Consider the following 49,159-nt stretch of genomic DNA (forward strand, 5'->3'; position numbering starts at 1 on the left):
GGAACGAGGGCTGACGGTCATCGACACCGCCGAAATGTACGCTCATGGTGGCGCGGAAGAGGTGGTCGGAGAGGCGATTCGTGGTCTGCGGGATCGCGTTGTGCTGGTCTCCAAAGTTTATCCGTGGTATGCGGGGGGACAGAAAATGATGGGCGCCTGTGAGGCCAGCCTGCGCCGTCTGGGCACCGATTACCTTGATATGTACCTGCTGCACTGGGCCGCCGAGTTTTCCTTTGCGGAAACCGTTGCGGGCATGGAGGCGCTGGTGGCGCAGGGAAAAATCCGCCGCTGGGGCGTATCAAATCTTGATACTGCCGCGATGCAGGCGTTGTGGCAGGTTGCCGGTGGTGAACAGTGCGCTACCAACCAGGTACTTTACCACCTGGCGTCGCGAGGTATTGAACATGACCTGCTAACGTGGTGTCAGCAACGGTCGTTGCCGGTGATGGCCTACAGCCCATTGGCTCAGGCCGGACGTCTGCGCGATGGACTTTTCCATCATCACGTTGTGACAAATATTGCTGAAGAGAGAGGGGTGAGCACGGCGCAAATTCTGCTGGCCTGGGTTATCAGTCATCCGGGCGTCATGGCTATCCCGAAAGCTGCAAGCGTAGAACATGTGGCCCAGAACGCCGCTGCGCTGACGATTGCCCTCACGGCGCAGGAGCGGTCGCGGCTGGATAATGCTTTTCCCGCGCCGGGCAAAAAAGTCCCGCTGGATATGGTGTAAAGAAGCACTATTCGTCAAAACATTGGCGATCAGTTGATGAGAATCAAGGTTCAATCGTGGGCATCTCCTTAAAGATAAAAAGAAAAGGAGATTAACATGACTGAACTTAACAAGCCTCTGGATGTGAAGCTGGCTTTCCCGTTGTGGAAAGCGATTCTTACGATACTCTTCGGCGTTATTATCTGGTTTATCCCGCAGCCGGAAGGGCTCACCCTCCACGCATGGCAAATGTTTGCCATTTTTGCCGCCACTATCTTTGCCATCATTCTCAAGGTGCTCCCGATGGGGGCGGTGACGATGATTGCGCTGATTGTTTCCGCATTTTTGGGTGTGACGCCGCTCTCTCCGGGGAAAACTGACAAAGTTGCGGCGCTATCCGGGTTTGCCAACGGCACTATCTGGTTGATTGGTATCGCCATGTTTATCTCCAGAGCGGTGATCAAGACCGGGTTGGGTAAGCGGGTGGCGCTGTGGTTTATTTCTAAATGCGGTTCCAGCATGTTGGGTGTTGCCTATGGGCTGGCACTGTCGGATGTCGTTCTCGGACCGGGGATCCCTTCGGCATCAGCGAGGGGCGGCGGAATTATGTACCCCATTACGCAGTCCATTGCCACTGCATACCAGTCAGAACCGGGCGCGACGGCGAGAAAAGCCGGCGCCTTTTTAATGATTTGCGTTTCGCAGATTGATGCCATTGTCTGTACGATGTTTTTAACGGCGATGGCGGGTAACCCACTGGTAGCGGAACTGGCGAGAAGCCAGGGAATAGAGATCACCTGGACGACCTGGTTCGTCGGGGCCATCGTACCGGGAATCGCCTCTCTGATCCTGCTGCCGCTGGTGATTTACGCGATTTATCCGCCGCAACTGAAAAAAACGCCGGAGATTCCAGCACTCGCCCGCGAAGAACTGCGAAAAATGGGGCCGATGTCGTTGGCAGAAAAAATTCTGGCGTTGGATTTTGTCCTGCTGATATTGCTCTGGACCATCGGTGATATTTTCTTTTCAATTCCCGCTACGCTTTCGGCGTTTATTGGGCTGATGGTGCTGCTGATCAGCAACATTATGTCGTGGAAGAATATTATTGAAGAAAAAACGGCCTGGGACACCATGTTCTGGTTCGCCGTGTTGGTGATGATGGCAAATGCGCTCAATAAGTACGGCATGATTAGCTGGATATCTGAGCGAATTGTCGGCTATGTCGGTCACTTCGAATGGATTATGGTTTTTTTACTGCTTGTTGTGGTTTATTTCTATACCCGCTATTTTTTCGCGTCGGCGATGGCGCATATTTCCGCGATGTATCTGGCGTTTCTTGCCGTGGCCGTTTCGGTCGGTGTACCGCCGCTTTTTGCCGCGCTGGTGTTGGGTTATACCTCTAATTTGTCGATGGGGCTCACGCAATACTCCGGGGCCCGGGACCCGCGCTGTTTGGCTCGGGATATAACACGACAGGGCAGTGGTGGGGAGTGAGTTTTGTGGTATCGCTGGCGTCTATTGCTATCTGGCTCGTGCTGGGGGGCGCGTGGATGAAGCTGGTGGGATTCTGGTAGTTGAAAACATGACGAGTGCCGGTAAATAAAAACAGGGCGATTTCGCCCTGTTTTTAATCCTTCATCTTGCGTTTATCGGCGTCGAAGGGGTTAGCCTCGTTTCACGACGCGGATAGTTTGTGCCAGACGAGAGGGTTTCTCTTCGCTGGTTTTCTGCGGTTCGGTGACGCAACAGGTTTCGACGCAAACAAAGGTTTTATAACCGTCATCCGGCATATCGCCCATACTGACGGACAGTGCCGGGCCTGGGTTCCAGCCCACGACGTTGCTGTGGTGATGGTGGACGACGTCGATGTTGCGATTCAGCGCAGCGTCGTGAATCACGCTACACGCTTCGGCATTCAGATAGACGCGGTCGGTACGATCCGGGAAGGTCTGCACGCCGTTGCTCAACACGCCTTCTTCGGCATTGTTCACTTTATCGATATAGCGGTCACCGAGGCCACTCACTTTTACCGTGGCGATATCACCGACGTTGAAGTAGGTATGCAGGGCGGAGGTGGTTTCAAATTCGCCGTGCGCTTCCAGTTCGATCTCGCAGGTTTTACCCAGTTTGAAACGCGCATAGAGCGTGAATTCGTGCGGCCAGTAGCGACGAGTTTCATCGCTGCTTTGCAGTTCAAAGGTCAGCATCACGCCGCTGTCATCTTCATCGTGGCCTTTCAGCGTCCACGGCAGGTTGCGGGCGAAGCCATGGGACGGTAAACCCTGCTGCGACGCCGGGCCGAACCACGGCCAGCAAACCGGCACGCCGCCGCGCAGGGCCACGCCGTTTTTGAATGGCGTATTGTTGCTGAGCCACAGCACTTCTTGCTCGCCAGCCGGTTTCCAGGAGAGCAGGTGCGCGCCCTGGAAAGCAACGGAGGCTTTAACCTGCGGATGGTCGACAACGAGCAACTCCAGCTCATCAAGCTGGCGGCGGGAGAGGACAGGGGTAAGTTGTTCAACTACCGGGAGAGCAAAAATTTTGTTAATCATGGTGCAATCCTAAAGGTTAGCCGTAAACATGAAGCCATAAAAAAAGGCGACCGAAGTCGCCTTTTTGGATCAATGTCTCATCTCAACTTATTTGGAGATGTGAGCGATCAGGTCCAGAACTTTGTTGGAGTAACCCGTTTCGTTGTCGTACCAGGAAACCAGTTTCACGAAGTTGTCGTTCAGTGCGATACCTGCTTTGGCGTCGAATACGGAAGTGCAGATTTCACCGTTGAAATCGGTGGAGACAACGTCGTCTTCGGTGTAACCCAGAACGCCTTTCATTGCGCCTTCAGAAGCCGCTTTGATTGCTTTCTTGATTTCTTCGTAAGACGCTGCTTTTTCCAGACGAACGGTCAGGTCAACAACGGATACGTTCGGAGTCGGAACGCGGAACGCCATACCGGTCAGTTTGCCGTTCAGTTCTGGCAGTACTTTACCGACTGCTTTAGCTGCACCGGTAGAGGACGGGATGATGTTCTGAGCTGCACCGCGGCCTCCGCGCCAGTCTTTGTGAGACGGGCCATCAACGGTTTTCTGCGTCGCAGTCGTTGCGTGAACGGTAGTCATCAGACCTTCGATGATGCCGAAGTTGTCGTTGATAACTTTTGCCAGCGGAGCCAGGCAGTTGGTGGTGCAGGAAGCGTTGGAAACGATGTCCTGGCCTTCGTATTTGTCAAAGTTAGCGCCTTTAACAAACATCGGGGTGTTGTCTTTGGACGGGCCAGTCAGTACGACTTTTTTCGCGCCAGCGGTGATGTGTTTACGAGCGGTTTCGTCGGTCAGGAAGATACCGGTTGCTTCAGCAACAACGTCAACACCCACTTCGTCCCACTTCAGGTTAGCCGGGTCACGCTCAGCGGTAACACGGATTTTTTTACCGTTAACGATCAGATGACCGTCTTTCACTTCAACGGTACCGTTGAAACGGCCGTGAGTGGAGTCATACTTCAGCATGTAAGCCATGTAGTCAGCGTCTAACAGGTCGTTGATTGCAACGATCTCAATGTCAGAACGTTCCTGAGCAGCACGGAAAACAATGCGACCGATGCGGCCAAAACCGTTGATACCTACTTTGATAGTCATATATTCCACCAGCTATTTGTTAGTGAATAAAAGGTTGCCTGTAAAATTACAAAAACCTTACGCAGCGTCAAGCGGAATCGTGTCAATCATTGCGACAAATCAATCCAGAGCATGCCTTTGCGCGGTCAATTTATCCCACTTTCCCTTTGAGCCCAATTCCATATTGGGGCTGCGCCCGGAATTTTAAAGGTCATTAAAGATAAAAATGTGATGTTAGTCACAATTATCTGGGCTGCCTTTTGGCATCGAATAAGTTTAGAACAAAAGTCCACGCTTCATTGTTAATGTTTTGTTAGAATCGGGATGTAAAGTTGTCCTTTCACAGTGAGAAGCAAGCACATGGCGAATAAACCTTCCTCAGATGAGCTCAAAAAAAATTTGAGCGAGATGCAGTTTTACGTGACGCAGAATCACGGTACTGAGCCACCGTTCACCGGACGACTGCTCCACAACAAACGGGACGGTGTCTACCACTGCCTGGTATGCGACGCGCCGCTGTTTCACTCGCAAACGAAGTATGATTCAGGCTGCGGCTGGCCGAGCTTTTACGAGCCGGTAAGCGAAGAGGCGATTCGCTATCTGAATGATTACTCCCATAGTATGCAGCGCACTGAAATTCGTTGCGGAAACTGCGATGCGCATCTGGGGCATGTGTTTCCGGATGGACCGCAGCCGACGGGGGAGCGTTTTTGCGTCAATTCGGCCTCATTAAGCTTCAATGACGAAGATAATGGCGAGCAGATTAAAGGTTAAAGAAACGATTCAGCAAATTATTCCAGTGTGGAGTTGAGCGGACCATGGGAATTGAGCAAATAATAGACAGTATGACGCCGGAAGTGTATCAGCGACTGGCGACGGCGGTGGAACTGGGAAAATGGCCGGATGGGGTGACCTTAACCGCTCAGCAGAAAGAGAACAGCCTGCAACTGGTGATGCTCTACCAGGCGCGACATAACAGCGACGCGCAGCACATGACCATCGATACGAACGGTCAGATGGTGATGAAGAGCAAGCAGCAACTGAAAGAGGATTTTGGCATCGCGCCCCGTCCGATTGCGACGCTGAAGATGCAGTAACGAAGCGGCCTGATACCCGGCGGGGCTAACCCTTACAGAGGCAGCAGTGAGGTCGAGTAAGCCCGGCAAAGCAACCTTTGCAGGGCCTGTGGCTGGATTGAGCAAGCCCGGTAAGGTAACGCTGCCACCGGGCAAGGTTGTGGCAGTTCGGGTAAGGCGCAGCTTACATCACCCGATGGCCGTTCGCCGATTAAGGTTTAATCCCAAGCGACGCCGCGAGTTGCTTCGCCAACTGATTGTGGTCATCGGCGCCATACTCCCAGAACATAGCCCCCGCCAGGCCTTTTTGCTTAATGTAATCAGCCTTTATCGCTACCGAACGCGGGTTTTCGTATGACAAGGCGAACAGCGCTTTGCCATCTGCCGACGGGACCGACAGCCACGGAACCTTCGCCTGATCATCCCAATGTTCGGTAAAGCGTTTTTGTGGGTCATTAAGCAATTTGGTGACGATATCGTTGTATTTCACATACGTGTCTTTGGTCAAATCAAAACCCAGCGATGAAAACAGAGCGATGTGCTGTGGCCCTAACCAGGGCTGAGTGACGGGATTTTTTTGCGCATCCGGCTTTGTCCAGTCGATACCCGGCTCAAGGGCGCGTTTGGGTACCCGGCCATAAAAACCGATCCCCAGATTCATCTGGCTCGCTTTTAGACCGGCGGCGAGGTAGTTATTGACCACAAAATCGACGCTGTACTTATCCGCAGCCGCTACCGTCGGCCACCGCGTTGAATCGTACAGGTTGGCGTTGAAGTACTGGGTCCCGTAGGCCATGTCGTAGGTCATCAGGTTGATATAGTCGAGAGACGGCGCAATCGCTTTGACATCCACCCAGCTTTTCGGACTCTCTGCGTTAGCGCCCACGGCGATGGTCGCCAGTTTCTTTGTGCCAAACGCCGCGCGCAGCTCTTTCAGTAAAGCCGTAAAATTATCGCGATCGGCCGGTTGGCTGGCGACCAGTCCCCATGCGCCATTGACCGGATATTCCCAGTCGAGATCGATGCCGTCCAGACCATACTTCTCAACAATCTCCAGCGCTGACTGAATAAACACCGTCCGGGTTTCCTTCGTCGCCGCGGCGCCGGAAAATCCTCGTGCCCCCCAGCCGCCGACGGAAAGCAGGACTTTGAGGTTCGGGTTCTGCTGGCGCAATGTCGGGATTTTCTGTAGGTCAGCCTGTACTTTCGGTGACAGCCATATCTGATGCAGCTTACTGGCATCTTTTAAGGCGTCATTGGTTTCGTCTTTTTCGTCGTTATAGATCAGACCAAATGAGTAGTTGAGATGGGTTATCTGCCGCACGTCCAGCTTATCGATATCGCCGCCGGGGCCGGCAGTGACGTCACCGCCGCCGTTAAAGTAGCCGACGGACATCAGGGAACTGGCGGAGACCACGGAAGCACAGAGCAGGGGTAATGCTGCCAGCAAAGGCAAAAGCTTCATATCAGATCCTCTTTGACTTAAAAAAGTGGCATTGAAAAACAAACACGCCACGTAAATGGCGTGGCGGAAAAACAACGCGTTAACACTACCAGCGATAGTGCGTTGAATCTGCGAGTCAGCTCAATTTATAGTCAAAGCGAAGCGGGGGATTGCCCGAAGCGGCGGCTTCGGGCACGAGGATTACGCCTGCGTTTCCAGCCAGTCGTCGAGGGTGTACAGCGTAGCACCGGCGGAGGCCATCGCCATAAAGGCAAGCGCGCTATCCTGCGGCTGGAGGTTGACCCCGCGGCAGCCGTCGGTAATGACGTTAACGCTATAGCCGAGATTCAGCGCATCCAGCACGGTGTATTTGACGCAGTAATCGGTCGCCAGCCCAAGAACGATGAGATCGGTGATGCCGTGTTGGCGCAACCACTCATCGAGCCCGGTTTTTTGTCGGTGTTCGTTGTCAAAAAAAGCGCTGTAGCTGTCGATGGCCGGATTTTCCCCTTTATGGAATACCGCGGCAATCGCCTGCTGCTGCAGCAGTGGATGCAGCGCCGCACCTTCGCTGTTCTGCACACAGTGATCGGGCCAGAACGTTTGCACCAGGCCATCAAGCTGCCCCCGGGTATAAGGTTCGACCTGGTGCTGGCTGGCGAAGCTGCCATGGTTTGCCGGGTGCCAGTCCTGGCTAGCGACGACGGTTTCGCCGCGGGCAAGACAATGGTCGATAAGTCGGTTGGCGATATCTATGGTGCTATCACCTTCCGGTACGGCCAGCGCGCCGCCCGCGCAAAAATCATTTTGTAAATCGACCAGCAGTAGTGCGCGATTCGTCATCGGTTCTCCTTACTCATCGGGAGTCAGTTCGCCACGCAGGTTTTCCTGCATCAGGTTGCGAATCTCATCGACGCTCAGGTTCTGACTCAACAAGTAGTGTAGCTTGGTCAGTGTGGCCTCAACGGTCATATCAAAACCGCTGATGACGCCCGCCTGGGCGAGAGCGTTACCGGTGGCATACCCCCCCATATTGACTTTGCCGGACATGCACTGGGTCAGGTTAATGACCACGATCCCGCGTTGGCTGGCTTCTGTCAGAACCTGGATAAACTCGCCATTTTGCGGAGCATTGCCGACGCCATAGGAACGCAGGATCAATGCTTTCACCGGTTGACGCAGGAAATTACGTACCACATCGGCCGAAATGCCCGGATAGATCGTCACGACACCAATCGGTTGCGGCGTGATGGGATGCACCATCAGCTCGCCAATACCGTGTGGCGCTGGCGGCGTGCCGAGGCGACGAATGTGGATCCCTGCCTCCAGTAAAGGAGCCAGATTGGGGGAGGCGAAGGCATCGAAACCGTCGGCATGAGCTTTGGTTGTGCGGTTGCCGCGATAAAGACGATTATTGAAGAACAGCGCCACTTCATTGATCGGGTAATTAGCGGCAACGTACAGGGCATTCAACAAATTGATCTGCCCGTCGGAGCGCAGTTCGGCTAACGGGATTTGTGACCCTGTCACAATAACCGGTTTACCCAGATGCTCCAGCATGAATGACAGCGCTGAGGCGGTAAAGGCCATGGTGTCAGTCCCGTGCAGGATAACAAAGCCATCGTACTCGTCGTAATGCGCGCGGATGTCGTCGGCGATGTGCTGCCAGTCTTCCGGCGTCATATCGGAAGAGTCCATCAGTGGCGCATATTCATGGATCGTAAAGTCCGGCATCTCCGGACGATGGAACTCAGGCATCAGCGCCAGCTGACGCTGCAGGTGGCCGGAAACGGGGATATAACCGTGTTCTGAGCGCTGCATACCGATGGTCCCACCGGTGTAGGCAACGTAAATCGATTTCTTTTGCATATCATCGCTTAGGTTGTACATAGACAGGCGCAGTATAAGGTGAGCGCTAAAAAAATACAGCGCAATCCCCCGTTATACTTCACCTTACAGGCGAGTGGCAGGCGAATTTCCCCCGACAATACTGATGTTGTCGGGGGATTGGCCAAACGGGGGGAACTAGTGGATATTGGCGCAGGTTAAGCAGAACGCGTAGCGGTTCTGCGGATCGTTGAACGCGGCGAGCTTATCGCTCTCAGCTTTGACGGCATTGGCCGCGGCGGCAACCGGCGCTGGCAGCCAGGCCTGCAGAGCTGCCGGCAGCGACGCGCGTACCGAACCAGTCAGGCTATCGATCACCATCGAGAATAACGTCGGCTCTTCCTGGTAGTAGTCGATATGCCACTGTTTCAGTTTCGCCAGTTCCGCAGCTTTTGTCACCGCGTCGTCAAAGTCGCCCAGGCTATCGACCAGCCCGTTGGCTTTCGCATCTTCACCGGTCCAGACATGGCCCTGGGCAATCTGGTCGATTTTCTCCGGCGTACTGTTACGCGCATTGGCCACCAGGGTGATAAAGCGTTTGTAGCCATTCTCGATGCTCAGTTGCATCAACTGCTGAACTTCAGGCGGCAGCGATTTGGTCGTTGAGACGTCGGCCAGCGCCGACGTCGCTACGCCATCGGTGTGGACGCCGATCGAATCCAGCGTATTTTCGACGGTGTTAATGACGCCGAAGATGCCAATCGAGCCGGTGAGAGTGCTTGGGTTGGCCACGATATAGTTGGCCGGCGTGGAGATCCAGTAGCCGCCGGAAGCGGCCATGCCGCCCATGGAGACCACCACCGGTTTACCCGCGGCTTTCGCCGCCGCCAGCTCTTCACGAATCACTTCCGAGGCGCTGACGCTACCGCCCGGGCTGTTGACGCGCAGGACAATCGCTTTCACCTTCGGATCGAGGCGGGCATCGCGAATCTGCGCGGCGGTGGTGTCTCCTCCGACATTACCCGGCGTCTCTTCGCCGTCCATGATCGCGCCGTTAGCGAAGATAACCGCAATGGTGGCACCCTGGTCGGACGGTGTTTTCACGCTGTAATCGTAATAGCTGATCGCGCGATAGTTATTATCCGCTTTGCTCCAACCGAACTGTTTAGTCAACGCCTTCTCCACGTCGGTCGCGGTGCCCAGCTCATCAACCAGTTTGTTGTTCAGCGCGTACTGCGCCGTATCGCCATCCACTTTACGCAGACCGTCAATCAGGCCCTGAGCGCCAGGGAACAGCTGCTGCGCCGTGATTTGGCGGTTAGCGGCGATGGTATTGAGGTAGTTTTGCCACAGCTCGCCAATCCAGCGACTGTCGGCTTCACGAGCGGCAGGCGACATATCGTCGCGGATAAACGGCTCGACCGCCGATTTATAGGTTCCGACACGGAAAACATGCGTCGAGACTTTCAGCTTGTCGAGCAGAGATTTGTAATACAGGCCGTTGGTGGCAAAGCCGTGCAGGTCAACTTCACCCTGCGGCGAGAGCCAGATTTTATTGGCGAAGCTCGCCAGATAATATTGCCCCTGGCTGTAGCTACTCCCCACGGCATATACCGGTTTGCCGCTATCGCGAAATTCGCGCAGCGCCTTACCGATATACTGCATCGAAGGCTGATCTCCGCCGGCAAAATTTTTCAGATCCAGTACGATGCCGGTGATATTGCGGTCATCTTTCGCCTGGCGAATGGTTTGTACGATATCAAACAGCGAGTTTTCCTGGAGACGGTCGGAACTGGCCCCAAAGAGCTGACGACCGATCACCCCGAGTTTGCTACTGGCGGACGGTTTATCGACCACCACACCGGTGAGATCCATCAGCAGTGCACCGCGAGCGGTATGTTCCGTTGTAGTGCTGCTGAATTGTGCCCAGATGCCAACACAAACCAGGACCAGCAACAGGAAAACCAGGTTCAGTGCGAGCTGGCGAATAAAATTGAGTACCCGCCACGTCCATTTAAAAAATCCGGCGAGCAGCCGCCAAAGAGTTCGCATGTATTCTCCCTACATTGTTAAAAATGGGCTAACCGCTTGGGTTGCCGCGTCTGGTTATCCTAAAGAGACGGTTGACGGTTGTCAGCAGGAATCACCGGTCGTGCTGTAACAAAATTCTTGCGCATGTTAATTTTATGAAAAATGACAGCACAGGAGTCACAAAAATGGATGCTCTCGAACTACTGATTAATCGCCGCAGCGCTTCTCGTCTCGCAGAGCCGGCACCGACCGGCGAACAACTGGAAAATATTCTTCGTGCCGGGCTACGCGCCCCGGATCACGGGACGCTGCAGCCATGGCGTTTCTTTATTATTTCTGATGAAGGCCGCGAACGCTTCAGTCAACTGCTGGAGAAAGGGGCGATAGAGGCCGGGCAGGATGACAAAGGCATTGAAAAGGCCCGCAGTGCACCGTTCCGCGCTCCGCTGATTATTACCGTTGTCGCCCGCTGCGAAGATCACCCGAAGGTGCCTAAATGGGAGCAGGAAATGTCGGCCGGTTGCGCCGTGATGGCCATGCAGATGGCGGCGTTAGCGCAGGGCTTTAACGGCATCTGGCGCAGCGGCGCATTGACCGAAAGCCCGATCGTCCGTGAAGGATTCGCCTGCCGCGAGCAGGATAAAATCGTCGGTTTTCTCTATCTGGGAACGCCGCAGCTTAAAGCCTCAACAACCGTTTCTCTGCCGGACACCGCGCCGTTTGTGGTCCGCTTCTGATCCACGCAGAATAAGAACAGCCCGGCAGGCGTGAACCGCCGGGCTGTCGCGCAGACTATTTCTGCTGTTTCGCAAACTCGTCTTTGGCTTTTTGCAACTGTTGCTGGAAGGCCGGATTGGTATGCAGCGTGGCAACCACCGCCGAGCCGACAATACGCGCCGCGTCAACATCGCTCTGCCAGTGGTAACCGCAGATCACCCGACTTTCACCGAGCTCATAGCCGCGTTTGAGAATCTCATTCTGGCGCTGCGGGTTGATTTCAGCCAGCACCAGCGCGGTGGCCCAGCCGATAGAAGTGTGCCCGGAAGGGTAGGAACCGTTTTTCGACAGCTTATCCTGTTCGGCAGTATTGCAGGTGGATACGCCATAGAAAGCAAACGGACGAATACGCATATACTTCTCTTTTGCGCTTCGGGTCGCCAGATCGCCTGCGTCTTCAATCATGTTGGTGAGCAGTTTGTGGAGCGCCGGCGCGTCCTTTTCGGTGATCGGGGAGCCGAATACGGCGGAGAAAGCGTTTGCCACGCCACCTGCGCTCAGATTGGCGTCTTCTGCCGCCAGCTTCCCGCGTTCGGTAGCGCGCAGCAGGCGGCCTTTCTCATACATCGCCTGATCGTTTAAAAAAGCAATGCTGCCCACTTCCGGCGGCGGCGGGAGCAATGCCAGACTGTCAATGGCCTGGGCGTTTTTCAGATAGTAAAGATCGGGCTGCGTGGTGGCATCATTCCCGGCGGGAACCAGCGCAAAGGCGCTCACCGAAAAGAGACTGGCAAGGCAAAGGGTGAGAACACGCTTTTTCATCAAGATATCCTTATTGTGTGAGAGGGGGACAATGGCGCGAAACGGATGCGAAGTTAACGAACCATGGTTCTACTGAATTAAGGGCTTGTCTCATCAAGACTGCTGTGCTTGTCATTTTGAACCCTGGCAGCGTTCACAAAGAGTTGTCTTTGAACACCCGTCAAGGCGGCCCAAAGGGTGAATGAAGCGAATCAAATCCTCACGTACCACGTTGTACGTTCAGCTTTCTCCGCGTGGTCCATGTGCTACCTGTACCAATGACAGCGACAGGGACAGGCTCTAAACGCTTTGAATCCGGCGGTTTTTTCCCGGATGAGAGACGACCAGGTACCTTTGATACCTGTTTACCGATAAACAGAACGCGCGATGCGGGTGTATGTATGCCTGACTCCGCGAATAGCAATACTGTAGGCCAGAATATTCTCCGGTAATGCCATCCCCATATAACCCGTATCGCCAATATGGTGCAGGTCGGCGCCCGCCATTTTACTCATCAATGCTATCTGACGAATGGTGCTGACATCCGCGCCTTCCTGGGAGGTGCCAATGGCCGTCATCGCCAGTACGCCATGCGCATGCGCAGTCTCAATAAGCGATGCCACACGTTGCTGACTCATTCCTGGTATCGTGCCTGGGGCAGGGAGCAACACAATATCCACCCCCTGAGCGGCGAACCCGATGACATCTTGCTCGCTGATAATGCTGCTGCCGCTTTCGCCTACAACGCCCGCTCCGTGCATTTTCCCGGTGACAATCACCGCGCTGTTGCCCACCGCCTGGCGAATCTTCCCGGCAGCTGTCCCCAGCGCCTGGTTGCTGACCCCGTTATTCGGGTTGCCGGTTAACACCAGAACTTTCGCCCCCATCGCGACCAGTTTACGGGCATTGTCAGCCGTTGCCGATCGCCCCGGTCTCATTTTCCAGATATCATCATGGGCAACAGCAAATTCAGGATCTACCGCCTCCAGATTGACGCCAATAATACGCCCGGTCAGGCGCTGCAGTTCATACAGCGTTTTTTCCGGCGCGATACCGGTCGGTAACCCCTGAATATGCGGATTTTCACTGTCAAACATATTAATCAGCAAAATATCCGCGCCCTGCGATGCGGCAAGCTCAGCATTGGTCACATTGTTCAGCAATGGCTGCGTGATGGCGATAGATTCACTGACCATTACCCGACCTTCGCTGGCGCGAATGGCATACAGAAGCTGCTCTTTATCCATCGACACAAAATCGGAAGCACAACAGTCCAGCAAGCGTTTTGTTCTCATTAGGGGATTCCTCGTTGCTCAGCCAGTTCTCCGATTTCAGCCGCGGCCTGGACAGGCAGCATCCGCGCCCTGAACTGCCGGTACGGGCTGGCGAAAAAAATGCGCTGCATATATTGACCTCAGTCGTCGGGAGTCATTTTGGGTTTAGTTAAAATATACCATTTGTGTACCATTAGTGAACCATACAGGATGAAAATGGATCCTGACCAGAACAAAATGGCCGTTTTGTGATCTGAGTTGCTTTCCTCCTGCTCTGATTGGAAGATGACAACGATCGATTATTGGTTAAGAATTGGTTCATATAAACTGGACCAGTGTTCCCATGGGTAGAGAGAGAATGAACACCACTTCGCACCCTGGATTTTATCTCGATGAATCCAGTGCATTGCCGCTGTATATGCAGTTGGTTAATGCCATTAAGTCAGCCGTTTCTGAAGGACGGCTCCGTCCTGGTGATGTTCTGCCGTCAGAACGGGCGCTGGTAGAGATGCTGAATATTGCGCGAGGCACAGCCCGTAAAGCATTGCAGCAACTGCTGGAGGAAGGGGTTCTGATACGTAATCAGGGGTCCGGTACCTTCGTGGCGCCGCATGTGCGTCAGTCCCTGCCGTCGCTGGAAAGTTTTAGTGAAATGGCGGCAGGGAGCGGAGGCAAAGCGCAAAGCGAACTTGTGGGATATCTGCGCCGCTTAGCAACCCCGGAGGAGCGTAACGTTCTGCAACTGACCGGAAGTGAAAGTGACATTGTGGAACTGACCCGGCTCAGGAAAATTAACGGCATCGCCGTTTCCCTGCAGACGGCGGTTTTGCCTGCACATCTGCTGGATAAACTCAGCGAAATGGAGGAGTCGTTGTACCAGCACCTGGAGACAAAAGGCGCGCCGGTACGGCGGGCGACTCAGCACTTCAGGGCCGTCTCAACGGACAGTCAGCTGGCTTACTATCTGAACATCAAAGAATATGAGCCGCTCCTGCTGGTGACCCGTACCGGTTTCACCGACGATGACAGGCCCGTGGAATACACCCGCACCTGGTGCCTGAATGACTACTATGATTTTACGCTTGAGTTACATCGAAAAGATCCATAGCGGCATTCTGCCCGTACACTGGACACCAAACGAACGTATTTAGCAGGCCTGTCGAGTGTTGGAACGGCAACAGGGATCCCGGGCGGAGAAGTTGGTGCCGGAAGGCGCTGTTTTTATCGTCCCGCCGATCCGCATTTTGTCCGGGATGTCTGATACCCCTTAGCCCCACCAGACTTTCCGTCAACGTGAAAACGGCGAGGCAAAGAGGGTTGTCCATCGCAAAATCGTCGATTTGTCTGCTTAATGAGCAACCATTCGCGATTTCAGACTGTCATACTTACCACCTCGACGTTTGAGCGCTACCATAGCGGGATTGCACTGACAGGAGATGTCCATGAGCGAGCAAGCTATTCGTTTAACGCAATACAGCCACGGAGCCGGTTGTGGTTGTAAAATTTCCCCTAAAGTACTGGAAACGATTCTGAAGAGCGATCGAGCGAAATTTATCGATCCGAATCTGCTGGTGGGGAATGAGACCAGTGATGATGCGGCGGTTTACGACCTTGGCAACGGGACGTCCATCATCAGCACCACCGACTTTTTTATGCCGATAGTCGACAGTCCGTTCGACTTTGGCCGTATCGCCGCCACCAACGCCATCAGCGACATTTTCGCAATGGGGGGGAAACCGATTATGGCGATTGCCATTCTTGGCTGGCCGATTAATACCCTGGCACCGGAAATTGCCCGTGAAGTGGTGGACGGCGGGCGTTTTGCCTGTCAGCAGGCGGGCATCTCCCTGGCGGGCGGCCACTCAATTGACGCGCCGGAGCCGATTTTCGGTCTGGCGGTCACCGGCGTGGTGCCGACCGAGCGGATCAAGAAAAACAGCACTGCCGAGGCCGGCTGCAAACTCTATCTCACCAAGCCGTTAGGCATCGGCGTGCTGACCACCGCCGAGAAAAAATCGCTGCTCAAACCGGAGCACCAGGGGCTGGCGACGGAAACCATGTGCCAGATGAACCTCGCCGGCGCGGCCTTTGCCACCATCGGCGGCGTAAAAGCGATGACCGACGTCACCGGCTTCGGTCTGCTGGGCCACCTGAGCGAGGTGTGCCGCGGCGCGGGTGTTCAGGCGCTACTGAACTATGCGGATATCCCGAAACTGCCGGGCGTTGAAGAGTATATTGCGGCGGGCGCCGTTCCCGGTGGCACCGGGCGCAATTTTGCCAGCTACGGCCATTTGATGGGGGACATGCCGGCAGCGTGGCGCGATCTGCTGTGTGACCCGCAAACCTCCGGCGGCCTGCTGCTGGCGGTGACGCCGGAAGCCGAAGACGAAGTGCGAGCCGCAGCAGAAGAGTTCGGGGTTAAGCTTGCCGCCATCGGCGAGTTGGTGACCGCACGCGGCGGACGTCCCATGATTGAGATCCGTTGATTACATGCGGTTGTTTATTGCGGAAAAACCCAGTCTTGGTCGCGCAATCGCCGACGTGCTCCCTAAGCCGCATCGCAAAGGTGATGGTTATATTGAGTGCGGTAACGGGCAGGTGGTCACTTGGTGTATCGGCCATCTGCTCGAACAGGCTCAACCCGATGTCTATGACGGGCGCTATGCGCGCTGGAATCTGCTCGACCTGCCTATTGTGCCGGAAAAGTGGCAGTTGCAGCCAAAACCGTCGGTCACCAAACAGCTCAACGTCATCAAGCGTCTGTTGAGCGAGGCGCAGGAGGTGATTCATGCCGGTGACCCGGACAGAGAGGGGCAGTTGCTGGTAGACGAAGTTCTCGACTATTTGCAACTGGCGCCGGAAAAGCGCCAGCAGGTTCAGCGTTGCCTGATTAACGATCTCAACCCGCAGGCGGTGGAACGGGCGATTTCTCGCCTGCGCGCCAACAGCGAGTTTATTCCGCTATGCGTTTCGGCCCTGGCCCGCGCCCGTGCTGACTGGCTCTATGGGATTAACATGACCCGTGCCTATACCCTGCTCGGTCGCAATGCCGGTTACCAGGGCGTGCTGTCGGTGGGTCGGGTGCAGACCCCCGTGCTGGGGCTGGTGGTGCGGCGTGACGAAGAGATTGAGAACTTCGTCGCCAAAGATTTCTTTGACGTCAAGGCGCATATCGTGACGCCGAAGGATGAGCGTTTCGTCGCCACCTGGGTGCCGAGCGAGGCCTGCGAGCCGTATCAGGATGAAGAGGGGCGCCTGCTGCATCGTCCGCTGGCTGAACACGTGGTGGCGCGTATTGAGGGCCAGCCGGCGCGGGTGACTGCCTACAACGATAAACGGGATTCGGAGCCGGCGCCGCTGCCGTTTTCGCTTTCGGCGTTGCAGATTGAGGCTGCCAGGCGTTTTGGCTTTAGCGCGCAAAACGTGCTGGATATCTGTCAGAAACTGTATGAAACCCACAAACTGATTACCTATCCGCGTTCGGACAGCCGCTATCTGCCGGAAGAGCATTTTGCCGGTCGGCAGGCGGTTCTCAATGCCATCGGGGTTCATGCGGCAGATCTGCTGCCGCAGCCGGTGGTTGATCTGGAAATCCGTAACCGCTGCTGGGACGATAAAAAAGTTGATGCGCACCATGCGATCATCCCGACCGCCCGCAGCAGCCAGGTGAAACTGTCTGATAACGAAGAGAAGGTGTATGGCCTGATTGCCCGCCAGTATCTGATGCAGTTCTGCCCGGATGCGGTCTTCCGCAAGTGTCAGATCGATCTTGATATTGCTAATGGCAAATTTGTCGCCAAAGCGCGTTTCCTCGCCGAAGCCGGCTGGCGTGCGCTGCTGGGTAACAAAGAGCGGGATGAAGAAAACGACGGAACCCCGCTGCCGGTGGTGGCAAAAGACGACGAGCTGCTGTGTGAAAAGGGCGAAGTGGTGGAGCGGCAAACTCAGCCTCCGCGCTATTTTACCGATGCAACGCTGTTGTCGGCGATGACCGGGATTGCCCGGTTTGTGCAGGATAAAGATCTGAAAAAGATTCTGCGTGCGACCGACGGTCTGGGGACGGAAGCGACCCGCGCCGGGATTATCGAGCTGCTGTTTAAGCGGGGCTTTTTAGTCAAAAAGGGTCGCTACATTCACTCTTCCGATGCGGGGCGTGCGCTGATTCACTCTCTGCCGGAGATGGCAGCCCGGCCAGATATGACCGCGCACTGGGAGTCGGTACTGACGCAAATCAGCGAGAAGCAGTGCCGTTATCAGGACTTTATGCAGCCGCTGGTCGGCACGCTTTACCAGCTGATTGAGCAGGCCAGGAGTACGCCGGTACGTCAGTTCCGCGGCATTGTCGCGCCGGGCGGCGGGAAAAAGAGTTTCAGCAAAGGTAAAATCAAAGCTAAAACGAAAGACAAGAAGCCCGCTGCGGACTCCGCAGCGGAAAACCCCTAAAAAAACCGAAAATCGGTTTTTTTAGGGGTTGCCGCTTATCCCGGTTCTTAAGGGACGGCGGCAGGGAACCACGACGTCTTAAATGACGCCCTGCGCCAGCATGGCATCGGCCACTTTGACGAAACCGGCGATATTAGCGCCACGGACGTAGTTGGTCTGCTGCGCTTCGCCGCCGTATTCAACACAAGCGTGGTGAATATCCAGCATGATGTGATGCAAACGGGCGTCGACCTTCTCCGCCTTCCAGCTCATGCGGGCTGCGTTCTGCGCCATTTCGAGGCCGGAAGTGGCGACGCCGCCGGCGTTTGCGGCCTTGCCTGGTGCGAACAGCACGCCCGCCGCGAGGAACAGATCGGTGGCGGCGATAGTGGTCGGCATGTTAGCGCCTTCGGCAACGGCCTTCACACCGTTGGCAATCAACAGACGCGCCGCATCAGCGTCCAGTTCGTTTTGCGTGGCGCAAGGCAGGGCGATATCCGCAGGAATGGACCACGGCTGTTTGCCTTCGAGATAGGTCAGACCATATTCGCGGGCGTAGTCGGCAACGCGGCCATCGCGGCTGGCTTTGATTTCGCACAGACGGGCCAGTTTTTCCGGGGTAAAGCCAGCTTCATCGACAACGGTGCCGCTGGAGTCAGAAGCGGTGATCACGCGGGCGCCGAGGGCCATCGCTTTTTCGATAGCATATTGCGCCACGTTACCGGAACCGGACACCGCCACGCGCATCCCTTCGAAGCCCAGTCCGTGACGCTTGAGCATCGCATCGGTAAAGTACACCAGACCATAGCCAGTCGCTTCCGGACGAATCAGGCTGCCGCCGAAGGAGAGCCCTTTACCGGTGAACACGCAGGCGCTGTTGTTGGAGAGTTTACGCATCATCCCGGCCATAAAGCCGACTTCACGACCGCCAACGCCAATATCGCCTGCTGGCACGTCGGTGTCCGGGCCCAAATGGCGATACAGTTCGGTCATCAGCGCCTGACAAAAGCGCATTACTTCACCATCGCTCTTACCTTTCGGATCGAAGTCGCTGCCGCCTTTCCCGCCGCCCATGGGCAGCGTCGTGAGGGCGTTTTTAAAGGTCTGTTCAAAGCCAAGGAACTTGAGAATCGATAGGTTGACCGACGGGTGGAAACGCATGCCGCCCTTGTACGGGCCAATTGCGGAGTTGAACTGTACGCGCCAGGCGCGGTTGACTTGAACCTGATTACGGTCGTCGACCCAGACGACGCGGAACTGAATAGCACGCTCTGGTTCAACCAGTCGTTCCAGCAAAGCGAGCTGGCGATAGCGCGGGTTTTCCTCAAGGAAAGGCCACAGCGTGGTCATAACTTCGCGGACGGCTTGAGCAAATTCGGTTTGATGCGGGTCGCGCTGTTGAACGCGGGTGAGAAAGCTTTCCAGAGTGCACATCTGATCCATAGATATAATTTCCCCTTATGGTTGTGGTTGCATGTATACGCATCACGTTGCAGATTGCTTCGCTACCCATTTCGGGAACGCTTCTGCGGCCGCCTCGAGCAATCTGAATGATTTTGTATCTCTTTTTTATTATTCGGCCCTTGAAAAGACCGATTTTCCGACTATAACACCGGGAATCATCATGCCAGCAAGGAAAAATTATCCAGACAGGAAAATTTATAATCTGGCGCCAGTCATAACTAAAAACGATGACGCCGGTTGCAGGGAATTAGCGGGGAAGATCGGTTGCGCGTTGGGCAATAAACGCGTTCAGCAGCGGAATATCTGCCGGGGCAAGGTCGAAGGAGAGTGCCTCTTGCGGCGTGCACCAGCGCAACTGGCGATGATAATGGGCGGTGGGAAGGCCGCGAAAACGTGCCACCCACCAGGCGTGCAGGTGAATCAGGCGTCCGGAGACCTCCCGTTGATGGCTGGCAATATAGCGCTCAACCTCCGCCGTAATGCCGAGCTCTTCTTGCAGTTCACGGATAAGCGCCTGTGGCTGGCTTTCGCCGGGTTCCACTTTGCCGCCGGCAAATTCCCATAGGCCAGGTTGATCGGCGTGGGACGGGCGTTGCGCCAGCAGAATTTTGCCATCCTGTTCGATAATAGCGGCGACAACATCAAGCGTTTTTTGCATCTGAATCATCATTCCGGGCAGGATAATGGCTTATTATCACCGCCTTTGTCTTTGCCAGACAACTTTTAGCCCATCGGAGATATATCGTGCTCGATAGTCATCTGCATCCCCGCCTGAAACCCTTGCTCAATGTTTGCGCCGCGCGGCTGCACCAGATCAGACGCGCGTTATTTTTCTTCATGGCTAACCGGAAACTTGTCGGGAGCGATCTGTCGAGGCCGGGCAAAGATTTTGGCCCCCTGAATGACGGCAAATAAAGCGAGTCCAGCCAGACTCAGTTCAACATAAACCCCAACGTAATGCCCTCTCTGGCGAGTTCGCTTGCCATCTGGGTATAGATAAACAGCCCCGGTAGGGTCGTCAGTACCGATATCAGCATAAATGCGCCGAACGGAATGGTGGTCAGGCCATCGGCATAGTTTTGAATGTGGTACGGAAACAGCGGCACCAGGCGGGTAAACATCAGGAAATCTGGGCCGCTGCGGGCAATACCGCGTTCAATCGCCTGAAAGGTCGCGGTATGTCCGGCATATTTCAGCAGCAGATCGCGGCCCAGCCAGCGGGCCAGCAAAAAGGAGAGTGCCGAGGTCGCCATGGCCCGATAACAGGGTGCCCCATACCGGGCCAAAGACCCGCCACCGACAATCACCAGGAGACTGCCCGGAATCAGGCACAGGGTTGCGATGATAAATACGGCCACATAGAGCGTCCAGTCGAGCGGACCGCTGTGTTGAATCAGCGCCTGGAGATGGCGGAAGTGGGTCACCAGATCGGCAAAGCCGGAGAAGGAGATAATCGCAACCTTGCTGCAGAGCAGGGCGAGAATCAACAGCAGGTGAGATTCTGCTTTATGACGGCTTCTTTTGCATGGGGCTCGCCTGTTTTACCCGTGTTCCGTGACCTCCATCCCGCGAGTCAGGGCGTGCGCGACAGTATAATCAATGGCGAGCGGCAACAATGCGTTAGCGCGGATTTATTGATTTTATTCAGGATAAGCGGACTCTCCGCGACCGTCTGGCCGGGAGAGTCGATGGAGAAAACGCGTTACGGTTTGAAGGTGGCCCAGACCGGGGCATGGTCGGACGGTTTTTCCATGCCGCGAATGTCGTAATCAATGCCGGTTTCTACGCAGCGTTGCGCCAGCGGAGAGCTTGCCAGCAGTAGGTCGATACGCAGCCCGCGATTATCGTCAAAGCCTTTGGAGCGGTAGTCGAACCATGAGAAGCGATCCTGGTTATCGGGATTGGCCTGACGCCAGGTGTCAACCAGCCCCCAGTCCAGCAAGCGCGCCATCCACTCCCGCTCTTCCGGCAGGAATGAGCACTTACCGGTGCGCAGCCAGCGCTTACGGTTCTCTTCACCAATGCCGATGTCGAGGTCGGTTGGGCTGATATTCATATCGCCCATGATCAGCACCGGATTATCTTTGTTCAGCTCGCTATCAAGATAGTTTTGTAGGTTCTGGTAGAACGCCGCTTTTGCCGGGAACTTGGTTTCGTGGTCGCGGCTTTCGCCCTGCGGGAAGTAGCCGTTGATAACTGTCACATTCCCGAATGCGGATGGAATTTCCGCCATGATGATACGGCGCTGGGCCTCTTCGCCGTCGCCAGGGAAACCACGGCGTACCGAGACAGGCGTCTCCTTGGTCAGCAGCGCCACGCCGTAGTGCCCTTTTTGGCCGTGGTAGAACACGTTGTATCCGAGCTTTGCCACCTCTTCGAGCGGAAACATATCGTCGTGTACTTTGGTTTCCTGTAAGCCAATGACGTCAGGCTGATGTTTGTCGACGATGGCGGCCAGCTGGTGGGGGCGGGCACGCAGGCCGTTGATATTAAAAGAGAGAAATTTCATAGTCGCTGCCACTGTGCAAGGTGAATAGTGCAGGGATGGTAGCAGAAATTCGCCGGGCTGGCTGCCGGAAGGCATTTTATTGTGCCTGTTGTTCTGATTGGTGGTGCTGACCTGTCCCGCGTGCACCATCCCGGCGCAGGCTGCGCTAAAAAAGGGCGAGTATCTACAATAAATTTCGTTGAGGATCACAAATACAGAATTATATCTCACTGATGCATAAACTATTTGACTTATTCACTGCTATAGCCGGTCTATAAGATATTTATTCACTATTTATGCATTTATTATGCATAATATGAGGTCGTAACCTATTGATATTACGTGGTTGACTCCGGTTTATGCATTTTCTCCTCTGGCTGGCACGAAGTGTGCAATCTACATTTACAGCGTAACAATCCATATTTTTTAACATTATTAATACTTTTTATTTACCGGAAGAGGTCGATATGTCTCAGTCAATTACGCGTAACAATTTTGATGAATGGATGATGCCGGTCTACGCGCCAGCGGCTTTTATTCCGGTACGCGGTGAAGGTTCACGCCTGTGGGATCAGCAGGGAAAAGAGTATATCGATTTTGCTGGCGGCATTGCGGTGAATGCCCTGGGACACGCTCACCCTCAGCTGATTCGCGCATTGACGGAACAAGCCGGAAAGTTCTGGCACACTGGCAACGGATACACCAATGAGCCAGTTCTGCGTCTGGCGAAACAGCTTGTCGACGCGACTTTTGCCGATCGCGTTTTCTTCTGTAACTCAGGAGCAGAGGCTAACGAAGCGGCGCTCAAGCTGGCACGCAAATATGCTCACGATCGTTTCGGCAGCCCTAAAAGCGGCATCGTCGCGTTCAAAAATGCCTTCCACGGTCGCACCTTGTTTACCGTCTCTGCAGGCGGTCAGCCGGCCTACTCTCAGGATTTTGCCCCGCTGCCGCCGAAGATTCAGCATGCGGTTTATAACGATCTCGCATCAGCCAGGGCGCTTATCGATGACAATACCTGTGCGGTGATTGTCGAGCCGATGCAGGGCGAAGGGGGCGTGGTGCCAGCCGATCCGACCTTCCTGCGCGGCCTGCGCGAGTTGTGCGACGCCCATCATGCGCTGCTGATTTTTGATGAAGTTCAGACCGGGGTGGGGCGTACCGGCGAGCTCTATGCCTACATGCACTATGGTGTCACGCCGGATCTCCTGTCGACGGCGAAAGCGCTGGGTGGCGGTTTCCCGATTGGCGCACTGCTGGCAACGCAAGCCTGCGCCAGCGTCATGACGGTCGGAACGCACGGGACCACCTATGGCGGTAACCCGCTGGCCAGCGCGGTGGCTGGCGAAGTGCTGTCGATCGTCAATACGCCGGCGGTACTCAACGGCGTGAAGCAGCGTCATCAATGGTTTACCGAGCGGCTGAACGCCATTAACGCGCGCTATGGCCTGTTCAAGGAGATCCGGGGGCTGGGATTGCTGATCGGCTGCGTCCTCAATGATGCCTGGGCCGGAAAGGCGAAAGCCATCAGTACCCAGGCGGCGGAAGAGGGGCTGATGATTCTGATTGCCGGCGCGAACGTGGTGCGTTTCGCTCCGGCGCTCATTGTGAGTGAGGAAGAGGTCAAAACCGGGCTGGATCGCTTTGAGCTGGCCTGCCAACACTTCCTCGCGGGAGCGTCATCATGATGGTGATTCGTCCTGTAGCCGCCGAAGATCTGGCCGGTCTGATGACCCTGGCCGGTGGAACCGGCGGCGGTCTGACATCGCTGCCTGCCGATGAAAAGACGCTGGCGGCGCGAATTGAACGTTCACAGAAAACCTGGCGCGGGGAGCTGCCAAAAAGCGAACAGGGCTATGTTTTTGTGCTTGAAGAGACGAACAGCGGCGCGGTGGTGGGGATTTGCGCTATCGAAGTCGCGGTGGGGTTGAACGATCCCTGGTACAACTACCGCGTGGGGACGCAGGTTCATGCCTCAAAAGAGCTGAATGTCTACAATGCGCTGCCGACGCTGTTTCTCAGCAACGATCACACCGGCAGCAGCGAGCTGTGCACGCTGTTTCTTGACCCGGCCTGGCGTAAAGAGGGCAACGGCTATTTGTTGTCGAAATCGCGCTTCATGTTTATGGCCGCGTTCCGCGAGCACTTTAATGAAAAAGTCGTGGCGGAGATGCGCGGCGTGATTGATGAACATGGCTATTCCCCGTTCTGGGAAAGCCTCGGCAAACGCTTTTTCGCCATGGAATTCTCCCGTGCCGACTACCTGTGCGGGACCGGGCAAAAAGCCTTTATTGCCGCCCTGATGCCGAAACATCCGCTGTATATCGACTTTTTATCTGATGAGGCGCGCGCGGTGATCGGCGAGGTTCACCCACAAACGGCGCCGGCACGTGCGGTGCTGGAGAAAGAAGGGTTTCGCTACCGCAACTATATCGACATTTTCGACGGTGGGCCGACGCTGGAGTGCGACATTGACCGGGTGCGGGCGATTCGTAAAAGCCGGCTGGTGACCGTGGCTGAAGGGCAGCCCGCGCCGGGTGAATGGCCGGTATGCCTGGTGGCCAACGAACAGTATCTGCAGTTTCGCGCGCTGCTGGTGCACGCGGATCCAGACACCGATCGCCTGCTGTTAAGTGCGCGTGAACTGGATGCCCTGAAATGCCATGTCGGCGACGAAGTGAGACTGGTGCGTCTGATTCCTGAGGAGAAAAAATCATGAGTTTATGGATCAACGGTGACTGGCAGAGCGGACACGGTCCGGCGCGCGCAAAAACCAACCCGGTGAGCCAGGCGCTGCTCTGGCAGGGTAACGACGCCGACAGCGAACAGGTGGCGCTGGCGGTCAGCGCCGCGAGACGGGCCTTCCCGGCGTGGGCCAGGCAGCCATTCAGCGTACGTCAGGCGATAGTGGAAAAGTTTGCGGCGCTGCTGGCAGCGAACAAAACCGAGTTAACCGCCGTCATTGCTGCGGAAACCGGTAAGCCACAGTGGGAAGCGGCAACGGAAATCAGCGCGATGATCAACAAAATCGCCATTTCTCTCAAAGCCTACCATAGCCGTACCGGCGAGTCGCAGACTGTCATGGGCGACGGTTCGGCAACGCTGCGCCATCGCCCGCATGGCGTGCTGGCGGTGTTTGGCCCGTACAATTTCCCCGGCCATCTGCCCAACGGTCATATTGTGCCGGCGCTGCTGGCGGGGAATACGCTGGTGTTTAAGCCCAGCGAACTGACGCCGCACAGCGGCGAGGTGGTGGTGAAACTGTGGGCCGAGGCGGGACTGCCGCCAGGGGTACTGAACTTACTGCAGGGCGGACGGGAAACCGGCGAAGCGCTGAGCGCCCAGCCGGATATTGACGGGCTGCTGTTTACCGGTAGCTCGGCGACGGGATTTCAACTGCACCGCCAGCTTGCCGGACAGCCGGAAAAGATTCTGGCGCTCGAAATGGGCGGTAACAATCCGCTGATTGTCGACGACCCGCAGGACATTGATGCTGCGGTGCATCTGACCATTCAATCGGCCTTTATTACCGCGGGACAGCGCTGTACCTGTGCTCGTCGCCTGTTGGTGAAGCGCGGTGAGAATGGCGATGCGTTTCTCGAACGCCTGGTGACGGTGTCACAAACTTTGGTGCCCGACGCCTGGGATGCATCGCCACAGCCGTTCCTTGGTGGGCTGATCTCGGCTCAGGCGGCGCAAAAGGTTCATCAGGCCTGGCTTGGCCTCGTTGCTAACGGCGGAAAAACGCTGCTGGAACCGCGGCTACTGCGGGCCGGTACCTCGTTGCTGACGCCGGGAATTATCGAGCTGACGACGGTGGCGGAGGTGGCCGATGAGGAAGTTTTTGGTCCGCTGCTCAGTGTCTGGCGCTATGACGATTTTGATGAGGCGATTACCCTTGCGAATGCCACCCGATTTGGGCTTTCCTGCGGGTTGATTTCCGCAGAGCGCGACAAATTCGAACGTCTGTTGCTGGAGGCTCGGGCCGGAATCGTCAACTGGAACAAACCGCTGACTGGCGCCGCCAGCACCGCACCGTTTGGCGGTGTGGGGGCCTCCGGTAACCATCGTCCGGGGGCGTGGTACGCCGCCGATTATTGCGCGTGGCCGATGGCAAGCCTCGAAACACCGGAGCTGACGCTACCGGAGACCCTCAGTCCCGGCCTCGACGTCCTGCGAGGATCCGCGCGATGAAAGCTTTTGAGGTCAACTTTGACGGGCTTCCCGGTCTGACCCATCACTACGCCGGGCTCTCCTTTGGCAATGAAGCATCGACACGGCACCGTTATCGGGTATCCAACCCGCAACTGGCGGCGAAGCAGGGACTGAAAAAGATGAAGGCGCTGGCGGACGCGGGTTATCCCCAGGCCGTGATCCCGCCTCAGGAACGGCCGAATGTTCCCCTGCTGCGCCAACTCGGGTTCAGCGGCAGCGACCCGCAGGTCATCGAGATGGCGGCCCGCCAGGCGCCGGATCTGCTGTCGGCGGTTAGCTCGGCTTCGTCAATGTGGGTGGCCAACGCGGCGACGGTTTCGCCCTCGGCCGATTCGCTGGATGGCCGGGTTCACCTGACCGTGGCCAATCTTAACGATAAATTCCACCGTGCCAGCGAAGCGCCAACGACTGAAGCGCTGCTGCGCGCGATCTTCCCCGATGAGCAGCGTTTTGCCATTCATCCCCCTCTGCCGCAGGTGGCGCTGTTTGGCGATGAGGGGGCGGCCAACCATAATCGCCTCGGCGGTGAATATGGCGCGCCGGGCCTGCAGCTTTTCGTCTATGGTCGTCAGCAGGGCGGTGAGGGAGAAAGCCCGCAGCGCTACCCGGCACGACAGACGCTGGAAGCCAGTCAGGCTGTTGCGCGTCTGAACCAGGTTAACCCGCGGCAGGTTATTTTTGCCCGGCAGAATCCAGCGGTGATTGATAAAGGGGTGTTTCACAACGATGTGATTGCGGTGAGTAATCGGCAGGTGCTGTTTTGCCATGAGCAGGCGTTCGTCGATCAGCCGCAGCTGATGCGTCAGCTTGCCGGACAGGTTGCCGGGTTTACGCCCGTTATCGTACCAACCCGCGCGGTGACGGTAGAAGAGGCGGTGGCGACCTATCTGTTTAACAGCCAACTGTTGAGTAAACCCGATGGAATGATGCGGCTGATTCTCCCCCAGGAAGCGCAGGAGCATCCTGGCGTCTGGCGCTACCTGAACACGCTACTGGCCGCAGACAACCCGATTGATGAACTGCAGGTTTACGATCTGCGCGAAAGTATGGCGAACGGCGGGGGGCCAGCTTGTCTGCGTCTGCGGGTGGTGCTGACGGAGGAGGAATTGCGGGCGGTGAATCCTGCGGTATTGATGAATGAGGCGCTGTTTGTGACCCTTAATGACTGGGTCGATCGCTACTATCGCGATCGTCTCACTCAGACGGATCTGGCGGATCCGCAACTGCTGAGTGAAGGTCGCGAGGCTCTCGATCGGCTGACGCAAATCCTGCAGCTGGGTTCCGTTTACCCCTTCCAGCAGTCGCTGTGACACAGTTTTCGTTATCAAGGAGGCGTCGTGGACGACTTTCTGGCTTTAACTCTTGCGGGGCGTTTGCCCCACCATTTTCATGGCGAAACGGCGCATTTTCGCTGGCACTGGCTGGATTGCGGGATATTGCAACTGACGCCGCATGCGCGCTGTGAACGTTCGCTGGTTCTATCCGCGGGTATCCATGGCAATGAAACCGCGCCGGTGGAGATGACCCATCAACTGCTACAGCAGCTGTTTAGCGGTGAGCTGCCGCTGCACTGGCGGCTGCTGGTGATCTTTGGCAATCCGCCCGCGTTACGGGAAAATAAGCGCTACCTGGACAGCGATCTGAACCGGATGTTTGGTGGGCGCTGGCAGCGCTTTCCGGCCAGCGACGAAACGGCCAGAGCGCGTCAGTTGGAGCAGGTACTGACGCGGTTTTATGGTGCCGGAACGGGCAGCCGCTGGCACCTTGATTTACATACCGCGATCCGCGGGTCGCTGCATACGCGTTTTGGCGTGCTTCCGGTACGAGAAGCCCCGTGGGATCAGTTTTTTTTGCATTGGCTGGGCGGCGCCGGGCTGGAGGCGCTGGTCTTCCATCAGCAGCCAGCGGGGACATTCACTCATTTCAGTTGTGAACGCTTTGCTGCGCTCTCCTGTACCCTGGAACTTGGTAAGGCGTTACCGTTTGGCACTAACGATCTGGCACTATTTAGCCAAACCCAACGGGCGCTAATGCGTTTGCTGGTGGGAGACCTGACGGTCGTTGACGCCAATCCGGCGCCGCTGCGCTATCGGGTGGCGCAGCAAATTACCCGCCATAGCGATGATTTTCGCCTGTATATGTCCGATCAGACGCTCAATTTTACCGCTTTTGCTGGTGGAACCCTGCTTGCCGAAGATGGCGATACCCGCTATGTGGTAGAAAAAGCGCAGGAGTTTGTTCTGTTCCCTAACCCGTCCGTGGCGCGGGGACTGCGTGCCGGGTTGATGCTGGAGCGTTTACCGTAGCCGCTACCCGAATATATTGCCGCTCATTTGGGCGGCTGTTTAATTCCGGAGAGTGGTTTTTTCGCGTAATCTTATTTTTTCGTGCGTAGGGGGCTGACTGCAGATTATTCCTGGATAAATGTTTTATTTTTAATCTTTGCTGCTTTATAATCCATTAAAATAAACCAAAAACAATGTGTTATATATTTTCTTTGTAATTCTCTCCTTAATTTCCTTATTTTCTCCACAATTGGTGAGAAAATGTTTTTTACACTTTCATTGTTTTACGCTTGCTCTGACTAATTGACGATAAACGTCGTAAAGTTTATCTCGTCAACACGGCAACACGCCGTAAGAATAACTTAAAGTAAGGACTGGATATGAAGAAGATTACTGCTCTGTTTGTTGCCTCTACACTGGCTTTGGGTGCGGCTAACCTGGCTCACGCTGCCGATACCACCGCACCTCAGACTGATAGCAAACCGATGATGCACCATAAAGGTATCCATGGCGGCCAGCACGAAATGATGTTTAAAGGGCTGAACCTGACCGATGCGCAAAAACAGCAGATTCGCGACATCATGAAGGACCAGCGGGAAAACATGAAACGTCCGTCGCTGGATGAACGCCGCGCGATGCATGAGCTGATCGCCAGCGATACCTTCGATAAAGCGAAAGCGGAGGCGCAGATCGATAAAATGGAAGCCCAGCATAAAGCGATGGCGCTTGCCCATATGGAAACTCAGAACAAAATTTACAACATTCTGACGCCGGAACAGAAAAAACAGTTCAATGCGAATTTTGAGAAGCATCTGACAGACCGTAAAGCGCCAGAAGGTAAAATGCCCGCACCAGCTGAATAACTCAGCGCTTTGAATGAAGACCGCCGGTCTTGCCCAACATACGCCATCAGGCATTGGGCAGGACCGGCGGTTTTTTTTGGCTAGAGGGGGCAGAGCGGGTGCAGTGTAAAGCGGCCACTCAGCAGCGGTTTACAGAGAATTTTGTAGCCGTCATGATCAAAACCGGCCTGCTGGCGCCTTAAGGACTCTGCCTGCGCCAGCGTCTCGACTGCACCCAGCCACAGCCAGTTATGAATGACGTGATAGTGGGTGAGGCCTGGGCCGTTCTCTTCCAACGCGACGGCACCGGGCCACGGCCAGCACACCAGCTGCATCTGCGCCATTCGGGCACGGAGTCTTTCATGATGCGCGGCAAGGCTTTCCTGACCGCAGCAGGCGCCGGCGCACCGCCCCAGCGCGTGGCGGAAACAGGCGCGGCCCGGAGTGAGCGTCTCCAGTCCCAGCAGCCCATAGCAAAGATGATGTTCGTCAGCAAGGGTTTTCAGCGCCTGCAGCGCCGCCCGCCGGTTAGCGAACAGGCCATACAGATGATTCTGGTGGGAGAAATCAACCTCGCGGGCGTACACCACCTGCGGGCGATCACCTTCCAACCGCAATGAGCAGAGCTGCTTATTGCGCCGCAGGCGCTTATTAAACAGCGGCTGGCGTTCTTTAATCAGTTGCGCCTCCAACAGCAACGCGCCCAGTTCTCCCGCGGTACGCTGCCAACTGATACTGCGCGCCTGACGCAGCATGGCCGCCTCTTCGGGCGTACGCAGGTGCGACAGTACCCGACTGCGGAGATTCACGCTCTTACCGATGTACAGCGGAAGCGTATCGCTCTCACCGTGAAACAGATAAACGCCCGGCAGATTAGGAAGTGCTTCCACCCACGGACGCAGATGTTCGGGATATTCATAGATAGCCGCCGCGTCGAACGCCAGACGCGGAGCAGATTGCCTTCTCACCACACGGGCTCCTGATGCTGGTTATTTATCCAGTATAGCAGGGTGTTCAGGCAGTGAAAAGTGCAAAAAATAACCCCGGTGATGGCCGGGGTCAGAGAAATGGGGAACGCGTTATTTTTTCCAGAAGTCGTCGAAAACGGTGATCGGCGTCCGGCGCTTATGCTCGGTTTTCAGATACCAGCCTTCAATAATTCTGGCGATGCTCGCATCCAGCGTTTTGCCTTCGAGATAGTCATCAATATTGTCGTAGGTCACACCGAGCGCGACTTCATCCGGCAGAGACGGGCGATCGTCTTCCAGGTCGGCGGTTGGCAGCTTCTTATACAGATGCTCCGGGCAGCCCAACAAAGCCAGCAGCTGCTTTCCCTGGCGTTTATTAAGACGGAAGATGGGGTTGATATCGGTGCCGCCGTCTCCGTACTTCGTAAAGAAGCCGGTAATCGCCTCAGCCGCATGGTCGGTACCTACCACCACGCCGTGGGTCATCCCGGCAATGCTGTACTGCGTTTTCATCCGCTCGCGGGCTTTCTCATTGCCGCGAACAAAGTCGCTGAGCTCAATACCGGCTTCCCGCAATGCCTGCTCGCTGGCGAGGACGGCACCTTTAATATTCACCGTTAGCACCCGATCCGGCTGGATGAAGGCGATTGCATCCTGGCAATCCTGCTCATCCGCCTGGACGCCGTAAGGCAGGCGTACGGCAATAAATTGCAGTTTTTCATCGCCGGTTTCGGCGCGCAGTTCATTGATGGCCTGCTGACAAAGTTTGCCTGTCAGGGTTGAATCCTGGCCGCCGCTGATTCCCAGAACCAGTGACTTAATAAAAGGGTAGGTCTGCAAGTACGACTTCAAAAAGTCCACGCTGCGGCGAATCTCAGCCTCAGCATCGATCTGGGGCTTTGTACCCAGCGCCTGAATAATTTCTTGTTGTAGCGTCATCGCGCCCTCCGGAAAGTGAATCTGTTTGGCTGCCAGTAGGGTTAAAGCTACCTCTTTGCCGGGAAAACGACAAGGATCACAGAATTGAGTGGTGCAAAAGAAAGCAATCAATGACATAGGATTTTTTTATTAGAAAGAGCCTAAATTTGACCCTTTTGTACCTTCGGCTTGAAAAATAACGGTATTTATTCCAGGCTTATTAACACACAGAATAAAGGAGGACGGAATATGAACAAGAATTTAACAGGATTTCTGGGCGTAGCCGCTGTTTTAACCATTCTGGCAGGTTGTACGGCTTACGATCGTACCGCCGATCAGTTCACTCAACCGGTCGTCAAAGATGTCAAAAAAGGGATGACCCGCTCTCAGGTTTTACAGATTGCAGGTAAACCGTCTTCTGAGGTCACCATGATCCACGCCCGCGGCACCTGTCAGACCTATATCCTGGGTCAACGGGATGGTAAAATTGAAACCTACTTTGTCGCGCTTGATGATACCGGTCGGGTAATGAACTCCGGCTACCAGACCTGTGCGGAGTACGACACCGATCCGCGTAACAGCAAGTAATACAACATGCTGAGATTTACGAAAGCCCGACCACTGGTCGGGTTTTTTTATGACGGCTAATGCTTATTTAATTGCGCGAATTATTTGGGGGAAATGTGAAGGTAGTCAAAACGCGAGGTCAATGAGAGACAATTTTGATTAACCAGGAATTATCCAGCTCCCGAACGATGCCGTATACTCAATGCATAAACAATACTAATTGAATGACTACATGTCTTACCCGGCTTCCAGACAGAAGATGATACTGAAGCCACCTGGTCTTACAAATTGAGGAAGCGCTCATGGAAAAGAAACACATCTATTTGTTTTGTTCGGCTGGAATGTCGACTTCACTGCTGGTCTCCAAAATGCGTGCACAGGCGGAAAAATATGAAGTGCCGGTCATCATTGAGGCTTATCCTGAGACACTTGCTGGTGAAAAAGGCCCTGAAGCCGATGTCGTATTATTAGGTCCACAAATCGCGTATATGCTTCCGGAAATTCAGCGGCTGTTGCCGAATAAGCCGGTGGAAGTTATCGACTCTGTACTGTATGGCAAAGTCGATGGGTTAGGTGTACTGAAAGCGGCCGTTGCGGCCATTAAGAAAGCTGCTGCACAATAATTTAATTTTAAAACTCAATATCTTTTTGCTTTTTGCTGAATAAATAGTGCGCTAAGGCATTGTCTGATTTGCCGGAATAGCAAAAGGTGAGAGTTTATTTTCCCGTCAAAGAGTAATTTCATACATCTATGCCGTAATGATTCGGTTACGGCTTTTAAGGGTATTTGATATGAGTAAAGTGATTGACTCGCTTGAAAAGGTACTCCTTCCTTTTGCAGTTAAAATAGGAAAGCAGCCGCACATTAATGCGATTAAAAACGGCTTTATTAAATTAATGCCGCTGACCCTCGCGGGGGCCATGTTCGTATTAATCAACAATGTTTTTCTGAGCTTTGGTGAGGGTTCTTTCTTCTATTCAATGGGTATTCGCCTGGATGCTTCGACCATTGAAACGTTAAATGGCTTTAAGGCCATCGGCGGCAACGTTTATAACGGGACATTAGGGATTATGTCGTTGATGGCGCCGTTCTTTATCGGTATGGCGCTGGCTGAAGAGCGTAAAGTCGATCCGCTGGCTGCGGGGTTGTTATCGGTCGCCGCCTTTATGACTGTCACGCCGTACAGCGTGGGCGAGGCTTATGCTGTCGGCGCAAACTGGCTGGGTGGGGCAAACATTATCTCGGGCATGATCATTGGCCTGCTGGTCGCGGAAATGTTCACCTTTGTTATCCGTCGCAACTGGGTTATCACCTTGCCTGACAGCGTTCCTGCCTCGGTATCACGCTCATTCTCGGCGCTGATTCCAGGCTTCCTGATCCTCTCCGTGTTCGGCATTATCTCCTGGCTGTTGGCCAACCATGGCAGCAACTTCCACCAGGTTATCATGGACTCGATCTCCCGACCGCTGGCGTCGATGGGCAGCGTGGTGGGCTGGGCCTACGTTATTTTTAACTCCCTGCTGTGGTTCTTCGGCGTACACGGCTCTCTGGCGCTGACCGCGCTGGACAACGGCATCATGACCCCGTGGGCATTGGAAAATATCGCGCTGTACAACCAGTACGGTTCCGTTGAAGCCGCCATCGCTGCGGGCAAAGAGTTCCACTTCTGGGCCAAGCCGATGCTGGATTCCTACATCCTGCTGGGTGGTTCCGGGGCCACGCTCGGTCTGATCATCGCCATCTTCATCGGCTCACGCCGCGCGGATCACCGTCAGGTCGCGAAACTGGCGCTGCCGTCAGGCATCTTCCAGATTAACGAGCCGATTCTGTTTGGTCTGCCGATTATTATGAACCCGGTGATGTTCATCCCGTTCGTCCTGATTCAGCCGATTCTGGCCGCGATTACGCTGGCTGCTTACTCAATGGGGATTATCCCGCCGGTGACCAACCTGGCGCCGTGGACCATGCCTACCGGCCTCGGGGCATTCTTCAACAGTAACGGGAGTATCGCTGCACTTTGCGTGGCACTGTTCAACCTGGGTGTGTCGGTACTGGTTTACCTGCCGTTCGTCGCGGTCTCCAACAAGGCTCAGGCGGTTATTGAAGAGCAGGAAAGCGAAGAAGATATCGCTAATGCACTGAAATTCTGATGTCGAGCGGTACGGGAGTTTTCCCGTACCGCCGGAGAAATGAGGAAATACTATGTTTGATCTGGACAATATCGAAGCGGTTGACGTACCTGAGAATGACCTCGAAGAGGTGGTGATGGGGCTGATTATCAACTCCGGACAGGCCCGTAGCCTGGCTTATGCTGCACTTAAGCAGGCCAAGCAAGGGGATTTCGCCGCCGCCAAAAACATGATGGAACAGTCGCGAATGGCGCTGAGCGAAGCGCATCGCGTGCAGACGCAGCTCATTGAAAGCGATGAAGGCGAAGGCAAAATGAAGGTCAGTCTGGTACTGGTTCATGCTCAGGATCATTTGATGACCTCAATGCTGGCGCGTGAACTGGTTGCCGAATTGATTGAGCTGCACGAGAAGGTACAATAGGCCATCTACACGATGAGGCAGCCAAAGATGATCACCACCGAAATCAGTACCGCACGGGAACAGCAGCTTTTCAACGGGAAAAATTTTCATGTGGTTATCTACAACAAAACGGAAAGCGTAAGCGGGCTTCACCAGCATGATTATTACGAGTACACCATCGTTTTAACCGGGCGCTATTATCAGGAAATCAATGGCAAACGGGTGCTGCTGGAGCGCGGGGATTTTGTCTTTATTCCGATGGGGTCGCACCACCAGAGTTTTTATGCTTTTGGTGCGACTCGCATTCTTAACGTCGGCATCAGCAAAAGTTTCTTTGAGAAACACTATCTGCCGCTGCTGCCGTTTGGTCTGGTTGCTTCGCAGGTCTACGCGGTAAAAAGCACTTTTCTCAGCTATATCGAGTCGGTTATCGCTTCGCTGAACTTTCGCGAAACTGAGTTTGACGAATTTATTGAGCTGGTCTCGTTTTATACCATTAACCGTTTACGGCATTATCGCGAGGAGCCGGCGCAGGATGTCATTCCGCAATGGCTGAAAAATACCGTCGAGGATATGCATGATAAGCTGAAATTTGGCGAAGGTGCGCTGGAAAATATGGTCACGCTCTCCGGGAAAACGCAGGAATATTTAACCCGGGCAACCCAACGCTATTATGGTAAAACGCCGATGCAGATTATTAATGATATCCGCATCAATTTCGCCAAGAAACAGCTGGAAATCACCAACTACTCGGTAACCGATATTGCTTACGAATCGGGGTACAGTAGCCCAAGTCTGTTTATTAAAACATTCAAGAAGCTGACCTCATTTACGCCGAGCAATTACCGAAAACAGCTGACCAGCATTAATTAACCGGAGCGGATTATTCCGCTTCAGGGTATATTCAATTTAACTTTCCGTTTCTATGCGGAGGGGGGACTACGGTCAATTCGTAGTGCCACAAGGGAGAATATAATGAGCCAGAAATTAAAAATTGTCACTATCGGTGGCGGCAGCAGTTATACCCCAGAATTACTGGAAGGGTTTATCAAACGTTATCACGAACTGCCGGTGACGGAATTGTGGCTGGTTGATGTGGAAGAAGGGCAGGAGAAACTCGATATTATCCATGCGCTGTGCCAGCGAATGGTGGAAAAAGCGGGTGTACCAATGCAGGTCTACAAAACGCTGGATCGTCGCGCCGCGCTGGAAGGGGCGCATTTCGTCACCACGCAACTGCGGGTTGGCCAGCTGAAAGCACGTGAAAAAGATGAACGCATCCCGCTCAGCCACGGCTATCTCGGTCAGGAGACTAACGGCGCTGGCGGTCTGTTTAAAGGTCTGCGTACCATTCCGGTAATTTTTGATATCGTCAAGGATGTACAGGAGATCTGCCCGGCTGCCTGGATCATCAACTTTACCAACCCGGCAGGAATGGTCACCGAGGCGGTTTATCGTCATACGAACTTTAAGCGCTTTATCGGCGTGTGTAATATTCCGATCGGCATGAAAATGTTTATCACCGATGTGCTGCAACTGATGCCGGAAGATGAACTGCATATCGACCTGTTTGGCCTCAATCACCTGGTGTTCGTTCGCGATGTGTTGGTCAATGGCAAATCGCGCTTCGACGAACTGCTTGATGGCGTTGCCTCCGGTACCCTGAGCGCCAACTCGGTGAAAAATATCTTCGATTTACCGTTCAGCGAAGGTCTCATCCGCTCGCTGCGCCTGATTCCGTGTTCCTATTTGCTCTACTACTTTAAACCTAAAGAGATGCTGGCCATCGAAATGGGCGAGTATTACAAAGGCGGCGCGCGCGCTCAGGTGGTACAGAAGGTCGAAAAACAGCTGTTCGAGCTGTATAAAAACCCGGATCTGAAGGTCAAACCAAAAGAGCTTGAGCAGCGCGGCGGCGCCTATTATTCCGATGCGGCCTGTGAAGTGATTAATGCTATCTACAATGACAAGCAGACCGAGCACTACGTGAATATCCCGCATCATGGCCACATTGATAATATTCCAGCGGACTGGGCGGTGGAAATGACCTGCACACTCGGAAGTGAAGGGGCGACGCCGACGCCGCGCATCACCCGTTTCGATGAGAAAGTACTGGGGCTGATTTATACCATCAAAGGTTTTGAAGTGGCGGCCAGCCAGGCAGCGATCAGCGGTGAACTGAACGACGTCCTGCTGGCGCTCAATTTGAGCCCGCTGATTCACTCTGACCGCGATGCCGAGAAACTGGCACGAGAAATGATCCTCGCGCATGAAAAGTGGCTGCCAAACTTCGCGGCGACAATCGAGAAACTGAAACAGTAACGGGAGGGCTGATGGAACGCGTGTTAATCGTTAATGCCGATGATTTTGGCCTGAGTAAAGGCCAGAACTACGGCATTATTGAAGCCTGCAAAAATGGCCTGGTCACCTCGACAACGGCGCTGGTTAACGGGGCTGCGATTAGCCACGCGGCTCAGCTGAGCCGCTGCGTGCCGGAGCTGGGGGTCGGGATGCATTTTGTCCTGACCCTGGGCGAGCCATTATCGGCGATGCCGGGCCTGACCCGCGAGGGGCGTCTGGGGAAGTGGATTTGGCAAATGGCGGAGGAGGATAGCCTGCCGCTGGATGAAATCACGCATGAGCTGGAGTGCCAGTATCGCCGGTTTATTGAGTTGTTTGGTTGCGAACCGACGCATATCGACAGCCATCATCATGTGCATATGATCGCCCGGATTTATCCCATTGTCGCTGCATTTGCCCGCGAGAAGGGGGTGGCGCTGCGTATTGACCGTCAGCTTGCTCAGCGTGACAAACTGGCGCAGGATGCCGCGCGCAGCAGCGACGGTTTTGCCAGCGAGTTCTACGGCGAGGCCATCTCGGAGGCGCTGTTTTTACAAACCCTGGACACCTCTATCCTACGGGGCGAATCGTCTCTGGAAGTGATGTGCCACCCGGCGTTTGTTGATAACACCGTCATGGGCAGCGCCTATTGCTACCCGCGACTGGCAGAGCTGGAGGTGCTGACCTCGGCATCACTTAAGTACGCGGTTGCCGAACGCGGGTATCGTTTAGGGACTTACCGCGACGTTTAACGCGAGTACAGGGGAAGCACATTGCTTCCCCTGATTGCATCCGTTCATCGGACAACCGGCGAACGGGATCCCGCGCCGTCCTTATCTATCAGGCCGGAATAGCCGCCGTTTTGCCCGCACGCGACCACACCCGATGTGCCGCCATCAGCGTGAACAGCGTATCCATCACCGGAGCGTCAATGGCATCGGCCTCGACAAGGCCTTCTTCCCCTTGACTGGCAACTTGCAGCAGGGCCTTAAACTGGCGCCCGTCACCCGCCAGCACGATGGGTTTTAAATGCTTATAGGCCTCCAGCAGGTAGTAATGCAGTTCCCCGCTATTGCTGAGAAGGGATAAGTCGCCACCCGGGACGATGACCGCATCGACCGTCAGCGACGGCGAGCCGCTAAAGGTCCCGGCGATGGGCAGCCGTGTACCGTCATCGGCAACCACTTCCCCCATCCGTGAATAAAGCAGTCTGGCATGAACCCCTTTCGCTTTCAGGGATTGCAGCAGGGTCAGCACATCCTGTGCTGCCGGACGCTCGTTGAGCAATACGGCGACGACGCGGCCCTTGATCTCCCCGTTGGGGGTAGCATACAGGCTCAGGCTGGGATCCTTTTTCACGCCGTTAACGTCCGTCGGCGGTGTGATGTTGCATTGGTCGTCGCTGAGCTTGATACCTAAGTTTTTGCCGACGGCCTGCGCCAGCGGGATATCGATGTGCGCCAGCTGATCGACCACCCGTTCGCGGATCCATACCCTGACCACTTTGCTTAACTCAAAGCTAAAGGCATCGATAATATGTTGTTGCTCAACCGGCGTCTGGCTGCGCCAGAACAGCAGCGGGTGGGCATAATACTCGGCAAACGAGGGGCTGCGTTGGCGAATTTTCTCACCGTCGATGCGCTCAGCGTATGACTCAAAACCGCCGTGCTTAGGGGCTGGTGGTGTTTCGCGCGGCCAGTTATCGTTGATCGAATTCGGCTCGTAGTTGGCGGGGTTGGTATCAATATCCATCCGGTGCATGCCATCGCGCTGGAAGTTGTGATACGGGCTGGTGGGTTTGTTAATCGGGATTTCATGAAAGTTAGGTCCGCCCAGACGACTGATCTGCGTATCGGTATACGAAAATAGCCGGCCCTGCAGTAACGGGTCGTTGCTGAAATCTATTCCCGGTACGATATGGCCCGGGTGGAACGCCGCCTGTTCGTTTTCGGCGAAGAAGTTATCCGGGTTGCGGTTAAGCACCATTTTGCCGACCCTCTGTACCGGGACCAGCGCTTCGGGGATTAGCTTGGTGGGATCTAACAGATCGAAGTCAAACGCCTGTTCATCCTCTTCCGGGATCAACTGCATGCCCAGCTCATACTCGGGATAATCGCCGGCTTCTATCGCTTGCCACAGATCGCGGCGATGGAAATCCGGATCCCGACCGGTCAGCTTTTGCGACTCATCCCAGAGCAAAGAGGCTTTACCGGCCAGCGGTTTCCAGTGAAAACGGACAAAGGTGGCCTTACCGTCGGCATTGATCAGGCGGAAGGTGTGAATACCAAATCCTTCCATGGTGCGATAGCTGCGCGGTATTCCGCGATCGGACATCGCCCACATCACATTATGTAACGTTTCCGGCTGCAGAGAGACGTAATCCCAGAAGGTATCATGGGCGCTTTGTCCTTGCGGGATAGCCCAGTGCGGTTCAGGCTTCACGGCATGAACAAAATCGGGGAATTTCAGCGCATCCTGGATGAAGAAGATCGGCGTGTTGTTCCCGACGAGGTCAAAAATGCCTTCATGGGTATAAAATTTGGTGGCGAAGCCGCGAATATCGCGCACCGTATCGGCCGAACCGGCGCCTCCCTGGACGGTAGAGAAACGGACGAATACCGGGGTTTTGCGGCCAGGATCGGAGAGGAAATCCGCTTTCGTGATGTCGCTCAGGCTGCGATAGGGCTGAAAATAGCCGTGCGCCGCTGAGCCGCGCGCATGGACGATCCGCTCCGGGATTCGCTCATGGTCAAAGTGGGTTATTTTTTCACGCAGAATAAAGTCTTCCAGCAGCGTGGGGCCTCAGTTTCCTGCACGGAGCGAATTCTGATCGTTGGCAATACGTACCCCCTGATTAGTGGTCAGGGGAATGTTTTCACCGTCTTTACGCTGGTGAGCCAGCGCGTCAAGTTTGCTAGTGTGGATATCGGGCGCTTTGAGGCTTCCTGGCGCGCCGGGTTCTTCCCCGGGAGCCGTGGGATGCGGTGTCGGACGCCATGATTGATTATCCGGAGCCAGAGCACCCAGACCAGGTTGTGATTCGCAGGCGTCGTGAGGCACTTTGTGGTGTTGTGGTTTAGGGTTCTTTTCAGACATTGCTCGTCTCCTGTTTTCATTACTGAAAAATGGTCGTTGCGGTACCAAAACCCTTTTAACTATAGTGCATCATCACCAGATGAGCCGGCTGAAGGGGTGAAAAATATCGCCAGGCGGGCAGAGCACACGTAAAGGGCGACGAAAGGCTGGGCAATCGGCTATGATAGATTTTTGAGTTTCCCGCTTTGTTTAGTGAATCTATTGGTTATGAAAACACTTCGCCAACAAAACCGCCCTGTTATTAGCTACGTGCCTCGGGTGGAACCCGCCCCGCCGGAACACGCCGTCAAAATGGACGGTTTTCGCGATGTGTGGCTGTTGCGCGGCAAGTATGTCGCCTTTGTACTGATGGGCGAACATTTCCGCCGTTCACCAACGTTTAGCGTCCCGGAAGCGGCGCAGCGCTGGGCCATGCAGATGCGCCAGGAAGGTGAAATAACCTCCTGAAAGGGCAGCGAGAAATAAAAAAACCGCCTTCAGTGAACTGACCCCATAATGTTGGACGGTTTATATTAAGCGGCTATCAGGGCCTGAGTTCGGTACTCTACCGGACTCAGGCCTTTCAGTTTTTGTTTTATTCTTTCATGGTTGCAATCGTGGATGTAATCATCGATAGCCATGCGCAACTCGCTGATATTCTTGTGTTCCGTGAGGTAAAAACACTCAGATTTCAGCGTGCCAAAGAAGCTTTCCATCACTGCATTGTCATGACAGTTCCCCTTCCTCACGACCTGCGTTTTATCCCGCGTTTTGATGTGCTTCTTTCCCTGAGTAAGGCCTGCCGCTTTTTTAGTTATGCCACTTCAGCACGCAGTTGTTCAGTCTGCTCGCGTTCATCCGGGTCAGGAGGAGCCGACCAGGTGATTTTCAGGGCGTTCTGTCATTGTTTTTTTCCTGCGTCGGCTGTTTGTAAGGGCTTCGAATCCCCCTTCATCCTACAGTCGTTCCCACTGATAAACAGTGGGAAAGGCAGGGATAGTAAATTTTGCACAGACTTTGCGAACAGACAACGGGTGTCCACGCATATGCAGGATAACCGGCTCTTTAAAGGCAGGAGAATAGGTGAAATGCCGGGTTGTAAGTCCGGCCTCGTCATGAAGCTTCCAGGCAGCAGTCCACTTACGAACGGCAATGTGAGCGATACCAAAACGCTTTACAGTCGCTTTCTGCCCTTCCAGGCCGGAAAGACAGTATTGCACAACCTCAAGCTTAAAGCTGAGAGAATACTTATTCATAAAAAACTGCACCTTACTTCGTTGAGTGTCCAACTTTTGGGGTGCAGTTCAGTCTATCTGCGGTTTTTTTGTGCCGGTTGGCTTAACGATGCGCCAGTTCGGCGTCTTCTTCGTTGTCGAAAATCGTTTTATCGGTCTGCCGCAGCCATTGGCTGGTCAGGGTACCGGCGGTCATCGAACCGTTCACGTTCAATGCCGTACGGCCCATGTCGATCAGAGGTTCGACGGAAATAAGCAGTGCCACCAGGGTCACCGGCAGGCCCATGGCCGGCAGGACGATCAGCGCCGCGAACGTTGCGCCGCCGCCGACCCCCGCCACCCCTGCGGAACTCACGGTGACGATGCCGACCAGCGTGGCGATCCACAGCGGATCAAACGGGTTGATACCGACAGTCGGCGCAACCATGACCGCCAGCATCGCCGGGTAGAGACCTGCACAACCGTTCTGACCGATGGTCGCGCCAAAGGAGGCGGAGAAGCTGGCGATGGATTCCGGTACGCCCAGGCGACGGGTTTGCGCTTCGACATTCAGCGGAATCGACGCGGCGCTGGAGCGGCTGGTGAAGGCGAACGTCAGTACTGGCCACACCTTGCGGAAATATTTCAGCGGGCTCACGCCGTTAATCGCCAGCAGCAGACCGTGAACCACAAACATAATGCCGAGGCCAATGTAGGAGGCAATCACGAAGCTGCCGAGCTTGATGATGTCCTGCAGGTTGGAGCCGGCCACGACTTTGGTCATCAGTGCCAGCACGCCGTAGGGCGTTAACTGCATGACCAGACGCACCAGCTTCATCACCCAGCTCTGCAGGGTGTCGATCGCGGTCAGGACACGTTGCCCCTTTTCGACGTCATCTTTCAGCAGCTTCAGCGCTGCGACGCCGAGGAAGGCGGAGAAGATCACGATGCTGATGATTGAGGTTGGATTCGCGCCGGTCAGGTCGGCAAACGGGTTCTTCGGTACAAAAGAGAGAATCAGTTGCGGTACGCTGAGGTCGGCGACTTTACCGACATAGTTGCTCTGAATCGCATTCAGACGCGCGGTTTCCGCGCTGCCCTGCACCAGGCCTTCGGCGGTCAGACCGAACAGGTTGGTCACCAGCACGCCGACCAGCGCCGCAATCAGCGTGGTAAACAGCAGGGTACCGATGCTCAGGACACTGATTTTCCCCAGTTGCGAAGCATTATGCAGGCGAGCGACGGCGCTGAGAATAGAAGCGAAAACCAGCGGCATCACGATCATCTGCAGCAGTTGGACGTAGCCATTGCCGACGATATTGAACCATTGAATGGAGTCTTTCAGTACCTGGCTGTCGGAACCATAAATCAACTGCAGCGCCAGACCAAACACCACGCCAATGACGAGGCCGAGCAGTACTTTTTTGGCGAGGCTCCACTGTTTGTGACGAGTTTGCCCCAGCGCAAACAGCAAAACCGCGAACACGATAACGTTCGCTATTAATGGAAAATTCATCCCCTTCTCCTGATAGGTTTTTATCCGGCTGGTCTGCTACCAGCTTTAATGGCGCAAGGTTAGCAGAAGCGGAATTCATTACTTATATTCAAATGGAATGGTTTATAACTATTTTGGCTGTTTTGCCTGTTTATCGTCCGGTATGGTGACTAATAAAATGATTAAAGGTGATCTGCAGTGAATTAATCATGCCCGAAGACCAGCGTACGGCGCTGTTCTCAGCGAAAGTTTGCGGCATCCATACTGCATAAACGAACAGCGCCATACAGAGCGCCCGCTCCAGTTGGTTACCTTTACGCGGCGCGAGGATCGGCAGGCGGAAGCGCCAGCGGCAGGGCCATAGCAGTGGCACGCCCGCCGGGGTGAGCATATCGGCAAGAATATGGCTGAGATAACCAAGCACTAACCCTTGCACGGCGTCGGCGGGCACGAACCAGCTTTCCGGTACTTTCAAATAAAACAGCGTGATAGCGCCAAAAACCGCCAGCAGGCTATGGGTAAACCCGCGGTGGCCAAAGGCTCGGGCGACGGGCTTCGATATCCAGCTTAGCCGCTGCCCAAGGAATGACTTCGGATGATCGATATCCGGCAGCAGGCAGGTCAGTACTGCTGAGGGAACGATATGCCACCAGTCGCCCTGTGCCAGTACGGGGGTTAATTCCGCATTTTTCGCAAATACCGCGCAGGCGATAGAAAAGAGGAGATGGCCTTCCGCCGTCATGATAAAAACCCTAAACTGTCAATTCATACAGTATAGGGTTTTTATACAGTGCGCGAAAGAGGTGACGGTGTAACTCTTTGTCACAGAATTATCAATGCGCCAGCCAGCCGCCATCAACCGCCAGTGTGCAGCCATTGACGTAATCCGCTGCCTTGGACGCCAGGAACACAACCGGCCCCTGTAAATCATCGGGGACGCCCCAGCGCCCGGCCGGGATACGGTCAAGAATCTCTTTACTGCGCTCAGTATCATCGCGAAGCTGCCGGGTATTATTGGTGGCCATATACCCGGGGGCGATGGCATTAACATTGATATTCTGTCCGGCCCATTCGTTTGCCATCAGGCGGGTTAAACCGAGCACGCCGCTCTTTGAGGCCGTATACGAGGGGACGCGAATCCCACCCTGAAACGAGAGCATGGAGGCGATGTTAATGATTTTTCCGCCGCTGTCCTGCTGAATAAACTGCCTGGCACCGCCTGCGATAAAAAGAATACCGACTTGAGGTTGAGATTGAGGACGTCGTCCCACTCTTTTTCGCTAAAGGTGAGCGCATCGGCGCGGCGGATCGTACCGGCGTTATTCACCAGAATATCCACTCGTCCCATGACCGAGAGGGCTTTCGCGACGATGTCGGCGATAGCATCCTGATGGCTGAGGTCTGCCTGAATGGCGGTAAAACGGCGCCCCAGCGCCAGGACCTGTTCGGCCGTTTCATGTGGGATCTTACGATTGACGCCGACGATATCGCAGCCGGCCTGGGCAAGAGCCAGCGTCATTCCCTGGCCCAGCCCGGTGTCACATCCCGTCACAATGGCGACCTTGCCCGTCAGGTCGAAGGCGTTAAGTACCCTATGCACCTCTGTATGCTGATTTATGCGTTTAACCACGCCGTTTTTTCAAGCATAGAGGGCGCTGAACGGAAAAATAATTAAAAATGAAACGCCATTTTATTTTTATGATAAAGCAACCGCGACGTGCCGATCACTGGCCAGAAACCGGACCGCAGAGTTCGCTGGCGGTGAGTGACTCCAGCGTCGTGAGCTTAACGTCTGCCAGCACAAAACGCGGATCGTGGCGATTTTCCTCAGCGGGAACGACGATAGAGCGCATACGGGCTGCCTTACTGGCGATCATACCGTTGACCGAATCTTCCAGCGCGACGCAGGCCATCGGGTCAACGCCCAGGCTGGCGGCGCAGTTGAGGTAAACCTGAGGATGGGGCTTGCTGTACGGCAGCGATTCGGCAGAGGAGAGGGCATCAAACTGCTCGCGCAGCTCAAACATGGTGAGGACCTTTTCCAGCATCCGCAGCGGCGAAGCCGATGCCAGGCCAACTTTCAACCCCTGTGCTCTACACAGGGCAACGGCTTCTCGTACGCCGGGTAACAGAGGGCGGGAGGCTTCAACCAGTTGAATCGCGCGGCTGATAATCCGTGCGGTGACCTCAGCGCGATCCACGCCTTTCCATGGCTGCTGGGCAAACCACAGGTCCACGACTAAATCGATGCGCAATCCCAGCATATCGGGCAGCTCATCGCGGCGGCTGATATCGACTCCGAGGCTTTCAATAACCTCCAGCTCCGCTTGATCCCATAGCGGCTCGGAATCAATCAGTAATCCATCCATATCAAAAATAGCGGCATGAATTTGTCGCCTGGCTGACATAAGTCCTTCTCCTGTAGCGCAAGTAGATAACGAATTTGTTCTCATGGTATATCATACCGCGCATTATTGGGCGAAATTCGCCGGTGAGGGTAGACTTAGACGGTGATTAAGGCGTCTTAAATAAGGGGAATCCATGACGTATCAACAAGCTGGACGCATTGCAGTGCTTAAACGTATTTTAGGGTGGGTTATTTTTATCCCCGCGGTGATTTCAACGCTGATTTCGATACTGAAGTTTATGTACGAACACAGTGAAAAAAAGCCGGGCATTGATGCGGTGCTGATGGATTTTGCGCACGTCATGATTGAAATGATGCGTTTTAATACGCCGTTCCTTAACTTTTTCTGGTACAACTCACCGCTGCCGGATTTTAAACTCAGTCTGAATATTGGCTTCTGGATTATCTATATTTTGGTGTTTGTCGGCATGGCGCTGCAGGCGTCAGGTGCGCGCATGAGCCGCCAGGCGAAGTTCTTGCGTGAAGGGGTAGAAGATCAGCTGATTCTTGAGCAGGCGAAAGGGCCGGAAGGTCTCACGCGCGAGCAAATTGCCGAGCGTATCGTGGTGCCTCGTCATACGATTCTGGTGCAGTACTTCCCGCTGTACATCCTGCCGGTTGTGATGATTGTTCTCGGCTACGTTTTCTTCTCTCTGCTCGGATTCCTGTAAAGAAATGGCCCGGCACGCCGGGCACTTCTTTACTCGCCGGGTATCGCACGCGGCTTACCTTGATTGTCGACCGCAACGTAGATAAACAGCGCTTCCGTGGCTTTATAACGTTGGCCAATTGGCTCCGACGACACTTTCTTCACCCAGACTTCGATGTTGATGGTGATAGAGGTGTTGCCGCGTTTCACGCAGCGTGCGTAGCAGCACACCACGTCACCCACGGCGACCGGCCGTAGAAAGGTCATTCCGTCAACGCGCACGGTGACCACACGACCTTGTGCAATCTCTTTGGCCATAATCGCGCCGCCGATATCCATCTGCGACATCAACCAGCCGCCAAAAATATCGCCATTGGCATTCGTGTCCGCTGGCATTGCCAGGGTGCGTAAAACCATTTCACCCTTCGGTGTGAGATCTGTTGTTGTCATTCTGTACTCTGTGCTGGTCAAAGAAGATCAGCGCGATGCTACTATGAAAACGGCAGAGTGAAAACAGGGGAATACACCGGCGGCTGCGGGCGTGGGTATTCAGAAGGAGAGAGTGACACCGGCGTCACAGGTGCGGTCGGGATTATTACAGGTCGAAGCGCCGGCGTTTTCACCATAAATTTGCTTCGCGAACAGGTTTCTGATGCCGGTATTCCGGTGAAGCTTTCTCAGTTGCGGGTATCACGTTCGCCGTGCCAGCTATCGTGTTGGGTTACGGCAGGTCACCGAAACGCTATCGATCGGGATGACGGGTCGGGCCCTATCACGTGAGGCAAGCGCGGACATCGCTGAACACGAGAAGAAGACGATGAGAGGGGTACAAGCAACGCAAAGAAGGGCCGGGGCAGACGCGATATCCCCGGCTTCCTGTTAATTAGTGGTTATCGTCCTGCGGCATATGGCGATAGATGTACACACCGCTCAGCAGCGTGAAGACCAGCGTCAGCGCCGTCAGGCCGAAAACTTTGAAGTTGACCCAGATATTCTGTGGTAACCAGAATGCGATGTAGATATTGGCCAGACCGCAGAGAATAAAAAACAGCGCCCAGGCAAGGTTCAGACGCGACCAGACCTGCTGTGGCAGGGTCAGCTCTTTTCCGAGCATGCGTTGAATCAATGGCTTTTTCATCACCCATTGGCTGAACAGCAAGGCGCCGGCAAACAGAGCGTAGATCACCGTGACCTTCCATTTTATAAACTCATCGTTATGGAAGAAAATGGTCAGGCCGCCAAATACGGCAACCAGCACAAAGGTAATCAGCGCCATCTTTTCGACTTTACGATAGCGTACCCAGGTATAGATCAGCACGATAGCGGTGGCGACAATCAGCGCGGTGGTTGCGGCGTAAATATCGTAGAGCTTGTAGAAGACGAAAAAGACTACCAGCGGTAAAAAATCCAGAAACTGCTTCATACATCGGACCCGTCGTTCAGATAGGGCCGGAAGAATCCCGGCCCAGGTTAATTTAGTTGCGGATAAGCATATACAGGCGGAACAAATAGATCAGCAACAGCGCGGATATCAGATTGCTGATCGTATTGATAACCACCGCGCCGACGTTCGGCGTCAGTACCGCGAAGCTGGATGCAAGCAGCAGCAGCAGCGTTTTCGCCAGCAGCCAGCCAATCACCGCCGGGGCGACCAGACGCATATTGGCCCACACCAGACGCATACTGCTGCGCATGGCGTTAAAAATCCCCACCTTATCCTGCACCAGCATGACAGGGGCAAAAGCCAGCACGATAGCCAGCAGCACGCCCGGCACCAGCACCAGCATCATCCCCAACTGCACCACAAAAGTGGTGAACAGGATCAGCAGCAGCAGCTTTGGCAATACCGGTGCAGAAGCTCCGATAGCGCGCAGCGCGCTGACTCGCTGTCCGGCGGAGACCAGCTGGATCATCAGCAGTACGCCGCCGGCAAGAATGGCGTTACCCACCAGACCGGAGAAGGTCGATGCGGCCGAGGCACGCAGCAGGATCTGCTGTTGCTCAGGCGTCATGTTTTGTACCAGCTCAAACAGCCCGACGCTCCCCGCCAGATTATCCCCTTCGCTCAGAATCGAGAGCTGCTCTTCACTGGGTGAAAAAGCATGGCCAAGGACTACCGTAATTAACGCGCATAACAACGCAATCAGTAAAACGGTGACAAACTGATTACGAAAAAAATTCCCCGTGTCACGGTAGACGGTCTTCGCCGTGATAGACATGCACTCTCCTTGAGTATTGCAGGTGTTAACTAGCCGGCGATTGTACCGCAAATCCCTCCTGGGTAGCAGCCTCTGCCGTTGTCCGGCTAAGTATATCTTTGTAAAGAGGGATGAGCGGCGGCAGGCCGTAGCGTGCGCGGGCCCGGTTGCAGGCTTCGTTTATTTCGCCGCCTTCACCGGACTGGGCGAATTCGCGGCAGGGAGAGGGGCGCTGCTGATAGATCGAGCAGTGCACCGATTCGCCGATTTCACCTTTGAGGGCGGTGCAGCGGCTTTGTCGCTGGTTGGTACCGCTCATACAGCGCAGAAAAGGGGTCAGCGGTTCGGTAAGTTGCGTCGGCACAACGCCGCCGGCATCGTCGGCTTCCGCCCAGTAGAAAGAGACTCGAAAATACGCACAACAGGCACCGCACGTCATGCACGGGTTGATTTCACTCATGATTACACCTGATAAAAACGCATCAACACAGATTGTCGGCAGATAAATTATCCAGACGCATCGAAGGCGGCAAGAGGAGGCGGAAAATTTTTTTGCTCTTCGGAAAGTGAAAATTGATGAGGAATCGTGTTTTCTGGTATCACCATGAAAGTAAAAATTAATCTGGATCAATAAATGTTAAATCTCACGACTTTATGTGATCTAGAACGGATCAAAGGTAACTCGTTATGGGTATATTGACCCGCTAAATAACCATAATGGGGACATGGATATGAAAAAGTTAGCAGTGGTTGGCATTATTCTAAGTACTCTTTCCGGCAGTGTCTGGGCGCATGAAACCGGGGAGTTTTTTATTCGTGCAGGTTCTGCTACCGTTCGGCCGACGGCAGGTTCTGATAATGTGTTAGGCAGTCTGGGCGGGTTTAACGTCAGTAATAACACGCAGTTGGGCTTGACCTTCACCTATATGGCGACGGACAACATTGGCGTTGAACTGCTGGCGGCCACGCCATTCCGGCACAAGGTTGGCACCGGTCCGACCGGGACCATCGCCACCGTCAATCAGTTGCCGCCAACGCTGATGGCGCAATGGTATTTCGGTGACGCCCAGAGCAAAGTACGCCCGTATATCGGTGCAGGTATTAACTACACCACCTTCTTTAATGCTGACTTTAATGACACCGGTAAAAATGCCGGATTGAGCGATCTGAGTCTTAAAGACTCCTGGGGAGCGGCAGGTCAGGTAGGGCTGGATTACCTGATTAACCGCAACTGGTTGCTGAACATGTCGGTGTGGTACATGGATATCGACACTGACGTGAAATTTAAAGCCGGCGGCGTGGACCAGAAAGTCAGTACCCGCATCGATCCGTGGGTGTTTATGTTCTCTGCCGGTTACCGGTTCTGAGTTCTTCTGCAAAACCCGTCTGCAAAACTGGTCATTATATGACCAGTTTTTTATTGATAACTGAAAACCAGGTCCTGTGGGCGTGGTCAGCAACAGGTTTTGGCTCTGCCTTATTGTCATTGGATTTAAATCTTACAGAACTGGCAGAGGCTTTTTTTTAAGGATTTTGGTACGCCTCTATGGGGCGAAATCAATGCCGCCTTCTATGAAGGCGGATTTTTA

The 49,159-nt window shown here is 54.7% G+C and carries 44 protein-coding genes and 5 pseudogenes; 24 read left to right on the forward strand and 25 right to left on the reverse strand.

All coding sequences use genetic code 11. The features are described 5' to 3' along the window. Together ACZAHD_RS05505 and ACZAHD_RS05510 are read left to right on the forward strand one after the other, a co-directional pair. On the forward strand, positions 1 to 730 hold a 730-nt coding region (locus tag ACZAHD_RS05505), incomplete at its 5' end, for an aldo/keto reductase (protein ID WP_462455883.1). 96 nt (positions 731 to 826) lie between these two features. Continuing rightward, a pseudogene (locus ACZAHD_RS05510) lies at positions 827 to 2,283 on the forward strand (anion permease). A 90-nt stretch (positions 2,284 to 2,373) separates the two neighbouring features. On the opposite strand, the gene ACZAHD_RS05515 reads toward ACZAHD_RS05510, so the two are convergent. After that, positions 2,374 to 3,261 carry a D-hexose-6-phosphate mutarotase gene (locus tag ACZAHD_RS05515; RefSeq protein ID WP_462455884.1) on the reverse strand — a complete coding sequence of 296 codons (888 nt, stop codon included), beginning with the start codon at positions 3,259 to 3,261 and terminating at the stop codon, positions 2,374 to 2,376. An 87-nt stretch (positions 3,262 to 3,348) separates the two neighbouring features. Continuing rightward, positions 3,349 to 4,344, reverse strand: a complete 996-nt coding sequence (gene gapA / locus ACZAHD_RS05520; RefSeq protein WP_004138295.1) for a glyceraldehyde-3-phosphate dehydrogenase — start codon at positions 4,342 to 4,344, stop codon at positions 3,349 to 3,351. A gap of 339 nt (positions 4,345 to 4,683) precedes the next feature. On the opposite strand from gapA, the gene msrB reads away from it, so the two are divergent. Together msrB and ACZAHD_RS05530 are read left to right on the forward strand one after the other, a co-directional pair. Then, entirely contained in the window at positions 4,684 to 5,097 is a 414-nt protein-coding gene (msrB, locus tag ACZAHD_RS05525) for a peptide-methionine (R)-S-oxide reductase MsrB (protein ID WP_462455885.1), read from the forward strand. Positions 5,098 to 5,141: 44 nt separating this feature from the next. Beyond that, positions 5,142 to 5,420: a YeaC family protein gene (locus ACZAHD_RS05530; RefSeq protein WP_462455886.1), complete on the forward strand. Its 279-nt coding sequence runs from the start codon at positions 5,142 to 5,144 to the stop codon at positions 5,418 to 5,420. A gap of 190 nt (positions 5,421 to 5,610) precedes the next feature. Here the strand turns inward: ACZAHD_RS05530 and chiD are convergent, their stop codons facing one another. The 4 genes from chiD to sppA all read right to left on the reverse strand — a co-directional run bounded on the left by chiD (position 5,611) and on the right by sppA (position 10,722). Then, on the reverse strand, positions 5,611 to 6,864 hold the full coding sequence (chiD, locus tag ACZAHD_RS05535; protein ID WP_462455887.1) for a chitinase ChiD: 1,254 nt from the start codon (positions 6,862 to 6,864) through the stop codon (positions 5,611 to 5,613). 180 nt (positions 6,865 to 7,044) lie between these two features. Further along, positions 7,045 to 7,686 carry a bifunctional nicotinamidase/pyrazinamidase gene (pncA, locus tag ACZAHD_RS05540; RefSeq protein ID WP_462455888.1) on the reverse strand — a complete coding sequence of 214 codons (642 nt, stop codon included), beginning with the start codon at positions 7,684 to 7,686 and terminating at the stop codon, positions 7,045 to 7,047. Positions 7,687 to 7,695: 9 nt separating this feature from the next. Then, positions 7,696 to 8,712 carry an asparaginase gene (ansA, locus tag ACZAHD_RS05545; RefSeq protein WP_462455889.1) on the reverse strand — a complete coding sequence of 339 codons (1,017 nt, stop codon included), beginning with the start codon at positions 8,710 to 8,712 and terminating at the stop codon, positions 7,696 to 7,698. 156 nt (positions 8,713 to 8,868) lie between these two features. Continuing rightward, positions 8,869 to 10,722 carry a signal peptide peptidase SppA gene (gene sppA / locus ACZAHD_RS05550; RefSeq protein WP_462455890.1) on the reverse strand — a complete coding sequence of 618 codons (1,854 nt, stop codon included), beginning with the start codon at positions 10,720 to 10,722 and terminating at the stop codon, positions 8,869 to 8,871. Between the two features lie 164 nt (positions 10,723 to 10,886). Here sppA and ACZAHD_RS05555 point away from each other — a divergent pair, with 164 nt between their 5' ends. Then, the gene (locus ACZAHD_RS05555; protein WP_004860825.1) at positions 10,887 to 11,438 is read left to right on the forward strand and encodes an NAD(P)H nitroreductase; all 552 of its coding nucleotides are present in this window, start codon (positions 10,887 to 10,889) and stop codon (positions 11,436 to 11,438) included. A 55-nt stretch (positions 11,439 to 11,493) separates the two neighbouring features. Here the strand turns inward: ACZAHD_RS05555 and phoC are convergent, their stop codons facing one another. After that, positions 11,494 to 12,240, reverse strand: coding sequence for an acid phosphatase PhoC (gene phoC, locus ACZAHD_RS05560; protein WP_462455891.1), 747 nt, complete (start codon positions 12,238 to 12,240; stop codon positions 11,494 to 11,496). 344 nt (positions 12,241 to 12,584) lie between these two features. Continuing rightward, positions 12,585 to 13,514 (reverse strand): DUF7916 family protein, encoded by a 930-nt coding sequence (locus tag ACZAHD_RS05565; RefSeq protein ID WP_462455892.1) that lies wholly within the window; start codon positions 13,512 to 13,514, stop codon positions 12,585 to 12,587. Positions 13,515 to 13,851: 337 nt separating this feature from the next. On the opposite strand from ACZAHD_RS05565, the gene ACZAHD_RS05570 reads away from it, so the two are divergent. From ACZAHD_RS05570 to ACZAHD_RS05580, 3 genes are all read left to right on the forward strand, one after another. Continuing rightward, a complete protein-coding gene (locus ACZAHD_RS05570) occupies positions 13,852 to 14,601 on the forward strand; it encodes a GntR family transcriptional regulator (protein ID WP_462455893.1) in 750 nt (249 codons plus the stop codon). 334 nt (positions 14,602 to 14,935) lie between these two features. Beyond that, on the forward strand, positions 14,936 to 15,979 hold the full coding sequence (gene selD / locus ACZAHD_RS05575) for a selenide, water dikinase SelD (protein WP_462455894.1): 1,044 nt from the start codon (positions 14,936 to 14,938) through the stop codon (positions 15,977 to 15,979). A gap of 4 nt (positions 15,980 to 15,983) precedes the next feature. Next, positions 15,984 to 17,936 (forward strand): DNA topoisomerase III, encoded by a 1,953-nt coding sequence (locus ACZAHD_RS05580; RefSeq protein ID WP_462455895.1) that lies wholly within the window; start codon positions 15,984 to 15,986, stop codon positions 17,934 to 17,936. A gap of 78 nt (positions 17,937 to 18,014) precedes the next feature. Here the strand turns inward: ACZAHD_RS05580 and gdhA are convergent, their stop codons facing one another. The 4 genes and pseudogenes from gdhA to xthA form a co-directional block, all read right to left on the reverse strand. Further along, positions 18,015 to 19,358 carry an NADP-specific glutamate dehydrogenase gene (gene gdhA / locus ACZAHD_RS05585; RefSeq protein WP_462455896.1) on the reverse strand — a complete coding sequence of 448 codons (1,344 nt, stop codon included), beginning with the start codon at positions 19,356 to 19,358 and terminating at the stop codon, positions 18,015 to 18,017. A gap of 268 nt (positions 19,359 to 19,626) precedes the next feature. Next, complete coding sequence (locus ACZAHD_RS05590) at positions 19,627 to 20,037, reverse strand: pyrimidine (deoxy)nucleoside triphosphate diphosphatase (RefSeq protein WP_462455897.1); 411 nt, start codon at positions 20,035 to 20,037, stop codon at positions 19,627 to 19,629. Positions 20,038 to 20,204: 167 nt separating this feature from the next. After that, positions 20,205 to 20,833 (reverse strand): annotated as a pseudogene (locus ACZAHD_RS05595) (TVP38/TMEM64 family protein). A 248-nt stretch (positions 20,834 to 21,081) separates the two neighbouring features. Further along, the gene (xthA, locus tag ACZAHD_RS05600) at positions 21,082 to 21,888 is read right to left on the reverse strand and encodes an exodeoxyribonuclease III (protein WP_462455898.1); all 807 of its coding nucleotides are present in this window, start codon (positions 21,886 to 21,888) and stop codon (positions 21,082 to 21,084) included. A 446-nt stretch (positions 21,889 to 22,334) separates the two neighbouring features. Here xthA and astC point away from each other — a divergent pair, with 446 nt between their 5' ends. From astC to spy, 6 genes are all read left to right on the forward strand, one after another. Continuing rightward, positions 22,335 to 23,555, forward strand: a complete 1,221-nt coding sequence (gene astC, locus ACZAHD_RS05605) for a succinylornithine/acetylornithine transaminase (RefSeq protein ID WP_462455899.1) — start codon at positions 22,335 to 22,337, stop codon at positions 23,553 to 23,555. Then, positions 23,552 to 24,586: an arginine N-succinyltransferase gene (astA, locus tag ACZAHD_RS05610; protein WP_462455900.1), complete on the forward strand. Its 1,035-nt coding sequence runs from the start codon at positions 23,552 to 23,554 to the stop codon at positions 24,584 to 24,586. Before astC ends, astA begins: the two co-directional genes overlap by 4 nt. Continuing rightward, positions 24,583 to 26,061, forward strand: a complete 1,479-nt coding sequence (astD, locus tag ACZAHD_RS05615; protein ID WP_462455901.1) for a succinylglutamate-semialdehyde dehydrogenase — start codon at positions 24,583 to 24,585, stop codon at positions 26,059 to 26,061. Before astA ends, astD begins: the two co-directional genes overlap by 4 nt. After that, positions 26,058 to 27,392, forward strand: coding sequence for an N-succinylarginine dihydrolase (gene astB / locus ACZAHD_RS05620; protein WP_462455902.1), 1,335 nt, complete (start codon positions 26,058 to 26,060; stop codon positions 27,390 to 27,392). Before astD ends, astB begins: the two co-directional genes overlap by 4 nt. A gap of 27 nt (positions 27,393 to 27,419) precedes the next feature. After that, positions 27,420 to 28,388 (forward strand): succinylglutamate desuccinylase, encoded by a 969-nt coding sequence (gene astE, locus ACZAHD_RS05625; protein ID WP_462455903.1) that lies wholly within the window; start codon positions 27,420 to 27,422, stop codon positions 28,386 to 28,388. 359 nt (positions 28,389 to 28,747) lie between these two features. Next, on the forward strand, positions 28,748 to 29,230 hold the full coding sequence (gene spy / locus ACZAHD_RS05630) for an ATP-independent periplasmic protein-refolding chaperone Spy (protein ID WP_462455904.1): 483 nt from the start codon (positions 28,748 to 28,750) through the stop codon (positions 29,228 to 29,230). 80 nt (positions 29,231 to 29,310) lie between these two features. Here the strand turns inward: spy and cho are convergent, their stop codons facing one another. Together cho and nadE are read right to left on the reverse strand one after the other, a co-directional pair. After that, positions 29,311 to 30,180 (reverse strand): excinuclease Cho, encoded by an 870-nt coding sequence (cho, locus tag ACZAHD_RS05635; RefSeq protein ID WP_462455905.1) that lies wholly within the window; start codon positions 30,178 to 30,180, stop codon positions 29,311 to 29,313. A gap of 108 nt (positions 30,181 to 30,288) precedes the next feature. After that, entirely contained in the window at positions 30,289 to 31,116 is an 828-nt protein-coding gene (gene nadE, locus ACZAHD_RS05640; protein WP_462455906.1) for an ammonia-dependent NAD(+) synthetase, read from the reverse strand. 228 nt (positions 31,117 to 31,344) lie between these two features. On the opposite strand from nadE, the gene osmE reads away from it, so the two are divergent. The 7 genes from osmE to chbG all read left to right on the forward strand — a co-directional run bounded on the left by osmE (position 31,345) and on the right by chbG (position 37,284). Then, a complete protein-coding gene (gene osmE, locus ACZAHD_RS05645; protein ID WP_462455907.1) occupies positions 31,345 to 31,683 on the forward strand; it encodes an osmotically-inducible lipoprotein OsmE in 339 nt (112 codons plus the stop codon). 281 nt (positions 31,684 to 31,964) lie between these two features. Then, positions 31,965 to 32,285 (forward strand): PTS N,N'-diacetylchitobiose transporter subunit IIB, encoded by a 321-nt coding sequence (chbB, locus tag ACZAHD_RS05650; RefSeq protein WP_004860916.1) that lies wholly within the window; start codon positions 31,965 to 31,967, stop codon positions 32,283 to 32,285. A 169-nt stretch (positions 32,286 to 32,454) separates the two neighbouring features. Continuing rightward, positions 32,455 to 33,813: a PTS N,N'-diacetylchitobiose transporter subunit IIC gene (chbC, locus tag ACZAHD_RS05655; RefSeq protein ID WP_462455908.1), complete on the forward strand. Its 1,359-nt coding sequence runs from the start codon at positions 32,455 to 32,457 to the stop codon at positions 33,811 to 33,813. A 52-nt stretch (positions 33,814 to 33,865) separates the two neighbouring features. Continuing rightward, positions 33,866 to 34,213 carry a PTS N,N'-diacetylchitobiose transporter subunit IIA gene (gene chbA / locus ACZAHD_RS05660; protein ID WP_100686083.1) on the forward strand — a complete coding sequence of 116 codons (348 nt, stop codon included), beginning with the start codon at positions 33,866 to 33,868 and terminating at the stop codon, positions 34,211 to 34,213. Positions 34,214 to 34,240: 27 nt separating this feature from the next. Continuing rightward, positions 34,241 to 35,065 carry a transcriptional regulator ChbR gene (chbR, locus tag ACZAHD_RS05665; protein WP_462455909.1) on the forward strand — a complete coding sequence of 275 codons (825 nt, stop codon included), beginning with the start codon at positions 34,241 to 34,243 and terminating at the stop codon, positions 35,063 to 35,065. A 102-nt stretch (positions 35,066 to 35,167) separates the two neighbouring features. Next, on the forward strand, positions 35,168 to 36,514 hold the full coding sequence (locus ACZAHD_RS05670) for a 6-phospho-beta-glucosidase (protein WP_462455910.1): 1,347 nt from the start codon (positions 35,168 to 35,170) through the stop codon (positions 36,512 to 36,514). An 11-nt stretch (positions 36,515 to 36,525) separates the two neighbouring features. Then, on the forward strand, positions 36,526 to 37,284 hold the full coding sequence (gene chbG, locus ACZAHD_RS05675; RefSeq protein WP_462455911.1) for a chitin disaccharide deacetylase: 759 nt from the start codon (positions 36,526 to 36,528) through the stop codon (positions 37,282 to 37,284). A gap of 88 nt (positions 37,285 to 37,372) precedes the next feature. Here chbG and katE read toward each other — a convergent pair. Further along, positions 37,373 to 39,628 (reverse strand): annotated as a pseudogene (gene katE / locus ACZAHD_RS05680) (catalase HPII). A 192-nt stretch (positions 39,629 to 39,820) separates the two neighbouring features. On the opposite strand from katE, the gene cedA reads away from it, so the two are divergent. Next, positions 39,821 to 40,075 carry a cell division activator CedA gene (gene cedA, locus ACZAHD_RS05685; RefSeq protein WP_462455912.1) on the forward strand — a complete coding sequence of 85 codons (255 nt, stop codon included), beginning with the start codon at positions 39,821 to 39,823 and terminating at the stop codon, positions 40,073 to 40,075. Positions 40,076 to 40,140: 65 nt separating this feature from the next. Here the strand turns inward: cedA and ACZAHD_RS05690 are convergent. The 6 genes and pseudogenes from ACZAHD_RS05690 to hxpB all read right to left on the reverse strand — a co-directional run. Beyond that, positions 40,141 to 40,368 (reverse strand): annotated as a pseudogene (locus tag ACZAHD_RS05690) (transposase); the annotation flags it as partial. Positions 40,369 to 40,563: 195 nt separating this feature from the next. Beyond that, positions 40,564 to 40,863 carry a helix-turn-helix domain-containing protein gene (locus ACZAHD_RS05695; protein WP_462455913.1) on the reverse strand — a complete coding sequence of 100 codons (300 nt, stop codon included), beginning with the start codon at positions 40,861 to 40,863 and terminating at the stop codon, positions 40,564 to 40,566. An 82-nt stretch (positions 40,864 to 40,945) separates the two neighbouring features. Then, positions 40,946 to 42,337 (reverse strand): L-cystine transporter, encoded by a 1,392-nt coding sequence (locus tag ACZAHD_RS05700; protein ID WP_462455914.1) that lies wholly within the window; start codon positions 42,335 to 42,337, stop codon positions 40,946 to 40,948. A gap of 130 nt (positions 42,338 to 42,467) precedes the next feature. Next, positions 42,468 to 43,058, reverse strand: a complete 591-nt coding sequence (locus tag ACZAHD_RS05705; protein WP_462455915.1) for a metal-dependent hydrolase — start codon at positions 43,056 to 43,058, stop codon at positions 42,468 to 42,470. 91 nt (positions 43,059 to 43,149) lie between these two features. Continuing rightward, positions 43,150 to 43,916: pseudogene (kduD, locus tag ACZAHD_RS05710) on the reverse strand (2-dehydro-3-deoxy-D-gluconate 5-dehydrogenase KduD). Between the two features lie 124 nt (positions 43,917 to 44,040). After that, a complete protein-coding gene (gene hxpB, locus ACZAHD_RS05715) occupies positions 44,041 to 44,724 on the reverse strand; it encodes a hexitol phosphatase HxpB (RefSeq protein WP_462455916.1) in 684 nt (227 codons plus the stop codon). A gap of 133 nt (positions 44,725 to 44,857) precedes the next feature. Between hxpB and ACZAHD_RS05720 the strand changes: the two genes are divergently transcribed. Beyond that, on the forward strand, positions 44,858 to 45,394 hold the full coding sequence (locus tag ACZAHD_RS05720; protein ID WP_462455917.1) for a YniB family protein: 537 nt from the start codon (positions 44,858 to 44,860) through the stop codon (positions 45,392 to 45,394). 29 nt (positions 45,395 to 45,423) lie between these two features. On the opposite strand, the gene yciA is transcribed toward ACZAHD_RS05720, so the two are convergent. The 4 genes from yciA to ACZAHD_RS05740 form a co-directional block, all read right to left on the reverse strand. After that, the gene (gene yciA / locus ACZAHD_RS05725) at positions 45,424 to 45,822 is read right to left on the reverse strand and encodes an acyl-CoA thioester hydrolase YciA (RefSeq protein WP_004860955.1); all 399 of its coding nucleotides are present in this window, start codon (positions 45,820 to 45,822) and stop codon (positions 45,424 to 45,426) included. Positions 45,823 to 46,255: 433 nt separating this feature from the next. Then, the gene (locus tag ACZAHD_RS05730) at positions 46,256 to 46,795 is read right to left on the reverse strand and encodes a septation protein A (protein ID WP_462455918.1); all 540 of its coding nucleotides are present in this window, start codon (positions 46,793 to 46,795) and stop codon (positions 46,256 to 46,258) included. A gap of 52 nt (positions 46,796 to 46,847) precedes the next feature. Continuing rightward, positions 46,848 to 47,591: a YciC family protein gene (locus tag ACZAHD_RS05735; protein WP_462455919.1), complete on the reverse strand. Its 744-nt coding sequence runs from the start codon at positions 47,589 to 47,591 to the stop codon at positions 46,848 to 46,850. Between the two features lie 25 nt (positions 47,592 to 47,616). Then, positions 47,617 to 48,030 (reverse strand): YkgJ family cysteine cluster protein, encoded by a 414-nt coding sequence (locus ACZAHD_RS05740; protein WP_462455920.1) that lies wholly within the window; start codon positions 48,028 to 48,030, stop codon positions 47,617 to 47,619. A 271-nt stretch (positions 48,031 to 48,301) separates the two neighbouring features. Here ACZAHD_RS05740 and ompW point away from each other — a divergent pair, with 271 nt between their 5' ends. Then, positions 48,302 to 48,937, forward strand: a complete 636-nt coding sequence (ompW, locus tag ACZAHD_RS05745; protein ID WP_462455921.1) for an outer membrane protein OmpW — start codon at positions 48,302 to 48,304, stop codon at positions 48,935 to 48,937. Positions 48,938 to 49,159 lie beyond the last annotated feature (222 nt).

It is taken from the genome of Raoultella sp. (genome assembly GCF_039594335.1).
GTDB lineage: Bacteria > Pseudomonadota > Gammaproteobacteria > Enterobacterales > Enterobacteriaceae > Klebsiella.

Excerpts from the sequence above, each read along its gene's own strand:
- astC (WP_462455899.1), top strand. The coding sequence starts at position 22,335 with ATGTCTCAGTCAATTACGCGTAACAATTTTGATGAATGGATGATGCCG.
- hxpB (WP_462455916.1), bottom strand. The coding sequence starts at position 44,724 with ATGTCAGCCAGGCGACAAATTCATGCCGCTATTTTTGATATGGATGGA.
- ACZAHD_RS05580 (WP_462455895.1), top strand. The coding sequence starts at position 15,984 with ATGCGGTTGTTTATTGCGGAAAAACCCAGTCTTGGTCGCGCAATCGCC.
- chiD (WP_462455887.1), bottom strand. The coding sequence starts at position 6,864 with ATGAAGCTTTTGCCTTTGCTGGCAGCATTACCCCTGCTCTGTGCTTCC.
- spy (WP_462455904.1), top strand. The coding sequence starts at position 28,748 with ATGAAGAAGATTACTGCTCTGTTTGTTGCCTCTACACTGGCTTTGGGT.
- ACZAHD_RS05740 (WP_462455920.1), bottom strand. The coding sequence starts at position 48,030 with ATGAGTGAAATCAACCCGTGCATGACGTGCGGTGCCTGTTGTGCGTAT.
- chbB (WP_004860916.1), top strand. The coding sequence starts at position 31,965 with ATGGAAAAGAAACACATCTATTTGTTTTGTTCGGCTGGAATGTCGACT.
- ACZAHD_RS05565 (WP_462455892.1), bottom strand. The coding sequence starts at position 13,514 with ATGAGAACAAAACGCTTGCTGGACTGTTGTGCTTCCGATTTTGTGTCG.
- ACZAHD_RS05700 (WP_462455914.1), bottom strand. The coding sequence starts at position 42,337 with ATGAATTTTCCATTAATAGCGAACGTTATCGTGTTCGCGGTTTTGCTG.
- osmE (WP_462455907.1), top strand. The coding sequence starts at position 31,345 with ATGAACAAGAATTTAACAGGATTTCTGGGCGTAGCCGCTGTTTTAACC.
- phoC (WP_462455891.1), bottom strand. The coding sequence starts at position 12,240 with ATGAAAAAGCGTGTTCTCACCCTTTGCCTTGCCAGTCTCTTTTCGGTG.
- astA (WP_462455900.1), top strand. The coding sequence starts at position 23,552 with ATGATGGTGATTCGTCCTGTAGCCGCCGAAGATCTGGCCGGTCTGATG.
- chbG (WP_462455911.1), top strand. The coding sequence starts at position 36,526 with ATGGAACGCGTGTTAATCGTTAATGCCGATGATTTTGGCCTGAGTAAA.
- ACZAHD_RS05530 (WP_462455886.1), top strand. The coding sequence starts at position 5,142 with ATGGGAATTGAGCAAATAATAGACAGTATGACGCCGGAAGTGTATCAG.
- ACZAHD_RS05555 (WP_004860825.1), top strand. The coding sequence starts at position 10,887 with ATGGATGCTCTCGAACTACTGATTAATCGCCGCAGCGCTTCTCGTCTC.
- yciA (WP_004860955.1), bottom strand. The coding sequence starts at position 45,822 with ATGACAACAACAGATCTCACACCGAAGGGTGAAATGGTTTTACGCACC.
- ACZAHD_RS05705 (WP_462455915.1), bottom strand. The coding sequence starts at position 43,058 with ATGACGGCGGAAGGCCATCTCCTCTTTTCTATCGCCTGCGCGGTATTT.
- ACZAHD_RS05670 (WP_462455910.1), top strand. The coding sequence starts at position 35,168 with ATGAGCCAGAAATTAAAAATTGTCACTATCGGTGGCGGCAGCAGTTAT.
- selD (WP_462455894.1), top strand. The coding sequence starts at position 14,936 with ATGAGCGAGCAAGCTATTCGTTTAACGCAATACAGCCACGGAGCCGGT.
- gapA (WP_004138295.1), bottom strand. The coding sequence starts at position 4,344 with ATGACTATCAAAGTAGGTATCAACGGTTTTGGCCGCATCGGTCGCATT.
- ansA (WP_462455889.1), bottom strand. The coding sequence starts at position 8,712 with ATGCAAAAGAAATCGATTTACGTTGCCTACACCGGTGGGACCATCGGT.
- ACZAHD_RS05735 (WP_462455919.1), bottom strand. The coding sequence starts at position 47,591 with ATGTCTATCACGGCGAAGACCGTCTACCGTGACACGGGGAATTTTTTT.
- ACZAHD_RS05570 (WP_462455893.1), top strand. The coding sequence starts at position 13,852 with ATGAACACCACTTCGCACCCTGGATTTTATCTCGATGAATCCAGTGCA.
- gdhA (WP_462455896.1), bottom strand. The coding sequence starts at position 19,358 with ATGGATCAGATGTGCACTCTGGAAAGCTTTCTCACCCGCGTTCAACAG.
- astB (WP_462455902.1), top strand. The coding sequence starts at position 26,058 with ATGAAAGCTTTTGAGGTCAACTTTGACGGGCTTCCCGGTCTGACCCAT.
- astD (WP_462455901.1), top strand. The coding sequence starts at position 24,583 with ATGAGTTTATGGATCAACGGTGACTGGCAGAGCGGACACGGTCCGGCG.
- chbA (WP_100686083.1), top strand. The coding sequence starts at position 33,866 with ATGTTTGATCTGGACAATATCGAAGCGGTTGACGTACCTGAGAATGAC.
- ompW (WP_462455921.1), top strand. The coding sequence starts at position 48,302 with ATGAAAAAGTTAGCAGTGGTTGGCATTATTCTAAGTACTCTTTCCGGC.
- chbC (WP_462455908.1), top strand. The coding sequence starts at position 32,455 with ATGAGTAAAGTGATTGACTCGCTTGAAAAGGTACTCCTTCCTTTTGCA.
- ACZAHD_RS05720 (WP_462455917.1), top strand. The coding sequence starts at position 44,858 with ATGACGTATCAACAAGCTGGACGCATTGCAGTGCTTAAACGTATTTTA.
- ACZAHD_RS05730 (WP_462455918.1), bottom strand. The coding sequence starts at position 46,795 with ATGAAGCAGTTTCTGGATTTTTTACCGCTGGTAGTCTTTTTCGTCTTC.
- pncA (WP_462455888.1), bottom strand. The coding sequence starts at position 7,686 with ATGACGAATCGCGCACTACTGCTGGTCGATTTACAAAATGATTTTTGC.
- ACZAHD_RS05515 (WP_462455884.1), bottom strand. The coding sequence starts at position 3,261 with ATGATTAACAAAATTTTTGCTCTCCCGGTAGTTGAACAACTTACCCCT.
- ACZAHD_RS05590 (WP_462455897.1), bottom strand. The coding sequence starts at position 20,037 with ATGCAAAAAACGCTTGATGTTGTCGCCGCTATTATCGAACAGGATGGC.
- msrB (WP_462455885.1), top strand. The coding sequence starts at position 4,684 with ATGGCGAATAAACCTTCCTCAGATGAGCTCAAAAAAAATTTGAGCGAG.
- nadE (WP_462455906.1), bottom strand. The coding sequence starts at position 31,116 with ATGACGCTACAACAAGAAATTATTCAGGCGCTGGGTACAAAGCCCCAG.
- xthA (WP_462455898.1), bottom strand. The coding sequence starts at position 21,888 with ATGAAATTTCTCTCTTTTAATATCAACGGCCTGCGTGCCCGCCCCCAC.
- sppA (WP_462455890.1), bottom strand. The coding sequence starts at position 10,722 with ATGCGAACTCTTTGGCGGCTGCTCGCCGGATTTTTTAAATGGACGTGG.
- chbR (WP_462455909.1), top strand. The coding sequence starts at position 34,241 with ATGATCACCACCGAAATCAGTACCGCACGGGAACAGCAGCTTTTCAAC.
- ACZAHD_RS05695 (WP_462455913.1), bottom strand. The coding sequence starts at position 40,863 with ATGAATAAGTATTCTCTCAGCTTTAAGCTTGAGGTTGTGCAATACTGT.